The following is a 57,250-nucleotide window of genomic DNA, read 5'->3' on the forward strand; positions in this document are numbered from 1 at the left end:
TGACGGCACCAATTTTTCGACTTACGCCCCGTTTGACTTCCGCCTGGTCGATACGCTGATCAAGCACAACGTCAAATTTGCGGCCAAGCCGGAAGAAGAACCCGGGTTCTTCACCAATCTGTTTATCTCGTGGTTCCCGATGCTGCTGTTGATTGGCGTCTGGGTCTTCTTTATGCGACAGATGCAAGGCGGAGGCCGTGGCGGTGCGTTCAGCTTTGGTAAATCCCGAGCGCGCATGCTGGATGACTCCAACAACAGCATCACTTTTGCCGACGTCGCAGGTTGCGACGAAGCTAAAGAAGAGGTCTCCGAGATCGTCGATTACCTGCGTGATCCGTCCAAATATCAGAGTCTGGGTGGCCGTATGCCGCGCGGTATTTTGATGGTGGGGTCGCCCGGTACCGGTAAAACGCTGCTGGCGAAGGCGATCGCTGGCGAAGCCAAAGTGCCGTTCTTCTCGATTTCGGGTTCTGATTTCGTTGAAATGTTTGTCGGTGTCGGTGCAGCGCGCGTTCGCGACATGTTCGAAAACGCCAAGAAAAACGCACCTTGTATCATCTTTATCGATGAAATCGACGCGGTTGGGCGTCAGCGTGGCGCAGGCCTCGGCGGTGGTAATGACGAGCGCGAACAAACGCTGAACCAGATGCTGGTTGAGATGGATGGTTTTGAAGGCAACTCCGGCATTATCGTGATTGCCGCAACCAACCGTCCTGACGTGCTGGACCCCGCGCTGATGCGTCCGGGCCGTTTTGACCGCCAGGTTGTGGTCTCGCTGCCCGATATTCGCGGGCGCGAACAGATCCTGGGTGTGCACATGCGTAAGGTGCCGATTTCCAATGATGTGGATCCTTCGGTGCTGGCACGCGGTACGCCGGGGATGTCGGGTGCGGATCTGGCCAACCTGGTCAACGAAGCTGCACTGTTTGCCGCACGCCGCAACAAGCGTCTGGTGGACATGGACGATTTCGAATCGGCCAAGGACAAGATTTACATGGGTCCGGAACGTCGCACCATGGTGATGACCGAGGACGAACGCCGCGCCACCGCGTATCACGAATCCGGCCATGCCGTGATTGCTGAAACGCTGGAAGGCACCGATCCGGTCCACAAGGTAACGATCATGCCGCGTGGCCGTGCGCTGGGTCTGACCTGGCAGTTGCCGGAGCGTGACAAGTTCTCGCTGTACAAAGACCAGATGCTGAACGAAATCACCATCCTGTTTGGTGGTCGCGTAGCAGAAGACCTGTTTGTGCATCGTATTTCGACGGGCGCTTCGAACGACTTTGAACGCGCCACACGCATGGCCCGCGATATGGTCACGCGCTACGGGATGAGCGACAAGCTTGGCCCGATGGTGTACGGCGAAAACGAAGGCGAAGTGTTTCTGGGCCGCTCGGTGACCACACACAAAAACGTGTCGGAAACCACCATGCAGCAAGTGGACGCGGAAATCCGTCGCATCATCGACGAACAGTACGCACTGGCCGTCAAGTTGCTGGATGAAAACCGCGATAAGGTCGAGAAGATGACCGCCGCGCTGGTTGAATGGGAAACCATCGACCGCGAGCAAGTGCGTGACATCATGGAAGGTCGCGATCCGCGTCCGCCGAAGGCTCCGCCGCCGACGCGTCCGACCGCGCCGACTGGCGATCGCCCGAGCGGTGATGCGCCGACGGCCACCACGACGCCGGCCACGGAAGGTTAAGGCGACATAGTCAGAATCAGGCGGCCCGGATCGGGCCGCCTTTTTATTCGGCCATGCCAAAAGCGTGGCGCCGTTGGAGTAGTTATGCAGGACTTTCAGTGCGGTCGGTTCCGGATGAGTCTGGCCAGACCGCTGGTGATGGGCATACTCAATGTCACCCCCGATTCGTTTTCGGATGGTGGCAATTTCGATACCTGTTCCAAAGCCGTGGCGCATGCCGAGGCCTTGGTCAACGCGGGTGCCGACATTATCGACATCGGCGGCGAATCCACGCGCCCCGGCGCGACGCTGGTAAGTGTCGAAGATGAAATCGCGCGCGTGGTGCCGGTGATTTCGGCGCTTAAATCGCTGAATGTCCCGCTATCTATCGACACGCGCCGCCCCGGCGTGATGCATGCGGCGCTGGAAGCTGGCATTGATCTCATCAACGACATTGCTGCGCTGGAAGAGCAGGGCGCGCTCGAAGCCGCCGCCAGCGCGCAAGTGGCTGTCTGCTTGATGCACAAACGCGGCGAACCTCAGTCCATGCAGACCGCCCCGGAATACGACGATGTGGTGGGCGAAGTAACGCGTTATCTGGCCCACCGCCGCGATATCGCCGAAGCCGCAGGGATTAGCCGTGACCGCATTCTGCTCGATCCGGGCTTTGGCTTTGGCAAGAATCTGGACCACAACATTGCGCTGTTTAAAGCAATGCATCAGATGATTGTCGAACTCGACCGCCCGTTTCTGATTGGCGTGTCGCGCAAAAGCATGTTGGGCCAGATTACGGGCCGCCCCGTGGCCGAACGTGTCATCGCAAGCGCCGCCGCAGCTTTGCTGGCAGCACAGGCAGGCGCCAGCGTGGTGCGCGTGCACGACGTCAGGGAAACTGTGGATGCTTTAAAAATACTTGCCGCCTTACAATGATTGCCGGTTTTGTCAGTACCGCTAGCGCCGCAAGAGCGCACGCGGGCTACGCATAAAGGACAGTAATGGCGCGCAAATATTTTGGCACGGACGGCGTTCGTGGCTTGGTGGGGGAGTATCCGATTACCCCCGAGTTCGCAATGAAGTTGGGCTACGCCGCGGGCCGCGTGCTGGCCACGGCAGAGCGGCGCCAACGCGGGGACCATGCCGCAGTGTTGATTGGCAAAGACACGCGCGTATCGGGTTATATGCTTGAAGCTGCACTGCAGGCGGGCCTGAATGCCGCAGGTGTGGACGTCCACCTCACTGGCCCATTGCCGACACCGGGCGTGGCTTATCTGACTCGCGCACTGCGCTTGTCTGCCGGCGTGGTGATCTCCGCCTCGCATAATCCCTACTACGATAACGGCATCAAGTTCTTCGGCGCGGGTGGCAAAAAGCTGCCGGACGACGTAGAAATCGCAATCGAAGAAGCTATCGACGACGCACAGCCCTGCGTGGGCTCCAAGCAACTGGGTAAAGCGTGGCGCGTGGGCGATGCGGCGGGCCGCTATATCGAATTCTGCAAATCCACCTTTCCCAATGAACTGGACCTGCGTGGTCTGAAGCTGGTGGTGGATTGCGCTCACGGCGCGACCTATCAGGTGGCGCCGCATGTGTTTCACGAGCTGGGCGCCGAGGTTATCACCATCGGCGACAAGCCCAACGGCTTTAACATCAACGAGGAAGTCGGTGCCACCCACGTCGAAACCATGCGCCAGAAGGTGCTGGCCGTCGGCGCTGATTACGGCATTGCGCTGGATGGCGATGGCGACCGCCTGATTATGGTGGATAGCGATGGTTCGGTGATCGATGGCGATCTGCTGATCTACGTGCTGGCCCGGCATCGCGCGGAGCAAGGCACGTTGGGCGGCGGGGTAGTTGGCACGTTGATGACCAACCTCGGCGTCGAGAACGGCCTTAAAGCGCGTGGAATTGCTTTCGAGCGCGCCAAGGTAGGTGACCGTTACGTGCTGGAGCGTCTGGCCGAGCGGGGCTGGTTGTTGGGCGGAGAGGGCAGCGGCCACATTCTGAGCCTCGATCGCCACACCACCGGCGACGGCATCGTGTCGGCGTTGCAGGTGCTCGAAGCGCTGATCGAACAAGGCAAGACGCTGGCCGCCTACCGGGCCGAGCTGGCGCTATCGACGCAGGTGCTCAAAAACGTGCGCATCGCCAAAGGCTTTGACGTCAGCAGCTCCAGCGCGATTCAGCAGTCGGTCAAGCAAGCCGAACAAGCCATGGGCGAACAAGGTCGCGTGCTGCTGCGTCCCTCGGGTACCGAGCCATTGATTCGCGTGATGGTTGAGCACGTCGATGCCGGCGTTGCGGGCAAATTGGCGGGCGATATCGCCGCAGTGGTCACGCAGGAAGCGTCGGCTGACTAACCGCGGGGTCTCAGCCCCCACGATGCGCAAGTGCAATCAGCGCCCACAAAAAAACCGCCTTGATGGCGGTTTTTTTATTGACTTTGACCCCCACGGCTCACGCTGAGAGGGCAGGGTATCGACTTAACCAAACTTGCCAGTAATGTAGTCTTCGGTGGCCTTCTTCTTCGGCGCGGTGAAGATATTGTCGGTTTCGCCCACTTCCACCAACTCGCCCAGATACATGTAGGCGGTGTAGTCGGACACCCGTGCCGCCTGCTGCATGTTGTGGGTCACGATGGCGATCGTGTAGTCCTGCTTCAACTCGTGCACCAGTTCTTCGATGTGCGCGGTTGAGATTGGATCCAGCGCCGAGGTCGGTTCATCCAGCAGCAGCACTTCCGGCTTGACCGCGATAGCGCGGGCAATACACAGACGCTGTTGCTGGCCGCCCGACAGGCCCAGGCCCGACTGGCGCAGCTTGTCTTTGGCTTCGGTCCACAACGCGGCCTTGGACAATGCCCACTCCACGCGGTCATCCATTTCCGATTTGGACAGGCTTTCGTACAGCTTCACACCAAACGCAATGTTGTCGTAAATCGACATCGGGAAAGGCGTCGGCTTCTGGAATACCATGCCGACCTTGGCGCGCAGCATGTTCAGATCGACACCCTTTTCCAGGATGTTGTTGCCGTTCAGCAAGATCTCGCCTTCCGCGCGCAGCTTGGGGTACAGCTCATACATGCGGTTAAAGGTGCGCAGCAGCGTGGACTTGCCGCAGCCCGACGGGCCGATAAACGCGGTGACCTTGCCTTCGCCAACCTGAAGATTGATGTTCTTCAGCGCATGGTAATTGCCGTAATAAAAATTGAGGTTTTTGACGGCCAGCTTGGGTTTCAATGCTGCATTCATGGTGGAATCCTGGAGTCGCATATCTTTTTTCTTCCGGCGGCTTAGTGTTGTTGCTGCGGCTTGACCAGCGCGCGGGCAACGATGTTCATGCCCAGCACAAACAGGCCGATCAACAGGCTGCCGGCCCATGCCAGCGAGTGCCAGTCTTCATACGGGCTCATGGCAAACTGGAAAATCACCATCGGCAGGTTGGCCATGGGCTGGTTCAGATTGCTGTAGAACTGGTTGTTGAGCGCGGTAAACAGCAACGGTGCGGTTTCGCCCACAATGCGCGCCACGGCCAACAGAATGCCGGTGACCACGCCCGCCTTGGCGGCACGCAGCGTAACCAGCAGCGTCATCTTCCATTGCGGCGCACCTAATGCATACGCGGCTTCCCGCATGCTGCTCGGCACCAGACGCAGCATGTTTTCGGTCGTTCGCACCACCACCGGGATCACCAGAATGGCCAACGCAAATGCGCCTGCCCAGCCCGAAAAGTGACCGGTACGCACGACGTACACTTCATAGATAAACAAGCCGACCACAATCGACGGCGCCGACAACAGAATGTCGTTGATAAAACGCGTCAGCGGCGCCAGCCAGCCACGGTCGCCAAATTCGGCCAGATAGGTGCCGGCCAGAATGCCAATCGGCGTGCCAATAACCGTGCCGCCCACCGACATCAACAAACTGCCGATGATGGCATTGGACAAGCCGCCCTGGCTGCCCGGAGCGGGCGTGGTCTGGGTGAACAGCGTCACCGACAAACCGCCAAAGCCGTTCTTGAACAGCGTGTACAGAATCCAGGCCAGCCAGAACAGACCGAACAGCATGGCGAAGGTCGACAGGCTTAGCGAGATGATGTTGACCAGGCGGCGGCGGGTATACGTAGAGGACATGGCGCTCATGATTGTTTGCCTTCGGCGCGTTGCATGCGCAGCAGCAGCACTTTGGACATCATCAACACGATAAAGGTGATTACAAACAGCAGCAGGCCCAGATAGATCAGGCTGCTGGTGTGCAACACGGTGGTGGCTTCAGTGAACTCGTTGGCCAGCGTGGCCGAGATCGACGTCGACGGATCAAACAGGCTGCTGATCGGCTGCTGTGCGTTGCCGATCACAAACGTGATGGCCATGGTCTCGCCCAGCGCGCGGCCCAGACCCAGCATTACGCCGCCGATGACACCGTTACGCGTGTACGGCAGCACCACGTTCCACACGACTTCCCACGTTGTGCTGCCGAGGCCGTATGCCGATTCCTTGAGCATGGCCGGAACCACCTCAAACACATCGCGCATCACCGACGACACAAACGGGATGATCATCACCGACAGGATCAGCCCTGCGGTCAGCATGCCGATGCCCATGGGCGGGCCGGCAAACACCGTGCCCAGCACCGGGATATTGGCGGTGCTTTCGGTCAGCCACGGTTGCACGTTATCGGCAAACCACGGCGCAAACACAAACAGACCCCACATGCCATAAATGATGGAAGGCACGCCCGCCAGCAGTTCGATGGCGATACCCAGCGGGCGACGCAACCACACCGGCGACAGTTCGGTCAGGAAAACAGCAATGCCCAGACTGACCGGCACACCGATCAACAGGGCGATAAAGGAAGACAACAAGGTACCGCGGATCGAGTTCCAGCCGCCAAACTTGCCGGTCACCGGGTTCCATTCGGTATTCACAATAAAGCCGAGGCCAAATTCCTTGATGGCCGGCCATGCACCGACCAGCAAGGACAGGATGATGCCTGCCAGCAGGGCCAGTACAAAGAAAGCAAAAAAGCGGGTTACACCGCGGAAAATGCGGTCTTGCAGCACTTGCCGATGCAGGCGCTGATCCGTGGAATTCATTCGCGTCTCCGGGCTCGCCGGAACAACAACAGGAGCCAGGGTGGCTCCTGTTGTGTCAGGCTTGTACTCGGGCTGCATTTTAACGTTCATGCCAGTCCTGTGTACCTGAGTTTTACGGCAAAGGTGTGGAGATTACTTCCAGACCGGTGCGTTGTTGGTGTCAGTGATCTGTTTCCAGGAGGTACGGATCACGTCCTTCACGTCTTTCGGCATCGGCACATAGTCGAGGCTGGACGCGGTCTGGTCGCCATTGGTGTACGACCAGTCGAAGAACTTGAGCACTTCAGCGCCTTGGGTCGGCTTGTCTTGTTTCTTCTGCATCAGCGCGAAGGTGGCGCCGGTAATCGGCCATGCGGTCTTGGCAGCCTGGTCGGTCAGAATCACATAAAAGCCCGGTGCGCTCTTCCAGTCTGCGCCCGCAGCGGCAGCCTTGAACGACTCTTCGGTCGGCGACACGAACGAACCGGCCTTGTTCTGCAGGTTGATGTAATCCATCTTGTTTTGCTTGGCATAAGCGTATTCGACGTAGCCGATTGCGCCCTTGATGCGTTGCACGTATTGCGCCACGCCTTCGTTGCCCTTGCCACCCACACCGCTCGGCCATTGCACGGTGGCGTCTTCGCCCACCTTGCTCTTCCAGTCGCCGCTTACCTTGGACAGGTAGTTGGTGAAGATGAAGGTGGTGCCCGAACCGTCAGCGCGGTGAACCACGGTGATGGCGTTTTCCGGCAGCTTGACGCCGACGTTGAGCTTGGCGATTTCCGGGTCATTCCACTTCTTGATCTTGCCCAGGAAAATGTCAGCCAGCACCGCGCCGCTCAGTTTCAGATCGCCGCCCTTGATGCCTTCCAGATTGGTTACCGGAACCACGCCGCCCATCGCAACCGGAAATTGCACCAGGCCCGACTTGTCCAGTTCTGCCTGGGTCAGCGGCTTGTCGGAAGCGCCGAAGTCAACGGTCTTGGCCTGGATTTGCTTGATGCCGCCGCCGGAACCGATGGACTGATAGTTCAGGCCCGTGCCGGTCTTGGCTTTGTAGGTTTCGGCCCATTTGGCAGCCAGCGGATAAATAAAGGTAGAGCCCGCGCCCGTGATATCAGCAGCCATCGCCTGGGCAGTAAACAGGCCAGCGGTCAGGCCAATGGAAACGAGCAGTGTGCGCCCACATGTCATGATTTTTCTCCGGTTGAGCAACGACGGGTAGTTCCCGACTCGGCGTGCATCATGGCGCATCAATATTTCCAAAATATTACAAGTCGTGGATGAGCGTGGCCGCGGGCGGTGTGTCCGGTTTTTTATTAACGTTGCAGGCGGGGCAGGGCAGGCGGCGTTGCGTCGAGGCCACAAAAGAGCGGCCATGCAAGCGTTTGATTTCCATCGAAATTAAAACAGCCCGACGCGAACGCCGGGCCGGTAGTCGCGTGATGTCGCTATTAATAGATCAGGCTTTACCCGCTTTGCGCCGGCCCGCGATCAACCCGACCAGACCCAGACCCATCAACGCCCAGGTTTCGGGCTCAGGGACGGGGCTGATGTTGAGCGCGTCAATCGACCAGTAGCTGCCCTGTGACCAGACCAGACCATCGGGATAGATCGCCAGCGCATCGATTTGCTGGTTGGCAAAGCTGCCGCCAATGTCGTACCAGCGATAGCTACGGTCGGGCACGTCAGGCGCCAGGTAATGAATGATGGAGACCGTTTCGGCGGCCACCTGAACGCCATCGAGATAACCGACAAAGCGTACATCCGTGGCGCTTAAATCCCACCATTCGTTGAATGCGGCAGGCGAGATGTCCGCGCCGCTAAAAGTAAATGGCGCCAACGCATGCAACACCGGCGTGTACTGCGCGTCTCCACGGAGGGCCTTGGTGCCGTAGGGCAGCGGTGTCAGGCTGGTGCTGCCATCCACCACATCAATGCCAGGCGTGATATCGAAGCCGTGCCAGATTTGCGGCTGATTGGTTGGCGTCAGGTCACTAAACGTCAGGATTTCGGCGTGTGCCGCTGCGCCGAAAGTAACGCCGAGGGTCAATGCGGCCAGTTTATTCACGACGTTCATTGCGCGGTCTCCTTGCGGTTTGCGCGACGGCGGGCAGCGGTGCGAGCCGCCAGCGCGCCGACGGCAGTCATCATCAGCGCCCATTCTTCTGGCTCGGGTACTGGCGCGGCGAGCGGCATAGGGGCGTCGGACAGATAGGTCAAGCCGATGTTATCGATCAGCCAGCGCTTTCCTGGCCCGCTGGACTGGATTTCAAGCCGATCGATCGGCGTGGTGGCAAAGGAAGAGTCAAACCAACTGAAGTGGGTATCGCTTAGATTGACGGTAAACGTGCCCACCACGGCGTTGTTACGATAACCAACGAGGGTGAGCGTGCTGCTACTGAAACTGCCATTGCCCAGACTAGCGGTAAACGCCGCAGCCTCCACGCCACTGAATAGAAAAGGCGTGGCTTCATGCAGCTCAAAATCCGCCATATAAAAGTTATTGATGCTAAGGGCGCTGGCAAGATAGTACGTGTTCGTCAGCGCATATTGCGAAGAGGGAAAAACCAGAGAAGCACCATAAACGCTCTGATAACCCGCCGCAGTGACCAGGGCATAGTTGGTATCGCCGAACTCACTCAGGCCCAGCAGATTCCAGTAACGCGTGTTACCTGCGGCATCGGTGCCCTGAAACGTCGGTTTAACCGCATTCCAGCCTGATGGCGGTGTGGAGGTTACCACCGCGCCATCAAAGGTTATCGCGTGCGCGCCAGCCGCTAACAGCAGGCTGGATAAAGCAAGGCAAGTCTTGTGTTGCAGCTGCATTTTGCTCTCCGTTCATGGTTGAAAAACGCTCCGCTTTTGCAGCGGGCTACGTTCTTATTAGTGATAATTTCATTTGGAGAAAGCAAAATTGGCATTTTAAAACAACAAAAACGCTGGGCGGTTAATTTTGATGTAAGTGATGAGGTTGGCCTCACGGTTTTTGTGCGATAGCCGTGGTATTTCCGGGCACAGACGTTCGGCCTTAGGGGGCAGGCTGCGGCAAAGGCGGCAGTGCCTCCGCTGCGATGCGCCGGGCCTCGCACACACGTCCATCCGCGGTTTGACTCGGCTTGGCGCGACGGCCTACAATCCCCCTCTTTTTGCAATTTGTGTCTGGTGCTTTGAGTGGCTAAACAGCTGGTCGTGGGTAACTGGAAAATGCATGGCAGCGTCGGGCAGATCCGCTCGGTATTGCCAGAGCTGGTGCGGGCTGAGCTGGGTGCCAACGTGGCGGTCTGTGTTCCGTATCCGTATTTGTCACTGGCCAAGAGCCTGCTGGCTGATACGCCGATCCAGCTGGGTGCGCAGGATTTGTGCGAACACCATATCGGCGCATATACCGGTGAAGTCTCCGGTGCCATGCTTGCCGACGTGGGCTGTGAAATGGTCATCGTCGGGCATTCCGAACGACGCAACTATTTTGCCGAAACCAGCGAAACCGCCGCGCGCAAAGTTAAAGCCGCGCTCGATGCCGGTCTGTGGCCGGTGTATTGCGTGGGCGAAACCCAGCAGCAACGCGCCGATGGCGTGGCCAGAGACGTAATTGCAGACGAACTGAAGGTTCTGGCCGGCGTACCCACCAGCCTGTATGCGGTTGCATACGAGCCATCGTGGGCCGTGGGTACGGGTGTGGTGGCCACACCCGAGCAGATCGCCGAGATGCACGCCTTTATCAAGCAGACGTTATCACCACACACTTGTGTGTTGTACGGCGGCAGCGTCAAAGGCACCAACGCCGCCCAAACCATGGCGACGGATGGGGTAGACGGCGTTCTGGTAGGGGGTGCGGCGCTTTCGGCAACCGAGTTTTTACGGATTTGTCGCGCAGCACATTAAAGAAAATGAAACCTTGCGCTGCATCAAAACAAGCCGCGTAAGATTGCAAAAATACCGCGTCGGCGCTAGAATTCGCGCCGCATTGAAGAGAAAAGATGGAAATCCTTAAAACCCTCGTTTTGATTGTGAACGTTGCATCGGCCCTGTCGATGATCGTTCTGGTCCTGATGCAACACGGCAAAGGCGCTGACATGGGCGCTGCGTTCGGTAGTGGCTCTGCGGGCAGCCTGTTTGGCTCGTCCGGTTCCGCCAACTTCCTGAGCCGTACCACTGCCGTGCTGGCAACCGTCTTTTTTGCAAGCTGTCTGGGTCTGGTTGTACTGATGACACCGGGTAAGTCTTCGTCGCTGGGTGTGATGGGTGATGTCAAAGCCGCAGCGTCCGCGCCGGCTTCCGCTTCTGCCCCTGCTCAGAACAAGATTCCTGAATAAGCGTTTTTGACGCTCTATCGGGTTGTAAAGCAGTAACTGGTCTGGCCGACATGGTGGAATTGGTAGACACGCTATCTTGAGGGGGTAGTGGCTGCGGCCGTGAGAGTTCGAGTCTCTCTGTCGGCACCATTAGATACAAAGAAAACGCGCTGGGAACCTGCCCGGCGTTTTTTCAGGCTTTATAAAATAATTAAAAAATTGATCAATTCAATCGCAAGCGCATTTTCTAATTCAATCTGTTGAGATTCTGCCGGGGATCGACATGCTACAGAATTACTTCCCCATACTGCTTTTCATCATCATTGGCACCGTCGCAGGTGCGGGTCTGATGACGTTGGGCGGTGTGTTCAGCAAGTTGTTGGGTACTGACAAACCCGATCCAGAAAAACTCTCCCCGTACGAGTGTGGCTTCGAAGCCTTCGAAGACGCGCGCATCCAGTTCGATGTCCGCTACTACCTCGTCGCCATCCTGTTTATCCTGTTCGATCTTGAAGTGGCCTTTCTGGTGCCGTGGGCGCTCGTGCTCAAGGAGATCGGCTCTTTCGGTTTCTTTTCCATGTTGATCTTCCTGGCCATCCTGGTCGTGGGCTTTGCCTACGAGTGGATGAAGGGCGCGCTGGAGTGGGAGTAAAGCGATGACTGCAGCAACGCAAAGCCTTGAAAAGGGTTTTATCACGACATCCGTCGACACCGTTATCAACTGGGCGCGCACGGGCTCGCTTTGGCCGATGACGTTTGGTCTGGCCTGTTGTGCCGTAGAAATGATGCACGCTGGTGCGGCGCGTTATGACCTTGACCGCTTCGGTATCGTGTTTCGTCCGTCGCCGCGTCAGTCTGACTTGATGATCGTCGCCGGTACGCTGTGCAACAAGATGGCCCCCGCGCTGCGTAAGGTGTACGACCAGATGCCGGAACCGCGCTGGGTGCTGTCGATGGGCTCCTGTGCCAACGGTGGTGGTTATTACCACTACTCGTATTCGGTGGTGCGCGGCTGTGATCGCATCGTTCCGGTTGATATCTACGTACCGGGTTGCCCGCCGACGGCCGAAGCGCTGTTGTACGGTCTGATCCAGATGCAGAACAAGATCAAGCGCACCAACACCATCGCCCGGGCGCGTCAGCTCGAGCAGGCGCACGGCTGAGGTACATCGTGGCTAAAACCCTGAATCAACTGATTGAAGACATCCAGCGCGTGCTGGGCGCAGAGCGTATCAATTCGCTCAAGACGCGCCTGGATGAAGTAACGCTGGAAGTGCCGGCTGCCAAGTTTATCGAGGCTGCAACGCTGCTGCGTGATGACCCCGCGCTGCGTTTCGAAGCCTGTGTGGACTTGTGCGGCGTGGATTACAGCGCGTATCGCGATGGCTTGTGGGAAGGTCTGCGCTTTGCGTCCGTGGCCCATCTGTTGTCGTACACGCACAATATCCGCCTGCGTTTGCGCGTGTTTTGCACCGATGATGATTTTCCGGTATTGCCGTCGCTGATCGATATCTGGCCGGGCGTTAACTGGTTTGAGCGTGAATCGTTTGACCTGTACGGCATCATTTATCAAGGCCACCCTGATCTGCGTCGTTTGCTGACGGACTATGGCTTTGTCGGCCATCCGTTCCGCAAAGACTTCCCGGTCAGCGGTTACGTTGAAATGCGTTATGACCCGGAGCAAGCCCGGGTGATTTACCAGCCGGTCACCATCGACCCGCGCGAAAACACGCCGCGCATCATTCGCGAGGAGAACTACGGTGGCGTCTGAAATCCGTAATTACACGCTGAACTTTGGCCCGCAACACCCGGCCGCGCACGGTGTGTTGCGCCTGGTGCTGGAGCTGGATGGTGAAGTCGTAGAGCGCGCCGATCCGCACATCGGTCTGCTGCATCGCGCCACCGAAAAGCTGGCTGAAACCAAGACTTATATTCAATCGCTGCCGTATATGGACCGTCTCGACTATGTGTCGATGATGTCCAACGAGCACGCCTATTGCATGGCTATCGAGCGCCTGTTGGGCCTCGATGTGCCGCTGCGCGCGCAGTACATCCGTGTGATGTTCGACGAGATCACCCGTATCCTGAACCACTTGATGTGGATCGGCTCGCACGGTCTGGATTGCGGCGCGATGACCATCTTTCTGTACGCGTTCCGCGAACGTGAAGATCTGATGGATTGCTACGAGGCAGTGTCCGGCGCCCGGATGCATGCAGCGTACTACCGTCCGGGTGGCGTGTACCGCGATCTGCCGGAAGAGATGCCCAAGTATCAGGCTTCCAAAGTGCGCAACGCTGCCGCCATCAAGCGCCTGAACGAAAACCGCGAAGGTTCGCTGCTCGACTTTATCGACGACTTTACCAAGCGCTTCCCGGGCTACGTCGACGAATACGAAACCCTGCTGACTGACAACCGCATCTGGAAGCAACGTACCGTCGGTATCGGTGTGGTCACGCCAGAACGCGCCAAGGCGCTGGGCTTTACCGGCGCGATGCTGCGTGGTTCCGGTATCGAGTGGGACATCCGCAAAAAGCAACCGTACGAAGTCTACGACAAGCTTGATTTCGATATCCCGGTGGGCAAAAACGGCGATTGCTACGACCGCTATCTGGTGCGCGTCGAAGAAATGCGTCAGTCCAACCACATCATCAAGCAATGTGTGCAATGGCTGCGCGCCAACCCGGGTCCGGTGATTACCGAGAACCACAAGGTGGCTGCACCGTCGCGTGTTGGCATGAAAACCAACATGGAAGAACTGATCCACCACTTCAAGCTGTTCACCGAAGGCATGCACGTGCCCGAAGGCGAGGCTTATGCCGCGGTGGAGCATCCGAAGGGTGAGTTCGGCATCTACATGATCTCGGACGGGGCCAACAAGCCGTATCGTCTGAAGATTCGTGCGCCGGGCTATGTGCATCTGAGCGCGCTCGACGAAATGTCGCGCGGCCACATGCTGTCGGATGTCGTGGCCATTATCGGCACGCAAGATATCGTATTTGGTGAGGTGGATCGCTGATGTTGTCCAAAGAATCCCTCGCGAAGATCGACCGGGAACTGACCAAGTACCCGGCCGAGCAAAAGCGTTCGGCCCTGATGTCGGCGCTGCGCATCGCTCAACTCGAACACGGCTGGCTGAGCAACGACGTCGTCGAAGCCGTTGCCGATTACCTTGGCCTGCCCCCGATCGCCGCCATGGAAGTGGCCACGTTCTACGGCATGTTCAATCGCCAGCCAGTGGGCAAGTTCAAGCTCACGGTCTGTACCAATCTGCCCTGTGCACTGTCGGGCGGCGCGGACGCCGGCAAATATCTGCAGCAAAAACTCGGCATCGGCTACGGTGAAACCACCGCCGACGGCAAGTTTACGTTGCAGGAAGGGGAGTGTATGGGCGCTTGCGGCTATGCACCGGTGATGTTGTTCAACAATCACACCATGTGCAATCACATGACCCCGGAAGCCATCGACAAGAAACTGGCGGAGCTCGAATAAATGGCGACGTTTGCAAAAGGCGTGGTGTTTGAGGGCGTGGATTTTGACGACCCCAATAGCTGGCGTCTCGAAGAATATGTAAAGCGTGGCGGTTACGCCGGGCTGCGTCGCATCGCCGACGAAAAACTGACGCAAGACCAGATCATCGCCGAAATGAAACTGTCGGCGCTGCGTGGTCGCGGTGGCGCCGGTTTCCCTACCGGCCTGAAATGGTCGTTCATGCCGCGTAGCTTTCCGGGTCAGAAATACCTGGTCTGCAATACCGATGAAGGCGAGCCGGGTACCTTTAAAGATCTGGATATCATCTGGAACAACCCGCACGCGCTGATCGAAGGCATGATCATCGGCGGTTTCACCATGGGTGCGACCGTTGGTTACAACTATATCCACGGTGAAGTCTTCGAAGCCTACGAGCGCTTTGAAGAAGCCATCGAAGAAGCCCGCGCTGCCGGTTTCCTCGGTGCCAACATCCTCGGTTGCGGTTTCGACTTCCAGCTGCATGCGCACCATGGTTATGGCGCGTATATCTGCGGCGAAGAAACTGCACTGCTGGAGTCGCTGGAAGGCAAAAAAGGCCAGCCGCGCTTCAAGCCGCCTTTCCCCGCCAGCTTTGGTCTGTACGGCAAGCCCACCACGATCAACAACACCGAGACCTATGCGTCGGTGCCGTACATCGTGCGTAACGGCGGCCAGAAATTCCTTGAGCTGGGCAAGCCCAACAACGGCGGCACCAAGCTGTTCTCGATTTCCGGTCACGTCAATCGTCCGGGCAATTACGAAGTGCCGCTGGGCATGCCATTTGCCGAACTGCTTGAACTGGCCGGTGGCATGCGCAACGGCAAGAAGTTGAAAGCCGTCATCCCGGGTGGTTCGTCCGCCCCGGTGTTGCCTGCCGACATCATGATGAACTGCACCATGGACTTTGATTCGATCGCGAAAGCGGGTTCGATGCTGGGTTCGGGCGCGGTGATCGTGATGGACGAAGACACCTGTATGGTGCGCGCGCTGGAACGCCTGTCTTATTTCTACTTTGAAGAATCGTGCGGCCAATGTACGCCGTGCCGTGAAGGCACTGGCTGGCTGTATCGCGTGATTCACCGTATCGAACACGGCCATGGCCGTCCGGAAGACCTCGATTTGCTGCTGTCGGTTGGCGCCAATATCGCAGGCCGCACGATTTGTGCGCTGGGCGACGCCGCCGTGATGCCGGTCCAAGGCATGCTCAAACACTTCCGCAGCGAATTCGAATATCACATCGAAAACAAACGCTGCCTGGTGGACCACTGAGCAAGACCCGGCGCGCCGCACTCGATGCGCGCGCCGTGATGCCTTGTCGCTCAAGAATTTTTGAAGAATTAACTGGATCGATCGATCATGCTTGAAGTCGAAATCGACGGTAAGAAGCTGACAGTGCCCGGTGGCAGCACCGTGATGGACGCCGCCAACTCGGTTGGCGCGTACATCCCGCACTTTTGCTATCACAAAAAACTCTCCATCGCCGCTAACTGCCGGATGTGTCTGGTCCAGGTCGAGAAAGCGCCCAAGCCGTTGCCCGCCTGTGCCACGCCGGTGACGGACGGCATGAAGGTGTGGACTCACTCCGACTCCGCCGTCAAGGCGCAAGCGGGCGTGATGGAGTTTTTGCTGATCAACCACCCGCTGGATTGCCCGATTTGCGATCAGGGCGGTGAATGTCAGCTGCAGGATCTGGCCGTCGGTTATGGCAAGTCCGCTTCGCGCTACGAAGAAGAAAAGCGCTCGGTGGTCAACAAGAACCTGGGCCCGCTGATCTCCACCGACATGACGCGTTGCATTCATTGCACCCGTTGCGTGCGCTTTACCGAAGAAGTGGCAGGCTACCAGGAACTGGGTATGCCGGGCCGCGGTGAGCATTCCGAGATCATGTCGTTTATCGGCAAGACCGTTAATTCGGAAATCTCGGGCAACGTGATCGACTTGTGCCCGGTGGGCGCGCTGACGTCCAAGCCGTTCCGCTTCTCGGCGCGGACCTGGGAACTGTCGCGTCGCAAATCGGTAAGCCCGCATGATGGTCTGGGTTCCAACCTGACCGTGCAGGTGAAAGACCATCAAGTTAAACGCGTGCTGCCCTTGGATAACGAGTCGATTAACGAATGCTGGTTGTCCGACCGCGATCGTTTCTCGTACGAAGCGCTCAACAGCCCGGAACGCGTAACCAAGCCGATGATCAAGCAAGGCGGCGTATGGCAACAGGTGGAATGGACCGTGGCGCTGGAATACGTCGCCAACGGCCTCAAGTCCATCGTGGCTGACCATGGCGTCGACAGCATCGCCGCAGTGGCCACGCCGCAATCCACGCTGGAAGAACTGTTCCTGCTGAAGAAGCTGGCCAACGGTCTGGGCGTACAAAATACTGAATCGCGTCTGCGTCAGCACGATGCCAGCTTTGCCACCGCCGGCGTGCAGTGGTTGGGCCAGAGCATTGTGGAACTGGCAGAAAGCGATGCCGTGGTGGTAGTGGGTTCCACGCTGCGCAAAGAACACCCGCTGATCGCGCAACGTCTGCGCCAGGCCGTCAAGCACGGCATGAAGGTTGCTGCGGTTAACCCGCACGGCGACGACATGCTGCTGCGTCTGGCCGGTGAAGTGGTTACCCGTCCGGACCAACTGGTGGAAGGCCTGCTGGCCGTACTGAAAGCCACCGTCGAAATCAAGGGCGCAACCTGCCCGGCGCATATCGACACCAGCCACACCGAGATTACCGATGTCGCTCGCGGCGTGGCCAATATCCTGGCTGCGGGCGAACGTGCTTCGATCATCCTCGGCAACCTGGCCGTACAAGATGCGCGCGCCGCCGAAATCCACGCCGTTGCCGCCGCACTGGCTGCGCTGACTGGCGCCACCTTCGGCGTGCTGACCGCGGGCGCCAACACCGCGGGCGCTGAGTTGATCGGCTTTAACGCCGCAGGCGACGTATTTGCTACGCCGAAGAAAGCCTATGTATTGCTGGGCGCAGAGCCCGACTTCGATACCGCCAACCCGGTCAAGGCATTGGCTGCGGTTGAGCAAGCCGAAATGGTGGTGGTGCTGTCGAGCTTCCAGTCGTGCGCATACGACTATGCCGATGTAATCCTGCCGGTTTCGCCGTTCTCGGAAACCTCGGGCACTTACATCAATATGGAAGGCCGCCCGCAAAGCTTTAACGGCGTGGTGCGTCCGCTGGGCGATACCCGTCCGGCCTGGAAAGTGTTCCGCGTGCTGGGCAACTTGCTGGGTCTGCATGGCTTTGATTACGGCACTTCGGAAGAAGTCCGTGACGAAGCGCTGGCCGCTGGCGTCGAAGCCCGTCTCAACAACAACGCTGTAGCTCATGTGCACGTGAAAGCGCGAGCGGCCGGCAACGGTCTGGTGCGTCTGGCTGAAGTGCCGTTGTACCAGAGCGATGTGTTGTCACGTCGTGCGCCTAGCCTGCATGCCACCGTGGATGCGCAGGTTGCCGAAACGTTGCGCGCCAACGCGGCCACCCTGGCTGCACTGGGTGTAGCGGCCGGTGACAAAGTCAAAGTAGAGCAGGGCGGTACGGCTGAACTAGTAGTGGCGCTGGACGCCCGCTTGCTGGATCAGGTTGTGCGGATTTCTGCTGGCCACCCGCTGACCCGTGATCTTGACAGCGCCGCCGCGCTGCAAGTTGCGAAAGCATAAGGGCGACGAGAATGCTGGATCTATTCAAACAATTAATGGATTTCCTCCACTACAACATCCTCGGGATGGTGATTTACGCGATCATCAAGATTGTCGTGATCATGGTGCCGCTGATTCTGGGCGTGGCCTACATGACCTACGCCGAGCGTAAAGTCATCGGCTACATGCAGATCCGGATCGGCCCGAACCGGGTGGGCTTCTTTGGCTTGCTGCAACCGTTTGCGGACGTGTTGAAGCTGCTGCTGAAGGAAATCATTGCACCGTCCGCCGCCAGCAAAGCGCTGTTCTTTATTGCGCCGATCCTGGTGCTGATGCCGGCGCTGGCCGCCTGGGCCGTCATGCCGTTCTTCCCGGGCGTGGTGCTGGCCGACGTCAACGTGGGTTTGCTGTACGTGATGGCAATTACCTCGCTGGGCGTGTACGGCATCATCATCGCGGGCTGGGCGTCCAACTCCAAATACGCGTTTCTGGGTGCGATGCGCGCCGCCGCACAGGTGGTGTCGTACGAACTGGCGATGGGCTTTGCGCTGATCGGCGTGATGATGGTGTCCGGTAGCCTTAACATCAGCGAAATCGTAATGCAGCAAGGTCGCGGCATTGCCGGTGGTTCGGTGTTGTCGTGGAACTGGCTGCCGCTGCTGCCCTTGTTTGTCGTCTACTTTATCGCGGGTCTTGCGGAAACCAACCGCGCCCCGTTTGACGTGACGGAAGGCGAATCCGAAATTGTGGCGGGCCACATGATCGAGTATTCGGGCATGAGCTTCGCGCTGTTCTTCCTGGCCGAATACATGAACATGATCCTGATCAGCGCCATGTCGTCGGTCATGTTCCTGGGCGGCTGGTTGTCACCGTTCCCGGCCAGCATTCCGTTCCTGGGCGCCCCCAGCTTTATCTGGTGGTTCCTCAAGGTCGCGTTCATGTTGTTCTTCTTCTTGTGGGCCCGGGCTACTTTCCCGCGCTATCGCTATGACCAGTTGATGCGTCTGGGCTGGAAAGTGTTCATCCCCGTCACGTTGGTCTGGATCGTGCTGATTGGCGCCTGGATGCAGACTTCGTTCTCGCTCTGGAAGTAAGAAGTAGAGGATATAAAGACATGGATAGAATCAACCATTTTTTCAAAACGTTCCTGCTGGTCGAGCTCGTCAAGGGCTTGATGCTGACGGGTCGCTACTTCTTCCAGCGCAAGATTACCGTGCAGTTTCCGGAAGAAAAGACCCCGTACAGCCCGCGTTTTCGCGGTCTGCATGCGCAACGTCGCTACGCCAACGGCGAAGAGCGTTGCATTGCATGCAAATTGTGCGAGGCGGTTTGCCCGGCCATGGCCATCACGATCGAATCGGACGTACGTGACGACGGCACCCGCCGCACCACGCGTTATGACATCGATCTGACCAAGTGCATTTTCTGCGGTTTCTGCGAAGAAGCCTGTCCGGTCGATGCCATCGTCGAGACGCATATTCTCGAATATCACGGCGAGAAGCGTGGCGACCTGTACTACACCAAGCCGATGCTGCTGGCGGTGGGTGACAAGTACGAAAGCGAAATCGCCGAGCGTAAAGCCGCCGACGCCAAATACCGCTGATCGACAAGGGATCGTCATGACAACCGTAGTTCTCTTTTATCTGTTCGCGGTGGTGTTGCTGGGGGCCGGTCTGGCCACCATTACCGCCAAGAACCCTGTGCATGCCGCGCTGTTCTTGATGCTGGCATTCTTTTCGGGCGCCTGCCTGTGGATGCTGATGAAGGCCGAATTTTTGGCCGTGGCGCTGGTGCTGATCTATGTCGGCGCAGTAATGGTGCTGTTTTTGTTTGTAGTGATGATGTTGGACGTCAACTTTGAAGAGTTGCGTAAAGGCTTCTGGAAGCACGTGCCGCTGGCCGTGACCGTCGCCATCATCATGGCGGTTGAAATGGGCCTGATCCTGCATAGCCGCGCCGCCGAAGTGGTGGTGGGCGGTCTGCCGGAGCAAGCCGCGGGTTACAACAACGCCAAGGCGCTGGGCTATCTGATTTATACCCAGTACTTCCTGCCGTTCCAGTTGTCCGCCGCGCTGCTGCTGGTAGGGATGATCGCCGCGATCGCGCTCACCATCCGCAAACGCAAGAACACCAAATACATCAATCCGGCTGTTCAGATTGCCACCAAGCGCGAAGACCGCGTGCGGATCGTCAAGATGGCTGCCGAGGCCCGCCCCACTGTGGGCGAGGTCGTCGAAGAACAACCGAAAGCGTGATGGGGAGCGCACCGTGCTGACACTGACTCATTACCTTGTGCTCTCGGCGATCCTGTTTGCGATCTCCGTGTTCGGTATCTTTGTTAACCGCAAGAACCTGATCGTGTTGCTGATGGCCATCGAATTGATGCTGCTGGCGGTCAACATGAACTTCGTCGCTTTCTCGCAGTTTCTGGGGAACGCCTCCGGGCAGGTATTCGTCTTCTTCATCCTGACCGTGGCCGCTGCAGAATCGGCGATTGGTCTGGCAATTCTGGTCGTGCTGTTCCGTAACTTGCGCTCGATCAACGTCGAAGACCTGGGCAGCCTGAAGGGCTAACGAACAAGCAACGTCAGATATTCGGGTAACAATAATGGATATGAAAACAATCTACCTGCTGATTCCACTGGCGCCGTTGTTCGGTGCGCTGGTCGCAGGTCTGTTCGGTTGGGCCATCAGCCGTCGCGTGGCGCACACGGTCACCATCGCGGGTGTGGCGGTGGCGTGTGGGCTGTCGCTGTATACGCTCAACTACCTGCTGCATGGCGGCGCCAGCTACAACGAGCCGGTTTATAACTGGCTGACCATTAATGGCGTCGACTTCAATGTCGGCTTTCTGGTCGACAAGCTGACCGCAATGATGATGTGCGTGGTGACCTTTGTGTCGCTGATGGTGCACATCTACACCATCGGCTATATGGCCGAAGATCCGGGTTACAACCGCTTCTTCAGCTACATCTCGTTGTTTACCTTCTCCATGCTGATGCTGGTGATGAGCAACAACTTTGTGCAGCTGTTCTTCGGCTGGGAAGCCGTGGGTCTGGTGTCGTACCTGCTGATCGGTTTCTGGTTCAAGCGCCCGACCGCCACCTTCGCCAACCTGAAAGCGTTTCTGGTTAACCGCGTGGGCGACTTCGGCTTTCTGCTGGGTATCGGCCTGGTGCTGGGCCACTTTGGCTCGCTGGACTACGCCGCGGTGTTTGCCAAGGCGCCCGAACTGAAAGACGCCACCATCACGATCTTTGCCGGCCATCCGTGGTCGCTGCTGTCGCTCACTTGTATCCTGCTGTTTGTGGGCGCGATGGGTAAATCGGCACAGTTTCCGCTGCACGTGTGGCTGCCCGATTCGATGGAAGGTCCGACCCCGATTTCCGCACTGATCCACGCCGCAACCATGGTGACGGCCGGTATCTTTATGGTGACGCGCATGTCGCCGCTGTTCGAGCTGTCGGATACCGCGCTGAACTTCATCCTGGTGATCGGCTCGATTACCGCGCTGTTCATGGGTTTCCTCGGCATCATTCAGGACGACATCAAGCGTGTGGTTGCCTACTCCACGCTGTCGCAGCTCGGTTACATGACCGTGGCGCTCGGTGTATCGGCGTACTCGGTAGCCGTGTTCCATCTGATGACGCACGCCTTCTTTAAAGCGCTGCTGTTCCTTGGCGCGGGTTCGGTGATCATGGGCATGCACCATGATCAGAACATCCGCAACATGGGCGGCCTGCGTAAATACATGCCGATTACCTGGATTACTTCGTTGATCGGTTCACTGGCGCTGATCGGCACGCCGTTCTTCTCGGGCTTCTACTCCAAAGATTCGATTATTGACGCGGTGTCCACCTCGCATCTGCCGGGCGCGCACTTTGCCTACTTTGCTGTCGTGGCTGGCGTGTTCGTCACCGCGTTCTACTCGTTCCGCATGTACTTCCTGGTGTTCCATGGCCAGTCGCGCTGGATGGAAGCCAAGCCGCACCATGCTCATGCCGATGCGCATCACGCCCCGGCCGCGCACGGCGCGCATGCTGGTGACGACCATGCTGCGCACGGCGATGACCACGAAGAACATCACGGTCTGGGTCCGAACGACAAGCCGCACGAATCGCCGTGGGTGGTGACGCTGCCGCTGATTCTGCTGGCGATTCCGTCCGCGCTGATTGGTTTCTTCGCCATCCAGCCGATGCTGTTCGGCGACTTCTTCAAGGGCGTGATCTTCGTCAACAACGAAGCGCATCCGGCAATGGAAGAACTGGCGCACGAATTCGGCGGCGCGGCCGAAATGGGTCTGCACGCCTTCGCCGGTTTGCCGGTGTGGCTGGCTCTGGCCGGTGTGGTGCTGTCGTATGTGTTCTACATCCTCAAGCCGGAACTGCCGAAAGCCGTGGGCAAATTCTTCAGCTCGATTGGCGTGACCAAGCTGCTCGAAAACAAGTACTACATGGACTTTCTGTACATCAACGTGTTTGCCGCCGCTGGCCGCGCCTTGGGCACCGTGCTGTGGAAGGTGGGCGATGCGTTGCTGATCGACGGTCTGGTGGTGAATGGCGCTGCTCGCCTGGTTCAATTCTTCTCGTTCGTGGTACGCCGCGTCCAGACGGGTTACATCTATCACTATGCGTTTGCAATGATTCTGGGCGCGTTGGTGATGATTACCTTGTGGATCGGTATTCCGCTCTATGGCGCGATGCACTGATCCCACTGGATTCAGCGCTGTTTAAAGTAATTAAAAAACAAGCAGGTAGACTATGACGGGTAATCTTCTGAGCTTAGCGATCTGGGTACCGATCGCGGCTGGCCTGATCGTGCTGGCCACCGGGAGCGACAAGAACGCACCGATGGCTCGCGTGCTGGCTGTAATTGGCGCCTTGCTAGGCTTTGCGGTCACCATTCCGCTGTACACAGGCTTTGATCACTACAGCAGCGGCATGCAGTTTGTTGAGCTGAAGCCGTGGATCGAAACATTCAGCATCAACTACTCGCTGGGTGTGGATGGTCTGTCGGTGTGGTTTGTCATCCTGAACAGCTTTACCACGCTGATGGTGGTGATTGCGGGCTGGACCGTAATCCAGAAACGCGTTGCGCAATACATGGCGGCATTCCTCGTCATGTCGGGCCTGATCAATGGCGCGTTTGTGGCGCAGGATGCCATCCTGTTCTACGTGTTCTTTGAAGCCATGTTGATCCCGATGTACCTGATCATCGGTATCTGGGGCGGCCCGCGCCGCGTGTATGCATCGATCAAGTTCTTTCTGTACACGTTCCTGGGCTCGCTGCTGACGCTGGTCTCGTTTATCTACCTGTACTTTCAGGCCAACGGCTCGTTTGCCATTGCGGATTTTGCCCGTCTGCCGCTGGGCATGACTGCGCAAGGCCTGCTGCTGATTGCATTCTTCTTTGCGTTTGGTGTGAAAGTGCCGATGTGGCCGGTGCACACCTGGTTGCCCGATGCCCACGTTGAAGCGCCTACCGGCGGCTCGATGGTGCTGGCAGCCATTACGCTGAAGCTGGGTGCCTACGGTTTCCTGCGATTTGCGCTGCCGATCGTGCCGGATGCATGTCGTCAGTACGCCTGGGTGTTCATCCTGTTCTCGCTGATCGCCGTGGTGTACGTGGGTATGGTGGCGCTGGTGCAGACCGACATGAAAAAGCTGGTGGCTTATTCGTCGATCTCGCACATGGGTTTTGTCACGCTGGGCTTCTTCATGTTTACCGGCAACGGCAATCTGAACCAGTTTGCAGTCGAAGGCGCGTTGGTACAGATGATCTCGCACGGCTTTGTGTCGGCCGCGATGTTCTTCTGCATCGGCGTGATGTACGACCGCGTGCACAGCCGCAAGATTGCCGATTACGGTGGCGTGGTAAACAAGATGCCGATCTTCGCCAGCTTCATGATGCTGTTTGCGATGGCCAACTCGGGTCTGCCGGCCACGTCGGGCTTTGTGGGTGAGTTCTTTGTGGTGTTGGGCGCGGTGCAGGTTAATTTCTGGTACGCGTTCTTTGCTGGCACCACGCTGATCTTTGGCGCTGCCTATACCTTGTGGATGTACAAACGCGTGATCTTCGGCGAAGTCGCCAATCACCACGTGGAAGAACTGAAAGACGTGAACAAGCGGGAGTTGCTGGTGCTGGTGATTCTGGCCATCACCGTGCTGGGTATGGGTCTGTATCCGAAGCCCTTTACCGATCTGATGCACTTCTCTGTTAACGATCTGATCTGGCACGTGGCGCAGACCAAGCTGCCGCAGTAACCGAAGCAATCACAAGCAATGAATATAAAAGGGTTTAGAGCATGACCTGGACCAGTCTGAATGCAGGTGCGGCAACACCGGAGATTTTTCTCCTGATCGCGGTTTGCGCCGTCCTGCTGATCGATCTGTTTGTTAGCGACGCCAAGCGGCACGTCACTTATTTACTGACGTTGGGCGCACTGGCTGTCACGGCCTGTCTGCTGGTTAACGGCCTGGCGCAACCGCCGCAACTGGCTTTCAGCGGCATGTTTGTGCAAGACCCGCTGGCAGGCGTGGCCAAGCTGGCCATGGTGCTGGGCGCTGCGCTGGTGTTTATCTATGGCCGGGCCTATGCCGAGGCGCGCGGTTTGTTTCGGGGCGAGCTGTTTACGCTAAGCCTGTTCTCGCTGCTGGGCATGATGGTAATGGCATCCGCCATGAACTTCGTGACGCTGTACGTGGGCCTGGAACTGCAATCGCTGGCCATGTATGCCCTGATCGCGCTGAACCGCGACAACGTGCAATCGTCCGAAGCCTCGATGAAATACTTTGTGCTGGGCGCGCTGGCTTCTGGTCTGCTGCTGTACGGTATGTCGATGGTGTACGGCGCCAGCCAGAGCCTGGATGTACTGACCATTGCGCACAACATCACTGCTGGTGGCGCTAACCGTGTACTGAGCGTGTTCGGTCTGGTGTTCATTGTGGTGGGTATTGGCTTCAAGCTGGGCGCGGTGCCGTTCCATATGTGGATGCCCGATGTGTACCAGGGCGCGCCCACCCCTGTCGCGCAGCTGATTGGTACTTCGTCCAAGGTGGCTGCGTTTGTGTTTATCCTGCGCATCCTGGCCGAATCGCTGCAAGGCTTTGCGCCGGACTGGAGCCAGATGCTGATGTTGATGGCAGTGCTGTCACTGGCCTTGGGCAACATCACCGCCATTGCGCAATCGAACATCAAGCGCATGTTTGCATTCTCGGCCATCGCCCATATGGGCTTTGTGCTGCTGGGCATCATGGTCGGCAATCCGTACGGCTATGGCGCGGCATTCTTCTATTCGATTACCTATCTGCTGACCAGCGCGGCGGGCTTCGGTTTGATCATGTTGATGTCGCGCGCCGGCTTTGAAGCCGATCGCATTGATGACTTCAAGGGTCTGAATCAACGCAGCCCGTGGTTTGCTTTCATGATGCTGATCGTCATGTTCTCGATGGCGGGTGTGCCGGTGTTTGTGGGCTTCTTTGCCAAACTGGCTATCCTGAAAGCCGTTGTGAGCATGGGCCTGACCTGGCTGGCTGTATATGGCGTGCTGATGTCGCTGATTGGCGGGTTCTATTACTTGCGCGTGGTCAAGGTCATGTATTTCGATGAGGCGGAAGATACGCATCCTATTGTCGCAGGCATCGATGCCCGCGCCATCCTCAGCGTTAACTGCTTGTTGCTGCTGGTGTTGGGCCTGATGCCGGACCGCCTGATGTATCTGGTCACCGCGGCCATCACGCACTCCATCGTGCAGATGTAAGGACCGCATGCTCGAAGTCGTTTTGTTGTGTGTGTTGGGTGTGGTTGCCGCCAACCTGCCTTTCTTGTCGGACCGCGTGTTTCTGGTTGTGCCCAACACGCGTCTGCGCAAGCACTTCGGCTGGGAACTGCTGGAGGTGTTGGTGTTGTACGCTGTGGTATTAGGCATTGCGCGGGTACTTGAGGCGCGCGTCAGCACGGTGCAGCCGCAACACTGGTGGTTTTATGTCGCCACCCTGGCTTTATTTGTGGTGGTGGCGTGGCCAGGGTTTGTCTGGCGCCACTTCTGGCGCAAGCCTGGTATGTAACACACACCAGCTATCGCGAGGAAAACGCTACCTTTATGGTGGCGTTTTTTTTGGCTTGCGGCAGCGTGGATGTAGTCGCGGGGTAGCGTGGCGGCGCAAATAGTACGAAGAATCTACATTTTATGTAGGACAGGGCTTGCCAGGCACGGGCGAAGTCGCTAATATCGCCGTTCTTCGACAGGCACGTAGCTCAGCTGGTTAGAGCACCACCTTGACATGGTGGGGGTCGTTGGTTCGAGTCCAATCGTGCCTACCAACAGAATTTGATGAAAAGGAAGATCAAGCCATGTTCCGAACTACCACGACTACCGGTGTTAACTGAACGCGGTAGCCGTGCTTGGCTTGGTCTTGTATAAAAAAGTGCGGCTTCTGCCCGCACTTTTTTTTTGCCCCTGCGCCCTGAGCGTTGATCGCGAATGTGATTGCCGGGCCGGCAGAAAAATCTGATCGATAATATTGCGGCCCGCATGCCCCGAGTGGCGCGGCCCGACAAGAAGGCGAAAACCATGATTGCGATTACGCTTCCCGATGGCTCCAAACGTGAATTCGAATCCCCGATCAGCGTGCATGGCGTAGCGGCCAGCATTGGCGCGGGTCTGGCGCGTGCTGCGCTGGCGGGCAAGGTCGACGGCAAACTGGTCGACACCAGCTTTGTGATTAACCACGATGCCAGTCTGGCCATCGTGACGGACAAGGATGCGGATGGCCTCGACGTTATTCGCCACTCCACGGCCCACTTGCTGGCCTATGCCGTTAAATCGTTGTTTCCGGACGCCCAAGTCACCATCGGCCCGGTGATCGATGAAGGCTTCTATTACGATTTCAGTTATTCGCGCCCGTTTACGCCGGAAGATCTGGCAGCCATCGAGAAGAAAATGGCGGAGCTGGCCAAACAGGACATCCCGGTGGAGCGCTACGAACTGTCGCGTGACGAAGCCGTGGCGTATTTCAAAGGCATCGGTGAGAAGTACAAGGCTGAGATCATCGAGTCGATCCCGGCTGATCAAACGCTGAGCCTGTATCGCGAAGGCGATTTCACCGACTTGTGCCGCGGCCCACACGTGCCGTCGACGGGAAAGCTGAAAGTATTCAAGCTGATGAAGGTGGCTGGCGCGTACTGGCGCGGCGACAGCAAGAACGAAATGTTGACGCGCGTATACGGTACCGCGTGGGCGAAGAAAGAAGATCTGGATGCGTATCTGCATCGTCTGGAAGAAGCCGAAAAGCGCGATCACCGCAAGATCGGCAAGGCGCTGGACTTGTTCCATATGCAGGAAGAAGCGCCGGGCATGGTGTTCTGGCATCCCAAGGGGTGGCAGCTGTGGCAGTCCATCGAGCAATACATGCGCCGCCGTCTGGGCGTAGCGGGCTATCAAGAAGTGCGTACGCCGCAAATGATGGATCGCGTGCTGTGGGAGCGCTCGGGCCACTGGGAAAATTACCACGACAACATGTTCATCACCGAGTCGGAAAAACGCGTTTACGCGGTCAAGCCGATGAACTGCCCCGGCCATGTGCAGATTTTTAATAGCGATCTGCGCTCGTATCGCGATCTGCCGTTGCGCCTGGCCGAGTTCGGCGCTTGCCACCGCAATGAGCCGTCCGGTTCGTTGCATGGTTTGATGCGGGTACGCGGCTTTACGCAAGATGACGCGCATATTTTCTGTACGCCTGATCAGTTTATTTCGGAAGCGATTGCGTTCCATCAACTGGCCATGAGCGTGTACGACGACATGGGCTTTACGGATGTCTCAATCAAGCTGTCGCTGCGCCCGGACAAACGCGCCGGTAGCGACGAAGGCTGGGACAATGCCGAGAACGGCATGCGCGATGCCTTGCGTGCCTGCGGCGTGGAATGGGAAGAGCTGCCGGGTGAGGGCGCTTTCTACGGTCCGAAAGTGGAATACCACATCAAGGACGCGATTGGCCGTTCGTGGCAATGCGGTACGCTGCAGCTCGATTTTGTGCTGCCGGAGCGTCTGGGCCCTGAGTATGTGGCCGAAGACAACAGCCGCCAGCGCCCGATCATGCTGCATCGCGCGATCGTCGGTTCGATGGAGCGTTTCCTCGGTATCCTGATTGAAAACTTTGCCGGTTCCTTCCCGTTGTGGCTGGCGCCGACGCAGTTGGTGGTGATGAATATCTCGGAAGCGCAGGCTGATTACGTGGCTGAAGTAGCCCAAAAGCTGAAGGCCGCTGGCCTTCGGGTGCAATCAGACTTGAGAAACGAGAAAATAACCTATAAAATCCGCGAACATAGCTTGCAGCGCTTGCCGTACCAACTCATTGTGGGCGACAAAGAAAAAGCTGCAGGTCTGGTGGCCGTGCGTAGCCGCAGTGGTGAAGATCTGGGGCAGATGACGGTAGAGGCCTTGCTGGAACGGCTGAAACCCGAACTGCTGTAACGGATTACACCAAGCCGTTCGCACGGCTTTGCATTTGACTGACTGGAGAATCAAGATAGCTGCTCAAGACAAGGAGCCGCGGATCAACGGCGAGATTACCGCTCGCGAAGTCCGCTTGCAGGATGCCCAAGGCGAACAACTGGGCGTGGTGAGTCTGTACGACGCGTTGTCCAAGGCGGAAGAAGCCGAACTGGACCTGGTCGAGATTGCCCCCAATGCGACGCCGCCGGTGTGCCGCATCATGGATTACGGCAAGTACAAGTACGAAAAGTCCAAGAAAGATCACGCGGCCAAACTGAAGCAGAAGCAGATTCAGGTTAAGGAAGTCAAATTCCGGCCGGGCACGGACGAGAACGACTATCAGGTAAAGCTTAAGAACCTGATCCGTTTCTTGAACGATGGCGACAAGGCCAAGATTACCCTCCGGTTCCGCGGGCGCGAAATGGCCCACCAGGAAATCGGTATGGCCCAGCTCAAGCGGGTAGAAGCAGACCTTGGCGAAATCGCCATCGTCGAGCAGTACCCCAAGCTGGAAGGCCGCCAGATGATCATGATGCTGGCGCCGAAGAAAAAATAAGTAGCCGTGCGGCCTTCGGGCTGCGGGGTGTAGCAAACAACGGGGGCGCGGCTGCTCCCGTTTATGTTCTGTCGGGCCAGCAATGGCCGGGTGGAACAAGCAGCCGCAACAAAAGCGTGGTGGCGGGCCCAAAGTCCTTCGCAAGAAGGCGCCTGTTGCCGGATCTAAACATCATTGGAGTGCATATTCATGCCCAAGATGAAAACCAAGAGTGGCGCTAAAAAGCGCCTGAAAGTACTCGGCGGTGGTGGTGTCAAGCGCAGCAAAGCGTTCAAGCGCCACATCCTGACCAAGAAAACCACCAAGAACAAGCGCCAACTGCGCGGCACATGCATGGTCCACCCGACCAACATGGCCAGCGTTCGTGCAATGTTGCCCTACGGCTAACCAAGGAGATTATCTATGCCTCGCGTTAAACGTGGTGTAACTGCCCGCGCTCGTCACAAGAAAGTACTGGCCCTTGCCAAAGGCTATCGCGGCCGTCGCAAGAACGTATACCGCATTGCCAAGCAAGCGGTAATGAAGGCTGGTCAGTATGCATATCGTGACCGTCGTCAAAGGAAGCGTCAGTTCCGTCAGCTGTGGATTGCTCGTATCAACGCAGCTTCGCGTGAACTGGGTCTGGCCTACAGCAAGTTCATGAATGGTCTGAAGAAGGCCGGCATTGAGGTTGACCGCAAGGTTCTGGCCGATCTGGCCGTGTTTGACAAGCCGGCATTTGCCGCCTTCGTTGAACAAGCCAAGGCTAGCCTCGCTGCTTGAGCATGATCGTCCGCGCGGTCGTCAGACCGCGCGATGACGTGCCAATGAGCAATACAAGGGGGGCTTCCCGGCCCTCCTTTTTTATTGTCGCGCCCAACCGGGCCGACGGCAGAATTCCAGGCAGGAGCGCGCGATACGCGCGACATTTCAACATGGACGTACAAGCCCTCCTTGAGCAAGGTCTCGCTGAACTGAATGCAACCAGTGAAGCGCCCGCGCTGGAAAACGTAAAAGCTAAATATGTCGGTAAAGAGGGTGCTATCACCGCTTTGCTGAAGCAATTGGGCAGCCTGTCGCACGAAGAAAAGAAAACCTTCGGCGCCACGGTTAACCAGGCGCGCCAGGCATTTGAAGCCACGCTCAATGCCCGCCGCGAAGCCCTGGCCCAGGAAAAACTGGCGCGCCAACTGGCCGCTGAAGCGCTCGACATCACGCTGCCTGGCCGCAATCGCGGCACCGGCGGTCTGCATCCAGTCACCTTGGTGCAGCAACGCATCGAAGCGCTGTTCGCCTCGCTCGGTTTTACCGTGGCTGATGGCCCCGAAATCGAAAACGATTTCCACAATTTTGAAGCACTGAATATCCCCAAAGATCATCCTGCGCGCGCCATGCAGGACACGTTCTACGTGGATGGCGGCGCCAATGGCGAACCGCTGGTGCTGCGCACGCACACCTCGCCAATCCAGGTGCGTTACATGCTCGACCACAAGCCGCCGATCAAGATCGTCGCGCCGGGCCGCGTGTACCGTGTCGATTCGGATGCCACGCACTCGCCGATGTTCCATCAGATGGAAGGCCTGTGGGTGGAAGAGGGCGTGTCGTTTGCTGACCTCAAAGCCGTCATCACCGACTGGCTGCGTAACTTCTTTGAGCGCGACGATCTGCAAGTGCGCTTCCGTCCGTCCTTCTTCCCGTTTACCGAACCGTCGGCCGAAGTCGATGTGCTGGGCGAGCGTGGCTGGCTGGAGATCGGCGGTTGCGGCATGGTGCACCCCAATGTGCTGCGTAACGTCGGCATCGACCCTGAGGTCTACACCGGCTTTGCCTTTGGCTTTGGCCTGGATCGGTTTGCGATGCTGTATTACGGCGTCAACGATTTGCGCCTGTTCTTCGAGAACGATCTCGCGTTTCTGCAGCAATTCAAATAAGCCTGGGCTCCTGACATGAAATTCTCTGAACAATGGCTGCGCAGCTGGGCCAATCCTGCGCTGGCGTCAGAAGAACTGGCGCATTTGCTGACCATGGCGGGCCTGGAAGTCGAAGAATCCGACCCGGCTGCGCCTGCATTTACTGATGTCATCGTCGCCGAAGTGCTGACGGTAACCCGCCACGAAAACGCGGATCGCCTGAACGTCTGCTTGGTGAACGTGGGCGAGGCTGCGCCCGTACAAATCGTATGCGGCGCACCCAATGTACGCCCCGGCATTCGCGTGCCGTGCGCTCGCGTTGGCGCTGATCTGCCGGGCGATTTCAAGATCAAACTGGCGAAGGTCCGTGGCGTGGAATCGAGCGGCATGCTGTGCTCGGCCAAAGAACTGGGCATCGCCGAAGATGCTGATGGCCTGTTGATCCTGCCGGACGACGCGCCGGTTGGGCAGTCGATTCGCGACTATCTGAACCTCGACGACACGCTGCTGACGCTGAAACTGACCCCTAACCGTGCCGATTGTTTGTCGATCCGCGGTATTGCGCGTGAAGTCTCGGCGCTGACCGGCGTGGCGCAAGACGCCATCGTGCCGACGCCGGTGGTTGCAACCATCGCCGACGCATTGACGATCAAGCTGGAAGCGCCGGAAGCGTGCCCGTTGTACACCGGCCGCATCATCCGTGGCATCGACCGCACCGCGCCCACGCCGGAATGGATGAAGCAGCGCCTGGCGCGCTCGGGCATCCGCAGCATCAGCGCCGTGGTCGACATCACCAATTACGTGATGATCGAGCAAGGCCAACCGCTGCACGCTTTTGACGCCAACAAGCTGGGCGGCGATATCGTTGTGCGGCTGGCCCACGCGGGCGAAGCGCTGACCTTGCTGAACGGCAAAGAACTTGCGCTCGACGCCGATATGCTGGTCATCACCGACGGTGTTAAGCCTGTCGCGCTGGGCGGTATCATGGGCGGCGCCAATAGTGAGATCGACGACGAAAGCCGCGATATCTTCCTCGAATCCGCCTTCTTCAGCCCTGCCGCGGTTGCGGGCAAAGCGCGCCGCCTGGGCTTCTCGTCTGAAGCCAGCCATCGCTATGAGCGCGGCGTCGACTTTGGTCACACCCGCGCCAGCCTTGAACGCGCCACGCAATTGCTGCTGGAAATCTGTGGTGGCGAGGCAGGCCCGGTGGTCGAAACCGTCGTCGCGGACAAACTGCCAGTGCGCAACGCTGTCACGCTGCGCGTATCGCGCGTCAAACGCGTGCTGGGCCTGGATCTGACCGGCAACGAAGTGCTGTTGCTGCTGCAACGCCTGAGCCTGGATGCGCAACTGGATGGCGATGTCATCACCGTGCAACCGCCCAGCTTCCGCTTTGATATCCAGATTGAAGAAGATCTGATCGAAGAAGTGGCGCGCATGTTCGGCTACGACAACATCCCGTCGCGCCCGGCCGCCAGTCGCATCGCCATGCTGCCGCAGCCTGGCAATGCCCGGAACAAGTTTACGCTCAAGCAGATTCTGGTCGGCAGCGGCTACCAGGAAAGCATCAATTACGCGTTTGTGGAACAGAAGTGGGAAACCGAACTGGCCCACAACGCCGATCCAATCAAGCTGATCAATCCGATCGCCAGCCAGATGAGCGTCATGCGCTCGTCCTTGCTGGGCGGCCTGGTCAGCGCGCTCAAGTACAACCAGAATCGTAAAGCCGAACGCGTGCGTCTGTTTGAACTGGCGCGTGTGTTCCATGGCGTGACCGCCGAAGCGCAACCTGAGCGCATCGGTGGCCTGGCTTGGGGCAGCCGCGAGCCGGAACAATGGGGCCTTAGCGATGTGGCGGTTGATTTCTTTGACGTCAAAGCCGACGTTGAAGCGCTGATCGCACCGCGCGTGGCCACGTTCCGCCGCGCCAGCCATCCTGCACTGCACCCCGGCCGCAGCGCCGAAGTGTTGCTGGACGGCAAGGTAATCGGCTGGTTGGGTGAACTGCACCCGCAGTTTACGCAGAGCTATGAACTGGGCACGTCGCCCGTCGTGTTTGAGCTGGAAGTGGCGGCGTTGCTGTCTGTCCGGCCGGTCAAGGCGAGTGCCGTGTCAAAACAACAAGCGGTGCGTCGTGATCTGGCCTTGCTGGCCGAAGAATCACTGACGCTGGGTGAGTTGCAAGCTGCTTTTGCCGCGGCCAATCAGCCTTTGGTCACCGCCATCGAGCTGTTTGATATCTACCGTGGCAAAGGTGTGCCTGAAGGCAGAAAGAGCCTTGCTTTCAAGGTGTTGATGCAAGATACTCACAAAACTCTTACTGATGAGGAAGTCGACGCTACCGTGGCCGCGCTGATCGCAGCCGCTGCAGCGCATGGCGCCACACTACGAGCATGAGCTTACCCAGTAGCACCGACGCCAAGTCGTATCGTAATGAGATAACAACAATGACGCTTACCAAAGCAGACCTCGCCGATTTGCTGTTTGACAAGGTTGGCCTGAACAAGCGCGAAGCCAAGGATATGGTCGAAGCATTCTTCGAAGAAATCCGTGCCTCGCTTGAAGAAGGCGACACCGTCAAACTGTCAGGTTTTGGCAATTTCCAGTTGCGCGATAAACCGCAACGCCCGGGCCGCAATCCTAAAACCGGGGAAGAGATTCCGATCTCCGCTCGCCGTGTAGTCACCTTCCATGCCAGTCAGAAACTGAAAGGGCTAGTAGAACTGCACTATGCAAAACAGCAGCAACGTCATTTCAACCAGTGAACTGCCGCCAATTCCTGCCAAGCGCTACTTCACCATTGGTGAAGTGAGCGAACTGTGTGGCGTAAAGCCGCACGTTCTGCGCTACTGGGAACAGGAATTCACCCAGCTCAAACCCGTAAAACGCCGCGGTAACCGTCGCTACTACCAGCACCACGAAGTGCTGCTGGTGCGGCGGATTCGCTCGCTGTTATACGAACAAGGTTTTACCATCAGCGGCGCGCGCAACCAGCTGGCCCACGCCGGCGAAGAAGCCGCCAGCCCCGCCGCATCCATGCGCGAAGGGCTGCAAGCGCTGCTGGATTGGCTGGATGAATAAGCGCCCGGATGCGTAATGCGCTGAAGCAAATCAAAACGCCGGATCAGGTTTGATAGCCTGAGCCGGCGTTTTCATTGTTAGCCTGGCGCGGGCGGGGCAGGTTAGCGCCGGCATGCAGGTGTGGCGCTGTGGTTATGCCTACGCCGAGGCCAGCGCAGGCTTTGCCGGGATTGCTACTCAATTCAATTGCTTATCGACCGCGCAGTGAAAAAATGAGGGGTGATGCTAGGCAGGCCCGACAAAGCTGGTCTATAATCGCGTCTCTCTCGGAATGTAGCGCAGCCTGGTAGCGCACTTGCATGGGGTGCAAGGGGTCGCGAGTTCGAATCCCGCCATTCCGACCAAATCAAACAAGGGTTTGTAGACTTCGGTTTACAGGCCCTTGTTGCATTTCCAGCCTATACAGCCTATTCGGGTACACTTTCGAGTACTCCTTGGATACTGCTTGTTATTTCAAGGGGGTTTGAGTCTTGTTGTGTCAACCATTCACCCTCGATATTGAACTCTATTGAAATGCTGTTCCGGTGGACGGCCAATAGTTTGATGCAATTCAACCCAAGGTTGGTGGGCGCGTATAGCTTCTACAATCTGCGTAATGTGGGCTGGACTGGTGTTGTAGCCGAACGTAATGGATCTGAGGGCGCGTTCGTCAATCAGCAGTTTGTCGTCACGAAGTTCAGGGTCTCCCTGTAAGCGCGGCTGCTGAAGAACGTACCGATATTCTTGTTCCGGTGCCCATATCGTTGTTTTGGTCAATACACCCTTTTTGAGATCATCAAAGCTCATGCTGTCCGTGAGATCAATCGTGCGGATTTCATCGTGATAAATGACTTCTTGCGCTAACGCCAATTGATTCCGCAGGTCCAGTTCTATCGCGATGCCTTTGTGGTTACATGCGTACTCGTTCCACAGATGTTGGTTTTGGGCGGAGGTGCTGAGGCTCATGATCCGCATCTTGGCATCCAGCTCGCGGTGTATATCCGCATTTGCAGCGGGCAGCAGGGCGTCTAGTTTTTCTTGGGTTAACCCGTCTAACTCAACTTGCATTTCTTCTTCGCTAGGATGGGGTTCTCGACCAAGCATGCATCGTCTTGCCCAAGCGTGGACACGTGGTCGGTAGTCCGGATCCCCATAGTTTCCAAGAACATAGTTCGGTTTGCATTCTTCCGGATCATTGAGGATTGATGGCTTTGGAAAATAAAGAAGACGGTTCCGGATTAACTCCAGCACATGATGTATTCCGTTGCCGTCCAGGCTCTTGTATTTGAAGAGTGGTCCGTTCCAGAAATTCAAGGAAACTACACCGTAGTCGGTTTCAATTTCGATTTTTCTGACACTCATGTTGTGCCCTTAGTGAGTCTGGCCGTTGATGGTGAGCCTGGTCTTCGCGCTGTTCGATTCAGTTGAGTTAATTGCCGCTCTTGCTTTGTTGTGGGCTCAGTATGCTTTTTATTTCTGCGCGATCAACTCAAGAGCCGACGGTGGCTACGTAGGGTTTGAGGCCTACACTGCCCGTATTCGTTCGAATGGTAGTGTTTCTGATCTCCGAACAGCGGAGATGACGTTGCATAGCTTGGGTTGGAATTATGGCCAGCTTGTAGCGCTAAACAACCAAATGCAGGCAGACTGTCAGGGTGTCGTGGTTAACGGGGCTCCCCCGCTGATTCCTCAAGCTAGCTGACAATCACGCTCACCGGTGAATCGTAATCAACGGGTGCGGCAACGGGCTTTCATTGCTCCATACGCAGTGACCTATCCGGGATTACCGGTAAACTTGTCTAATCCGACTCTACAGAATGGCAAGATATGAAGATTGATCTTGTGTTGATCTCATCTCGGCTGGCGGAAGCGCGCCGACTTCAATCGGTTGAGCTGGTTGAGGCCGCTGCACAAACCGGAATCGCAACCGAACGGCTCGCAAGCATAGAAGCGGGAGCGCAGGTTCCCTCTGGTGATGAACTTCTGATTCTTGCCAACTACTACGCGAGAGACTTTCGGGATTTTGTTGATCCCAATCGCCCGGAGCCATTCAAGCAAACCGATATTCTATATCGTAGATTCGGGCCAGCATTTACCGGCAGTGATCGGCGATCAATTCAGGAATTTTTGTTTCTCTGCGAGATAGAAGCCAGTCTTGAAAAAGAGCTGGGGCGCACGCCAATTCCATTTAGCTTCACGCCGACCGGCACTTTCTTTAAACAGCAAGGGGAACAGGCTGCGCACGCTCTGCGGCAACGGTTGGGGTATACCTCGAAAAAGATTCAACTGGATATTTACTCGGATTTTCGAAGTATCGGATTGCACGTTTTTCGGCGTCGATTGGCCAACTCCGAAATTTCCGGTCTTTACATCGAGCATCCCATCGCTGGTCATTGCATCTTGGTCAATTATGAAGAGGACATCTACCGCCAACGGTTTTCGGTGAGCCATGAAGCTGCACACGCTATATTTGATTCCGCCGAGGCTGCCAGTGTCAGTTACCAGAGTAGTAGCTCCAACTACGATAGGAAGGACCGCAAAGAGATACGAGCGAATCGATTTGCATCGTGTTATCTGATGCCACCTGAGCTGTTACCCAGCATTAAGATCTGGGATACGGGACTGGCCCAGCATTGGGCAAAAAACTTCAAGGTCAGTACGGAAGCCTTGTCGTATGCACTCCTGGAGGCTCGGCTTGTTGATCAGGATGCCGCAAAATTAATCCGTTCTGTACGAGTGCCGATGGCTGAAAAGATTGACCCCGAAGCTCCTGACTACCTAAATGCCACTCAAATGCGCCGACGCCAGCAGCTTTTGGAGCGTGGCTTGTCTGATTACTATGTGGGGCTTTGTTTCGAGGCTCACAATCGAGGATTGATTTCGGCGGGCCGTTTAGGCGAGGCCCTGCTTTCGGATCACAAGGAAACTAGAGAGATCTCTGTTCTTTACGGTCGGAGCATCGTTCATGAGCTTTGATCCGGCAAAATTTGCGACTGTCTCGGTGGTAGATACTTGTGCGGTCTGGAATATGTTGTCTTCGTTGCGTCTGAATGAAGCCGCTGCTCAAGCAAAACTGCATTTCTGTATTACGCCGGTTGTTTTGTATGAGTGTCTGCAGCGGCCTCGTCCAAACGTTACACCTGAACAGAAAGTACTAATGGATCGTCTGATCTCCAATCGGGAGAGGGGAAGATTTCCGATTCAGGAATGCAGTTTGGATGATTTGCTCGCAATCTCTGAAAAAGCGCCTGGCAAACTTGGTTCGGGCGAGCTGTCATGCATTGCCACTGCTTATGGTATCCGTAGTATTGCGGTAATGACAGACGAGAAGCTCGCCAGAACATATGCTCAGAACGTGTTGGGTTTGCCAATTGAGACTACCCCTCGGCTTTACGGTTACCTGCACTTTCATATGCGTTTGGGACACGCGGACCATGCTGAAGTTATCAAGGAGCATGAGCGATTCGAGTCGCGACCTTTGACAGCCTTCTTTAATCAAACATTCGATGAGGCAATGCGCTGTCGACTAATGTTGGCAACGAAAGCTTCTCCGAAATAACCGAGCGAGATCAACGACGGTATTCGTCGCGCTTGCGCCTCAATGGCTGCACTGTTATATGGGCTCGGAGCATCCGATTGGTGTTTTCTAGGATTATTTGAAAAGGCCCTTGAGCATCTTTGCGATTTCATTGTTTGCATACTCGACTGCTAATGCTTTTCCTTCCTCGAGCCCAACCTCCATCAAAGAGTCGTAGTCATTAAACTCGCCACACTCTTGGCACTTGAGCATGTCTCCAGATTGATGCGTTTTTTCTGTATCGCCCTTTAGATCGCAACCGCAAAATAGACATTTCAGTGTGATTTTAAATTGCTTGTCTTCCATTACTTTGTTCCCAAGAATTTAGAAGCGAATGTGGCCACAGCGATGAGAAAACCAAAAAATATAAATAAGCCCTTGTGATCTTCGATGTAATCAGAGCATTTTTTGAGGCAACTACGCGATGCTTTGATTTCTTCAGCTCGTGCTTTCGAGCGTGCGGCACCTACACCTTTAAGCGTGATGCCAAGATGTCTTAATCTTTTGCCCAATGAGCGATGTTCTATCCACTCATTTGCTATGCACTTATCTGCCGCCTTCTCTAGGTCGGTAATGGAATAGGCAGTCCCATATTTCGAATTGATCTCATCAGCCAACGCTTGGTCAACATCGAAGGTAACTAGCTTTGCGGTAACGCCATTGGTTTCCATGTAGTCAATGATGTTGGTGAGGATCTTGAATTCGGGCACAGAGGCTCCTTGGACCTAATGTTTGAACTAACGGTAGTGCTGAGCGGTATCCGACCTTGCGAGACGTTGGATGCCTTTATTTTGGACTCACACGGAAGATACTGCGCTAAGAGCAACGATTAAAGTGGTGGTCGTTTCGTGGGTGAAAAATGACGCTCACACTTCGGTCCTTTCAGGCGTTCCGTGGGAGTTCTGCTTGCTGTAAGGTACAGCGGCTTCTTGAGAAGTAGGTGATCGCTAGTTTGCGGCCCAGGGCAGATCATCCTGAGTGTGCTCAGGAAGCTGGCCTTGGTAGCTGATTCGGCGTTTTGCATTTTCAGCCAACCATTTTTCTCGCGTCGGCAGACCAGGCGCATCCGGGCGAGGACGAAACGCACCATGTCGCCTCGCTCCGAAACGATCCACAACTTCCAATCGCCGCTCGCCGCGTTATCACGAAGCGCGATGACCCATCAGTGAGTGATGGGTGCGAGAAGTCGATGTGGCGCGTCTCTTCCACCAAACTTGCTTTAATTGCCTCCAAGCCTCCGACCCGGCCGCTAAGATCATGCATGTCGCAGGTTGCGTCGCCCGCGAAGACGCTGCCGAACCCCTCCGGGGCGCCAGCCCCGGTCGATGCAGGCGACATAACGGGCTGCCAACTGCCGGACATGTTCGATGTCCAGCAGCGCCGAAATGTCGGGCAATTACGTGGCGAAGAGACGACCCCTATATCAAGCCCTTGCCGCGATGAGCTGATCGATCGCGTCTTGCGCGACGGCGTCCGGCTGCGCGTCTGAGCGCCAGGCGATCACCCCATCCGGGCGGACCAGCGTGGCGCCAGCGTCCTTGATGTCGAATACAGCTGCGAAGGGCTGCTCGTCCGGAAAGACGAAGTCTTGTCCGACCAGGACGGAGACCACCTGCAGACGCTGCGCCAGCTCGATCCATGCGCGATTGGCGGACAACAGCACGTAGGCCTTGCCGAACAGGTCAAGCGTCGAGCGTGTCCCGCTCGCTCCCTGCTCCCACACGTGCGGAGCCCGCGTGCCGGGTTGGCCGGCCCATTCCTTGGGCGTTGCCGCCGCCGGCAGTTCCGGACCCGCGCCGACGACGGCCATCGACCGATTTAGCTGGCCGAACTCCATCGCATCGTTAGCAAGCAACGGCTCAGGCTTGAATGTCGCGGGGGCCCACTTCGCATAGTCGGGGCGCGAGAAGGTTTGCTGATGCCGCAGCCACCCGATCGCATGACGTTCGGCGTGGTAAGTGTCGAGGAGCCGGTCGGCGGCCATTCCCTGCAGAACTGCAGCCAATTTCCACGAGAGATTCCAGACATCGTCGATGCCGGTATTCGCGCCGAAGCCGCCTCGGGTCGGTGGCAGTTGGTGTGCGGCGTCGCCTGCCAGGAACACGCGTCCCTCGCGGTAGCGATCGGCGATACGACCGGCGAGTTCCCAGCGACCCGTCGTGATGATCTCGAACGGCAGTTCACGGCCAAGCGCTCTGAGCACCGCTTCTTTGAGCTCGTCCGTGTCACGCTCTTGATCGTCGTCGAACATCAGCACCCAGCGACCGTCCCCGTAGGTGGTGAGAAACGCATTGAATCCTGCCTGCTTGATCTCGAACTGCTGTGCGCCACGATCCAGCACGGCGTCAGCATCCGGGCAGTGAAACAACACGCTGCGCAATGTTCGCAGATGACCGACGCCACTCCGTGAGATGCCGAGACCGTCGCGGATCGTGCTATTGGCGCCGTCGCAGGCGATCACCCAATCTGCAGTGATTATCTCTTCAGCGCCGTCATTGCGGTTGCGCACCGTCGCCGTCGCACGCGCGTCGTCCTGAATCAAGGAGATCAGTTCGACACCGAGGTTCATCTCTGCGCCAGCCTCGAGCGCCGCTGCGCGCAGGATGGGCTCTAACTTGTCTTGTGCGATCGCCGCACCCGTGCAGGGCGACAGAGCTGCGCTGCGCTGGGCTGGTTCGCCGGGCGTCCACTCAGTTTCCGCAATCCAGTCGCCGAACAGCGTCGCGACAGTCACGCGGCGGAGGCGGGCGCCAGGATCGGCCTGCGGGATGCGATCAGCGATGCCGCAGGCGCGGTAGTGTTCCAACGTAGTTTCGGTGAAGCCCATGGCACGCGGATGAGAGGCGCTGCCGCGATGCTTGTCGATCAGAAGATGGGGGACGCCGTGATGGCGCAGAAACAGGGAAGCGGATAAGCCGACGAGGCTTCCGCCGACGATAAGAACAGGTACATGGCGCATGGTGAGCGTCCTTTGGTCAAAATGCCGAGGCAACGGCGCAAGGACGATTGTCGAACCAGCCCGTAAGGACGAGGCGGTAGCCACGATGGCTGCGTAACCTGATCTACGGGAGGAAGGCAAGCGTCCACCCGTCGTGGTCCGCGGCCCAACAGGGGCTGGAATTGAGCCTGGCGCTGAAGGCCAAGCCGACCGGGGCTCACCACGCCGGTCCACCTTTTTCGACGGCGCAAGCTTAAAAGATTATTCACCACTCTTCAAGGTAGGGCTGCGGCCCCCCAAGGGTCGTTAGGCGCCGACAGGCGAGCGCCCCAGCCGTAGTGATCAGGCGCATGACAAGCGCCACTGGCACAAATCATCTGGAACTTCGTCGGGAGTCGAAACCCAACGCCTGATGATGTATTCAAGCCAGGAATTTTTTGTTTTTGCGTAATATCAGGCGGCCAATTTTATTGGCGGGCAAATCGTGTTCCATGGCACGCGTCGAAATCCAGACCATGCGACTGATAACGGGCCTTATTGCCGAACCGCTACGGGCTTTGTTTATTCCGAGCGTGCCAAATCTGGTACCAAAAGCACTGCAGTGGGACCGCTTGAATGGAGATGTCAGTTCACGATGGACAAATTTCGAGTTGACTTTAATGAGATGGTTGAGCCGGATCTGGTGCTTTTTTCCGTGACGGATACCAAAATAAATGACCACGGAATGCCCGTCACGGTAGGGGCAGGAATGGAAGTGTATTTATTCATGCCGGATTCGAATGATTTGGGGGAGCCTGAAGACCTCGTTGCCACCGGGCGAATTGAAATCAATTCGATCCCAGGCTGGGGAAGCGATGTCAAATGGTGTTGCCGTATTGATTCGAAAGGCATAAGTCATCTGTCGGATGGGGACCAGATCGAGTAGTTATGTGTTCGGCGCAAAGCTTCGATCTGGGCGATGCGTAATGCAGTTTGTATTGCGCTGAAGCTCCACGTCCGCGTCGAACGCGTTCAACGTATTGCCTCACGCCCCTGCCCGGTCACGCGGCGGCTGGGTGCTCCGCTTCCCATAGAGCGTGCACATGGACAGCTTCCATGGGTGACATAAACGCAAAGGCGGTTAATGCGGGCGGCCGCCGCTGCGTATACAGCAAGTCGCTTCTGAAAGTCGGTGAGCAAGCCAGGTTCACACATTGCCTAAGCCATCTGGCCGAGTCAGACAGTCTTTTGACAGAATAATAATAATTTCATGAAAGCGTAAGTAACCCGCTCGAACAGGCCGGTTACTCGGCGTCTACTTGACAGAGTGTGAGGTGAGAAATGCGTAAAACGATTCTTTCGGCCGCTTTTGTCGGCGGTCTTTTGCTGTCTGGGTTCGCGAATGCTACGGTGTCTGGAGAAATTGATGGCGCAGAATGGGGTGCGTGGGAAACCCTTTACAATTATGAGGATGGCGATTACGGCTCCTATCAAGGTTACGACTATGCGCTTAATCTTTCGGATGCAGCGCCCGGTTATAACGTCACGATTAACTACCAAAGCCAGCCTTTGGGTTATCCCGATAATCAGGTCATTGATGGATTCGAGATTGAACAGTTAATTACGGTTTATCCCCCCGGCTATCCGGACGGAGTCCAGGTGATAGGTGGGTTTTACCAGATCTATGACGCAAGCGGATTTTCTGGTTCATTTACACAGTTTCTGAATCCTGGCACTTATCTGGTCCTTGTTGATACCCATAAGCCTACCTTTGGCAAGCTGATGTTGAACAATTCGATTGCCGCTGTGCCAGAACCAGAGACATGGGCGCTTTGGGGAATCGGTGCAATTGCGCTCATCGCACGCAATACGTCACGCAAAAAGCTTCGTTAACAGCGTAGAAAAAGGCCAAACATCGAACCGATGCTTGGCCTTTTTCATGGCTTGACGGTGATTTAGCAGGGCGGGCCTATAAGGACCCGTGCAATTCATTCAAGAACAAATCACTGGCTTTGTAGGAAAGGCGAGAAGGCTTATAGTAGGGATCTGCTAACCCATATATGTTTCGCAGGTTTTTGATATCTTTCGTACCCTTCATCCTGTAGACCCGTTGTAACCATGGAGACTAAGCGCTTGACTCGAGGCATGTTCAACTTCATACAAGGTGAACCTGTTTACAGAGAGTCGCCCAAAGACTGGCATGTAGAATTAACCCATTCCACATGTGTGTGGTATGACCTTCTGCTTAATCCGCATGAGAACTTCGATACGAGGCAACAAATAACGGATTACTTAAAAGGTCTGCAATCAATTGTTGAGAGCCAACTCGACAAACGCTTCATATACTTCCTCGCCGCAAGAACGAAGCTACGATTTTGTACGTCAAAAAATCCAAGATACTCCTTTCTTGGTAACGCCCTTGTTTTCTATATTGAAGTGGGACGAGAGAGGATACGGAGGAAGCTCGTCACAAAATTGTTCGACGCGCAAACTCTAAAGCCGATCAGGCCGCCAGTTGAAATCTCTGATCGCTTTATTACGTTTCATTACACACCAACCCGTAAGGTGTCTATGTCGATTCACGACTTTCTGCAAAGCAGCGCAATTGAATTAGGCATAAACACAGAAATTCATTACATAGGCTACACCAAGAATCCATCGGAGCGTCCAATCAATGGGGCGCATCGCGGTCTGTCTGACATGCTGTACCGGGTTTCTACCGAAGAGTACGACTTTTTTATTTTCTATAATTTATTCAAAGTGTTGTCCATTGGAATGAGTCCATCCACTGCGTTCAATTTCTGCTTCGCAAATTCAATGCTCGATGAAATAAACGTAGATGAGGAGGGGCGTATCATCGAGAAAGCACTGATCAAATATTTCAGCACTGAGACTCAAGAGCTAAATAAGAAGAACGAAGAATCTGAACTAGAAAATAGTCTGGAGCGACTGGGGATGAAAAACAATATCGGCTCTGTTTGCGTCCATATTGAGATGGAAGAACCACACGAGCTATACAGATTCTTCTCTCGTTCAGTAAAACCATCCGATAGGCATATTTTTACTTGCCGAATTGCAGGTAGTGGTGCCGAGATTATCGAGGGCTCAAAATTCTCGGCGCCTGCTACAAGTGGGGGAAATGCATGAAATCCGGCATGATTGGTGGCCTACGTGCATCCCGCTTACTCTCGGACAAGGAACGGCTATATGGATTTTGCTATGGACAAAGTTCTTTTCGAAATACAGGCGGAGGTGTGCGCACGGTATGGTTCGCCGTTCGTGCCGGCGCCTTCGAAATTAAAAGTCGGCATTTCAAAAAACGTTAGAGACGGTGTCCGGCCTCTGAATGGGATGAGGATTAACCCCGAGGACGGTACATCAGGTTGGTTTATCTGGGCCGGCGAAGAGCGGTCAGACGCTGCTGATTTTTTTATTCCTTTGCATATTGAACACTTGATCGAATGGGCTCCTCTCGTCATTCCATATCTTGCGTTATCGCCGGGGTGGAGGTTTTTGGTAACGGAAGCAGTTGAGGATGTGTGGCGCGATCCGCTGTTGCGTTTGTGAGTGTTTATGCAGCATTCAAGTAGGGTCGGCTAGCAATAGGGTGTTCTTTGAGGTCCGTAATCAGCTTAACCGTGGTGTCAATATAGAAGTCGACTGTTCCTGTTTTCTGGCCAATCTGGATGGCACGGCGCTTGCGCTCGCATGGCGGTTCTTGTTCCCGGCCACGGAGGATATAAGCTGGCGTTCTGCGTTTTAATTGTTTCGCTCGGGTTAACGAAAAAACTGCGACGAATCGTTCATCACTGGAATGTAGGGAGAATTTATGGATGATTGGGACGTTTTGACCGAAGCCACCATTGACGCTATTCGGATTGAGTCGACGAAGCAGGAAATCCGGATTGATGTGACATGTAGGTGGGAGGGCGAGAAGCGCAGGCAAATTGTTGCCCAAGGGGTTGATGATTTCGTGGTCGACGATATGCGGCTGTTAAACATTATTGACCGCGCTGCGAGACTCGATGCGAGCGGTGGTCAGGAGACAGAAACTGCAAGGCGCTTATTCTTTATGATGCGGGGGCGGGAGCCCGATACCAGCGATCTGCAATGGCCCGTGCTCCAGGAGAAACTGGACCGTATCCGGACGGGGGCTCTGTTTTTTATGGAACTTGAGCCTGTCTACGGCGCCACCGTGTTGGTGCTGGCAGAGCGCGTTCAATTGCTGGCAATTGAGGGCTAAATGCCTTGCTTGCGTCTGGACAAATCGCCGCGCCAGAAAATGATATCAAGATCAACCCGCCACACGCCTTCGCTCTTCGCCAACTTGTCTGCATAGTTCTGAAATTGTTTGCTCTGTGGCGCGTCAAGGCGACTTACTCCTCGCCAGCGCGGAAGTTTGCCTCGACCGGCCTTTTGCTTTAGTTCACGGGCCACATGGCTATCAAGCGGCACTTCAAAAAATTGACCGATCTCAGATAATTGAAAGTCTTCGCAAACCCATCGATTGTAGAGACAATCCCGCAAAAAAATATTAAGAAACTTACGTGCGGTGCCCCAATGCAGCTTGACCTCGTTGCGATACTGCTCTGTGATCCCATCCAGCAATTTTGCAAACTCCTCTGCATCGCAATTGATAAATTTGCTGAGGTCGATCTGCGCAAGAAAGAGGCGAGCAGGCGCAATGGTTCCTTTTTTAGCCATGCCGCGTATGGTGGAAGGTCCGATCGCTGAGTTCGCAATTCGGCAACGAAGTTTGTTTCGATACTCGTCTTTCAAGACGTACTTTTCTGTCAACGCATACTCCTCGAGTCAATGCCCACCAAGACATGATGCCTATCGTCGTCCGATGGGCAATTCCGGGACGATGCCACGCTTCAGGACTGGTATCAGTTTTGCCATCCGCCCATGCCAGACGACGATCTACACCTGAAACCGGGGTAACGGTGACGGTTAATAAAACTCGCAATGACCTCACCGTGTCATCACCGTTTCAATACTTTGCTCCTTGCGTGCATCCAACGGAAAATAGCTGATTTCACGCTTGTTGAAGTCAGTTTTCTTCAGATCAATCATTCTTAAAGACCGATTGAACATGGTGTGATAGTAATAGCGCAATGAAGCTGTATCCATTGCACTGCTCCATTGCGTGGAGCCTATCGTTTCATCTTTGGGCAGATTTGCTTTGGCATCCGTGGCGCCTAGTGGGATATCGAAGTTATCCAGAATCCGGAATGCTTCATTGACCGCTTTATATCCAGTATCCGGTTGGCGCACGGTATTGCGTAGCGCGGCGGCCCGGACAAAGCGCGAGGGCGGGGTGTAGTCGCCGGGCAGCCCGACCATGCCGTTGCCCGCGCCAAAAGGCGCCAATTCCAGATCACCCACTTTAATGGTCTGATTGGACTGCGGATGCAAACCGACGTAATTGCGCAGATTGGTCAGATGCCATGGAAACTCTGGCGAATTCGTCAATACCCCGACCGGATCGTCATAGATGTTGAGCGAGCCGTGGGTGTATTCCAGCACGATGGTTTTGCCGCTGCGGTCGGTGATCATAAAATGCACCGGCGGCGCGATACCATGAAACGCCTGCAGGACGACGTCGGTCACGATGACGTCAGGCATATTTTTTCGCACCTCTTCGGTGGTGGCGAAGTTACTCAATAGCCAGGTCGGGACATCGGTCATTGCAAGCGTCTGATCTGCCTTCGCGGGATCATATTTCTGGCCCTCTTCGTAGCCGGGCAAGTACAGCGAAGACACGGTCAAACCTTTCTCATTCATGCCATCAGTAATGACCGGTGTCTGTACCAGGTTCAAGCCGACGATGCCGTATTTGCCCGTCCAGGCCAGCCCGGCCTTGCCATCCGGGGTAGCTGCTTTAAAGACATGCTGGCGTGGCACCACCATGATCTCGGAATCAAGGAAAAACGTACCCCATTCCATGGTTCGTGCCTGGATCGCAGAACCATCTTTAGCGACTAGCGTAATGCCGGTGCATGCGGCGGCGATGTTCGGGAGGCCGATCGTTAGATTTGCAGCGAGGCACAGCCACGCGGCGACAGGACGGATTGTACGTTTCATGTTACAAGCGCTCCGGAACAAGGGCTGCCAAGGTTGGCGCCACCAGCTGCTCTGAAGTTGAGTTCACTACCTTGGCAATAGCAAGAATCCGAATTACCTGTTCGAGCATTATTTGATGCATATCAAATTTTCGCCAGGTCTCGACATCTTGCGGACAGCAATATCGGTTTCGCGGAAAGGTTCATGGGGTGGGCATGGAGGGGGCGCAGGCGGTAAGGCATGCTGGCGTGGCGGCTATCCGGCAACCGCAGCGACACTGGAGGCGGTAACGGCGTGCTTGACTGGCCGCAGCCCAGGAATTTCGGCCCATGTTGAGGAATTCCTACCCCAAGTTGTGAATAATTTGAGATAGATCAAATTTACTTGATATTTTCAAGTAAACCCGGCTGGTTTTGGCGCAGGCTGAATACATCCCCCGCGCTGCCGGTCATCGAGTACAGACCCCGAAATTTGAGCGACGGCGCCCCCGCCTGGCTTGTGAAGCCCGGCAAGCTCGCATCGGAGGTGTGTCATGAACTACACCGCAATCACCGTTTTGCTTGGAACGGCACCGTCCCACCATCGGCTGCTGGAAGTTGTCTCGCAACTGGCCACGACATTTTCCGCCAGCGTCACTGGCGTGATCGCCAATCAACTTGAGCCACCCTATGGCGACGGGTTGGGCGTCATTGATCCATTTGCCTGTCGGCGCGAGACGCGACATCGCGAAGCGGTCGAAGCCGAGGCCGAATTTCATCATGTGCTTGAAGAGCAGATTCCGCGTCGCCGCTGCTGTATCGAGCTGGATGTGCCCTCGGTGGCAGAGGCGTTGGTGCGCCATGCCACGGGTGCTGATTTGCTTGTGGTGCAAGCGGGCGATTTTGCCGGGTTCGGTACGGCGGGCCTCGTCCTCAGTGAGCTGGTGATGCTGGCAGGACGGCCGGTCCTGGTATTGCCGGCCGAATTGCCGCCGGTTTCACTGGAGCGCGTGTTGGTGGGCTGGAAAGACACTCGCGAGACGCGACGGGCGATTGCCGATGCATTGCCGCTGTTGCGCCAGGCCGGCCATGTCACTCTGGCTGAAGTGGTCAGCGATCAAGGTGTGCCGGCAGCGCGCAGCCGCTTGATTGACGTCGCTGCGTGGCTAAGGCCACATGGCGTCCACGCGCATTACCGCATCGTTTCGGCCAACGAACATCCATTACTGGCTTTCAAGGATTTGATCAAAGAGATTGACGCGACGCTAATCGTCGGCGGTGCGTACGGTCATCACCGAGTGCGGGAATGGGTATTAGGCGGGTTTACCCGCGACCTGCTGCTAAGTGGTGAACATTGCACACTGGTTTCGCATTAAGCCCGGGAGCCCATCATGACTTATACGTCGATCATGGTTCATCTGGCCGCAGGCCAGGACAATGCAGCGCTTTTGCAAGCCGCCGCTTCACTGGCCCGGCATTTTCCAGCCCGGTTGATCGGGCTGGTAACCGGCGTCAACCCGGTGGCTGTCATGGGCGGCCAAACAGTGGATGTACAGCCGTCTGCTCAAAAGAAAGCGTGGCTGGAGCAGCAGTTCGCCGCCTTGCAGGCGCAAATGGCCGCCCACACCGGGCTAGCCGCAGACCAGATGGAGCTGCGCTGCAATCACGAAGCGGTGCCGGCGCTGGAGTGGATTTGTCGCGAGTCCCGTGCAGCGGATTTGCTGATCTGTGCAGCGCCCAATCCCCGTAGCGTAGCCGCATTGGACCTGCCGCCGGGCGAACTGGCGATGCACGCCGGTCGGCCGGTTCTGATGGTCCCGCCCACGGTCTGCGAAATTGCGGTCAACCGGATCATGATTTGCTGGCAAGACAAACCCGAGGCGCGGCGGATTATTGCCAATGCCCTGCCGATTTTGTTGCTGGCCAATACCGTTACCGTCGTCGAAGTCGCCACCGAAGCCGAGGAGAAAGACGCAAGAGACCGCCTGCGCACCGTGACCCATTGGCTCAGAACGCATGACGTACGGGCCGAATACAAGTTGGATCATAGCGGCGCGCCGCACGCACCCACCCTGCGCAAGCTGGCACTGGATGTGGGCGCCGACCTGGTGGTGGCGGGGCTATATGGGCACAGCCGCGCCCAGGAGTGGGCAGCCGGCGGAGTAAGTCGCGACTTTCTTTTGCGTTGTGAGCAGTGTGTGTTATTGGCGCATTGAGTGGCACACACGGGCGCACAGGGCAGACTTGACCAGTTCAGGGATCAAACCATGAATCGTTTTTCGCGCTACATGCTTTTTGCCGCCGCGCTGTGCCTCGCAGGCCCCGATGCGCGGGCGGCATTGATCTCATTGGACAAATTCGCCCACGTTCCGCAGCAGCCGTGGACCGGCGAGCCCTATATCTACAAAGGACTGGCGTTCAGTTTTAGTGCGATGGGTTATGGCCAGGCGGGCGTTGACGGCTATTTTGGATACACGATTGTCGTGGACGTGCTGGCAGGACCAGTGGTTTTTGGTGGTGTCAGTCTGAACACCCAGCCGCTTGATGAGTATCAGACGCCAACCGATGCGGTTAGCGTCACCGGGTATCGCGACGGTGTTGCAGTTGGCAACGCTCGATTTGCGTTGCCGCCTGATCGCACTTTCCGTTTTTACACTTCGCCCTTTCGTGCAGCCATCGACCGGCTGGAGTTTGTGGGCGGCGACCGATTTGGCACCCGTTATTCGTATTGGGCCATGAATGCGCTGGATATCAGCCCGGTGCCAGAGCCGCCGACCTATGCGATCGCCTTGGCGGGCCTGGCCATGCTGGCAATCAGCCGGCGCGCCCGCTCCCGTCCCAGGCATTTCAACGGCCAGCACGCAGCGCCACCGCTGGAATAGCAGGTCGCCGATATCTGGCCAAGTGGAGCGTTGGCCGCTTTGCCTGCCGCATCCGGCATTTGCATGGCGAATCGTGGCAGGAATGCTATTAAGTATTAGCAACTTCTGATTAATTTCTTTTCGCGCACTGTTGCAGCGAAAAACAAGGGCATCCTATGCACCGTTCCACCCGCGTCTGGTTTGCCCTGTTGCTGCTCTTTATCTTCCGTTCAAGTGCTGCGCAGTGCATCGGGGTGGTCACCGCTGGCGGCGGAAACCAGTTTTGGCAAGAAGTAGGGCGTGGCGCGAAATCTGCCGGCGCGCATCTGGGCGTCGACATTTATTTCCGCGGGCCGTTGGACGAAATGCACCCGGAAGCGCAGCACAAAATCATTGAAGCGGTCAGAAAACAGAATTGCCGCGCCATCGTCATCGCGCCAAGCAGCAGCGCCGTCAACGCACAAGTCGAGCAGTTCAGACAGCAGGGCATCCCTGCGGTATATATCGACCGCGATCCCGGTGGCGCCGCAATTCAGGCCTTTGTCGGTACTGATAACTTTAAAGCTGGCACTCGGGCGGGTTTGATCATGGCGGACAAACTGCACGGTCGCGGCACGGTCCTGCTGTTTCGTATGCAAGACGAGGTTGCGTCCACCCGTGACCGTGAACGCGGATTTCTTGAAGCTGCACGCGCGAGCGGGCTTCGCGTCATCGTGGGGCCCTACATAGGTTCAGATATCGGGGCGGCCAGGGTGAGGGCGGCCAATCTGCTTTCGTCGCTGGCCGAGCCGGTCAATGGTGTGTTCACCCCGAATGAGTCCGTCACCTTGGCGGTGCTCTCCGCCCTGCGCGGCGAGGCTGGATTGCTGGCACGCCACGAGTTGGTCTTTATCGGCTTCGATATCAACGATGAACTGACACGAGCCGTTATCCGTGGTCAGATTTCCGCGTTATTTGTTCAGCATCCGTGGCTTATCGGTTATCAGGGGGTCATCGCCGCTTACCATGCGGCCGCAAACGATCCAGCGTCGCCGATGGTCCGTGTCGATACCGGCGTGAACGTCATTTATCGGTCAGACCTCATCCCGCACTGACCCCATGACGGGCAGCGATGTCGTGGGCGATTGTTTGAAGCGAGAGCCCGCCCGCCGGGTGATTGGATTCTCGGAATGATCAACTCGGTTCTGCACCCAGCGTGATTCCATCTGTATGAGATATTTCGCAAAGGTGCTATCAGTTTGCTGCGCGTCAATTCAGGCGTAACGCCTGGCGCAGATATTCAAGTCCCTTCACGAGCAAGAAGCGGGCTTCAAACATGGCACCCTCCAGAAGACAGTTTCTAACGGCAGCCGGCGCCACCAAGGTGGTGAGGGCGTTTGGTCGCACAGGTCGCGGCGATTATAGTTGGGTCAATTCCGCTACCACTGGCCGTCCAGGCATTGGATTGAGTCAGGCCGCTGTAGCAGATACCTGTCTGGCATCGTTGCGTATATGCGAGAACGCCGACGGTCCACCTCAGGCGTTCGAGCCACGGAAAATTACCCGCAAAGCCGTCAAATTCGACGCCAGATTCTACGGCCTTGATCGGTCATGGGCGCTGCGGCAAATAGAGACAGCCAATTTGGAAAATGCCAGGCATTAACACGAACAACAATTTTTCAGATGTTTTTTTATTTGAGGATATACATCATGTTCAAAAACGCATTTACATTGGTTTCGGCAGCGTCGTTGTTTTTGACGAGCTACAGTTTCGCCGCCACGCCGGCGGAAATCGCCAAGGCGAATAACTGCCTTGCCTGTCACAGTGTCGATCAAAAAATTGTCGGCCCGTCGTACAAGGAAGTGGCCGCCAAATACAAAGGCAATAAAAAAGCCGAAGCTTTATTGATCGCCAAAGTTAAAAATGGTGGCTCGGGCAGCTTTGGCCCCATGCCGATGCCACCAAATCCGCAGGTCTCGGATGCTGATCTGAAAACGCTGGTGAAGTGGATTCTGGCGCAGAAATAAATTGGCAAAAGCCAGCCCGGCGCTGCGTATTTAATACGGCAGGCCGGGCTTTTGATTTGACCGGATATTCTGATATTAACGCCGTTGCGGAAACAGCGTACGCAATAGAGAAAATTCGCAAAGCGCTAGCCAACTTGCGCCACATCAATGGATTTGTGAGGTCGTGCACGGATATTCAGGTCCTTCTTCACGTAGAGGGCGCACAGCATGACGATCTCCAGAAGGCATTTTCTAACTGCAGCAGGGGCGACCGGGGCGGCGGGTTTGTTCAGCCTGGGGCCGGTCTCAAGTGCATTGGCCAAAGCCATGGGGGGCCAGCTTCAGAACAGCATGGCTCACTTCACGGGCAAGGTGATGCACGCTTCACATTACGGCCCGTTTGTGGCAACGGTCAAAAACGGCAGAATCGAAAAGATAGATCCCACGCGCTTTGATGCGCGCCCCACCGAAATGCTCACCATGGGCATTCTGGCCCGCACCTATGACAAAACCCGCATCGCGGGGCCCATGGTGCGCAAGTCTTATCTGGAAGGCATTAGCGGCGACCGCAAAACTGAGCTGCGTGGCCGCGAAGAATTTGTGCAGGTTTCCTGGGAAGTGGCTTTGGGCCTGACCGCCAAAGCGATCCTCGATACGATTGAAAAACATGGCAATGAGGCCGTCTTTAGCAGTTCTTATGATGGTTGGTCACACGGCGGTATTTTCCGCGCCAATGTATTGCAGGGCCGGTTCTTTAATCTGTTAGGCGGGTGTTCCATTACCACCGGCGACTATTCAGGCGGCGCCGCACAAATTGCCATGCCGTATGTAATTGGCGATATGGAAATCTATTCCGCGCAAACGGCCTGGCAACAAGTGCGTGATAATACCGAAGTATTTGTTTTTGTTGGCTGTGACCCCAACAAGAATAACCGCATTGAATACACCACTGCGGATCATGAAATGTTTGACCACTGGGATGAAATCAAAAAAGCCGGTGTTAAATTTATTTCGATCAATCCGCAATTCACCACCACTGACGACAAGATGGGTTCGGAGTGGGTCCGCATTATTCCAAATACCGATACCGCCTTGTTTCTGGCGATGAGCTACGAGCTGTATATCACCGGTAAATACAATAAAGCGTTTATCGAAAAATACACTGTCGGTTTTGATCGCTTCCTTGCCTATCTGGTGGGTAAAGACGCTGACGGCACGCCCGCCAAGACCGCGGAATGGGCCGCGAAAATCACCGGGATTCCCGCCGAAAAAATCCGTGAAATGGCGCATCTGTTTGCATCAAAACGCACTCAGTTTGCAGGCTCCTGGTCTATTCAACGCGCCCATCATGGCGAGATGCCGTATTGGGCCATTATCAATTTCGCGTGCATGTTGGGCAGCATCGGCTTGCCGGGCCAAGGCGTTGGCTTTAGCTGGCATTACGGCGGCGGCGGTACCGCGCAATCGGGTGCAACGGGTCCGCTGGGGATATCGCAAGGGCGTAATGCGGTGAAGAAGATTTGTCCGGCATCGCGCATTACCGAGATGATCAATAACCCGGGCAAGGCATTTACCTATAACGGCAGCCATTACACCTATCCGCTGACCAAAATGATCTTTAATGCCGGCAACAACTTTATGTCGCATCAGCAGAACCTGCACGAGCTGATCAAGGCATTGCCCAAGGTCGATACCATCGTGGTGCAGGATTGCTGGTGGTGCGCGTCCGCGCGTTGGGCCGATATTGTGCTGCCGTCTACCACGCCGCTGGAGCGTAATGATATTTCCTCGGGTGGCACCTATAGCATCGACAAGATTTTTGCGATGAAGCAGGTGATCGCGCCCGTGGGCGATACGCTGGATGACTTCGAAATCTTTCGGCGCCTGGCCGTCCTGTGCGGCGTGGAGATGGGCTTTACCGAAGGCAAAACCCAGATGGATTACGTCAAGCTGGCCTATGCCGGGAGCTCGGCCGCAGCCACCACGCCGTTCGAAAAATTCTGGGCCGATGGCGTGGCGCTGATGAAGGTGCCGCCGGAAGCGCAACGTTGGGTTAGACACGGCGATTTTCGTACCGACCCGGTCAAACACCCGCTGCATACGGCGTCCGGTAAGGTCGAAATGTATTGCGCCGCCATCGACAAAATGGGCCTCGCAGATTGCCCGCCGATGCCCAAATTTCTGGAACCGGAAGAATATCTCGGCAATGCCAAACCCGGCCAATTGCATGTGGTTAGCCCGCATCCGTTTTATCGCGTGCATTCGCAAATGGATAACGCCGAGCCACTGCGCAAGCTTTACACCGTGCAAGGCCGCGAGCCCTTGGTGATCAACCGGCAAGATGCGCAGGCGCGCGGCATTGAGGATGGCGATATTGTTGAACTGTATAACGAGCGCGGCACGATCGTGGTGGGCGCGCGGCTTTCCGACAAGATCATGCCTGGCGTGGTCAGCATTCAGGAAGGCGCATGGCCACAACTCGATCGCAAAGGGCGCTGCAATAACGGCTTGATCAACTTTATTACCAACAGCCGCCCAGCCAGTGGATTAAGCCAGGCCACCGTAGCCGACACCTGCCTGGCGTCGCTGCGCAAATGTCTGGATCCCGAAGGCCCCACCCAAGCCTTTGAGCCGCCCGCCATCATTCGCAGAAAGGTCAAGTTCGACCCCAAATTTTATGGGTTGGAACGCTCGTGGGCCTTGCGGCAAAAAGCCACTGCCGATATGTCGCCCGGCGAAAAGATCTTTTACCAACGCTGCACCGTGTGTCACGGTCCGCGCGATCCGGCTCAGTTTAACCAGAAGCAATGGCTCGGCATCACGCAAAGCATGTTTCCGCGCGCGGGGCTAAACAAGGACGAGCAAAAGCTGGTGCTCGACTTCCTGTACGAAAACGCCAAGCAATAAGCGCTGGCTGCAACCCGGGCAAGCGCGGCCTTTGCCGCCGCGCTTGCCCGTTTTTATGGTTGCCGCCTTGCCGCTCCGGGCTTAAGCAGCACGTGAACGACCTCAATCCGTCTGGCGGCAACCCAGTCTGACCAGATACGCCACAAACATATCCGCCATCGCATCCGCATACGCCACAATCTCCGCCTGCGTGCGTGGGCTGCTGGAAAACGCCTTGCCGACCGCGCTCAAGGTCGTATTCAGCAAATCTCCCGCCAACGCCCGAGTGCTGTCCGAGCCATCCGGCAACGCCTCGCGCATAAACGTCAGCACAATATCTTCGCCGCTGGCCCGCACCGCTTGGGTCTCGGGCGCGTCGCGGTAGAGCGGGGCGCTATCGCTCAGCGCCACACGCATTTCCGCTTCATCACATTCTGATTTGATAAACGCATGCACCAGCGTGCGCACACGCTGCAACGGCGCTTGGGCCGGATTTTGCAATATTGAGCGCAGCATTTCGGTGGTCTGTTGCCACTCATCGCTCTGCAGCCGGAACAGGATCGCCGCCTTGTTCGGAAAGTATTGATAGACCGATCCGACACTGACACCTGCCTTCTCCGCGACGCGCGCAGTGGTAAAACGCGCCGCGCCTTCTCGCGCCAGAACCTGAATAGCGGCGGTGAGAATCGCGTCGACCAGTTCGGTGGAACGTGCCTGTTTTGGCTGTTTTCTTGAGTTGAGCGGGGTGGTTTTGCGGTCGGTCATGGGCTTGGGGAATGCGAATAGTAAAACGCGAATAATTCGTCGTATTCTAACTCCACCGTAACACGCCACTCAATCCCTGACTGGAGCACTCCATGAACACCTTGCTTAGCGCGCCCGTCGCGCCACTGCTTAAAAAGCTGTATGACCAGGCGGATGCCAGCGGCATGGCCATGAACTTTGCCATCGCGGAACTCAGCGACGAATTGCTGACCCGACTGATGCGCAGCAAAACCGAGTACACCGATTTTTATACGCGGCTCAAGGAAGTGCCGCTGGCCGTGTCGCGCGAAACCGGCCAGTTGCTGTACATGTTGGCGCGGCATAGCCGGGCGCAAACCATCGTCGAGTTTGGCACGTCATTTGGTATTTCCACGCTGCACCTGGCTGCGGCATTACGCGACAACGGCGGCGGCAAGCTGATCACCACCGAATTCGAGCCGAGCAAAGTGGCGCAGGCGCAAGCCAATATCAATGCTGCGAGCCTGGCCGATCTGGTGGAAATCCGCGCGGGTGATGCGCTGCAAACGCTGGCCGTCAACCTGCCCGACCGCATTGATGTGCTATTGCTGGATGGCGCGAAAGCGCTCTACCCCGAGGTACTGGCTTTGCTGGAACAGCGTCTGCGCCCCGGCGCGTTGGTGATTGCCGATGACGCCGATTACAGCCCCGACTATCTGGCGCACGTGCGCAATCGTGCGGCTGGCTATTTGTCGATGCTGCTGGGCGACGACGTTGAGCTCTCCATCCGCCTGGCCTGAACGCGTCTTCTGATCGTTCATCGCTTCCTGAAAACACCAAATAACATCCCCTCACACGGAGCAACACCATGCATGTATTCGTAACGGGCGCGACCGGCTGGGTCGGCCACACCGTCGTAGAAGATTTGCTGCAAGCGGGCCACGCAGTGACTGGCCTGGTGCGCAGCGCCGACAAGGCTGCCGCGCTCTCCGCCAAAGGCGCGCACGTGCTGCAAGGCACGCTGGATGATCTGGATATCTTGCGCCAGGGCGCCAGCGCCGCCGACGCGGTGGTGCATACCGCGTTTAACCACGATTTCTCGAAATTCTTGCAAAACGTCGAGCAAGACCGTATCGCCATCGAGGCCCTCGGCAGCGCGCTGCTGGGGACTCAAAAACCGTTGCTGGTCACGTCGGGCCTGGCGCGATTGGCGCCGGGCCGGTTGGCACTCGAAACCGATGTGCCCGACGCCAATTTCGCGCGCAAATCCGAAGCCGCCGCGCGCGCTCTGGCGGCCAGTGGAGTCCGCGCCGCCACAGTGCGGCTGGCCCCCAGTGTGCACGGTCTGGGCGACCACGGTTTTGTGCCGATCCTGATCAAGCTGGCGCGAGAAAAAGGCGTTTCGGCTTATATCGGCGACGGGCAGAATCGCTGGGCTGGCGTGCATCGCACCGACGCCGCCCAGGTTTACCGCCTGGCGCTGGAAAGCGGCGTGACCGAGGCGGCCTACCACGCGGTGGCCGACGAGTCGGTACCGTTCAAGGCTATCGCCGAAGTGATTGGTCGCCAGTTGGGCCTGCCGGTCGAATCGCGCGAACGTGAGCACTTTGGTTGGTTCGCCGACTTCGCCGGCATGGACATGGCGGCCAGCGCTGCGCACACGCGTCAGGTGCTGGGCTGGAGTCCCACCGGGCCGGCTCTGCTCAGCGATCTGGACCAGCCGGGCTATTACGCCGGCTAATTTAATAGCAACATGGCGGGCCCTTTCTTGAAGCCAGGACAGGGCCCGCACGCGTTTCCCGGCCTGTGTTTATCAATCGTGCTTCTATCCAGCGGCCCCGCGAGGTAGCGCGTCGCAGGTCTGTGGCACGCCTCACCCGATACAGATTCCTGCCGGTGCAGTGCAGCAAGCCGCCGCCGCATGTGCTAATTCCTATACAGACGCCCGCACAAAAAACCTATCCGTCAGCCGCAGGTGCGCTTCCGTTTTTTCTGGTTATTTCCGCTCATTACCAAGGACAGCCTCCATGCTAAAAACCGCCCGCTACGGTTGGATT

The 57,250-nt window shown here is 56.8% G+C and carries 57 protein-coding genes, 3 tRNA genes and 1 pseudogene (2 of these 61 only partly in view); 48 read left to right on the forward strand and 13 right to left on the reverse strand.

Annotated features, from left to right (window positions below; genetic code table 11):
- The 3 genes from ftsH to glmM form a co-directional block, all read left to right on the forward strand.
- Positions 1–1,708, forward strand: the 3' portion of a protein-coding gene (ftsH, locus tag WG78_RS03095) for an ATP-dependent zinc metalloprotease FtsH (protein WP_053936323.1). 206 nt of this gene lie to the left of the window's left edge; only the last 1,708 of its 1,914 coding nucleotides appear in the window; its start codon lies beyond the left edge, outside the window; the stop codon is at positions 1,706–1,708.
- Between the two features lie 114 nt (positions 1,709–1,822).
- Positions 1,823–2,617, forward strand: coding sequence for a dihydropteroate synthase (gene folP, locus WG78_RS03100; RefSeq protein ID WP_236691968.1), 795 nt, complete (start codon positions 1,823–1,825; stop codon positions 2,615–2,617).
- A 65-nt stretch (positions 2,618–2,682) separates the two neighbouring features.
- Positions 2,683–4,044 carry a phosphoglucosamine mutase gene (gene glmM, locus WG78_RS03105; protein ID WP_053936325.1) on the forward strand — a complete coding sequence of 454 codons (1,362 nt, stop codon included), beginning with the start codon at positions 2,683–2,685 and terminating at the stop codon, positions 4,042–4,044.
- A gap of 123 nt (positions 4,045–4,167) precedes the next feature.
- On the opposite strand, the gene pstB is transcribed toward glmM, so the two are convergent.
- From pstB to WG78_RS03135, 6 genes are all read right to left on the reverse strand, one after another.
- Positions 4,168–4,935: a phosphate ABC transporter ATP-binding protein PstB gene (gene pstB, locus WG78_RS03110; protein WP_053936326.1), complete on the reverse strand. Its 768-nt coding sequence runs from the start codon at positions 4,933–4,935 to the stop codon at positions 4,168–4,170.
- Positions 4,936–4,976: 41 nt separating this feature from the next.
- Complete coding sequence (gene pstA / locus WG78_RS03115; RefSeq protein ID WP_083458772.1) at positions 4,977–5,816, reverse strand: phosphate ABC transporter permease PstA; 840 nt, start codon at positions 5,814–5,816, stop codon at positions 4,977–4,979.
- Positions 5,817–5,821: 5 nt separating this feature from the next.
- Positions 5,822–6,778 carry a phosphate ABC transporter permease subunit PstC gene (gene pstC / locus WG78_RS03120; RefSeq protein ID WP_053936328.1) on the reverse strand — a complete coding sequence of 319 codons (957 nt, stop codon included), beginning with the start codon at positions 6,776–6,778 and terminating at the stop codon, positions 5,822–5,824.
- Positions 6,779–6,910: 132 nt separating this feature from the next.
- The gene (gene pstS, locus WG78_RS03125; RefSeq protein WP_053936329.1) at positions 6,911–7,951 is read right to left on the reverse strand and encodes a phosphate ABC transporter substrate-binding protein PstS; all 1,041 of its coding nucleotides are present in this window, start codon (positions 7,949–7,951) and stop codon (positions 6,911–6,913) included.
- 268 nt (positions 7,952–8,219) lie between these two features.
- Positions 8,220–8,837 (reverse strand): PEP-CTERM sorting domain-containing protein, encoded by a 618-nt coding sequence (locus WG78_RS03130; RefSeq protein ID WP_053936330.1) that lies wholly within the window; start codon positions 8,835–8,837, stop codon positions 8,220–8,222.
- Positions 8,834–9,586: a hypothetical protein gene (locus WG78_RS03135; protein ID WP_053936331.1), complete on the reverse strand. Its 753-nt coding sequence runs from the start codon at positions 9,584–9,586 to the stop codon at positions 8,834–8,836. Before WG78_RS03135 ends, WG78_RS03130 begins: the two co-directional genes overlap by 4 nt.
- Positions 9,587–9,931: 345 nt before the next feature.
- On the opposite strand from WG78_RS03135, the gene tpiA reads away from it, so the two are divergent.
- From tpiA to WG78_RS03275, 28 genes are all read left to right on the forward strand, one after another.
- On the forward strand, positions 9,932–10,642 hold the full coding sequence (gene tpiA / locus WG78_RS03140) for a triose-phosphate isomerase (protein WP_083458744.1): 711 nt from the start codon (positions 9,932–9,934) through the stop codon (positions 10,640–10,642).
- Between the two features lie 95 nt (positions 10,643–10,737).
- Positions 10,738–11,073, forward strand: coding sequence for a preprotein translocase subunit SecG (gene secG, locus WG78_RS03145; protein ID WP_053936332.1), 336 nt, complete (start codon positions 10,738–10,740; stop codon positions 11,071–11,073).
- A gap of 44 nt (positions 11,074–11,117) precedes the next feature.
- Positions 11,118–11,202, forward strand: a tRNA-Leu gene (locus tag WG78_RS03150).
- A 133-nt stretch (positions 11,203–11,335) separates the two neighbouring features.
- Positions 11,336–11,704 (forward strand): NADH-quinone oxidoreductase subunit A, encoded by a 369-nt coding sequence (locus tag WG78_RS03155; RefSeq protein ID WP_053936333.1) that lies wholly within the window; start codon positions 11,336–11,338, stop codon positions 11,702–11,704.
- 4 nt (positions 11,705–11,708) lie between these two features.
- Positions 11,709–12,215 carry a NuoB/complex I 20 kDa subunit family protein gene (locus WG78_RS03160; RefSeq protein ID WP_053936334.1) on the forward strand — a complete coding sequence of 169 codons (507 nt, stop codon included), beginning with the start codon at positions 11,709–11,711 and terminating at the stop codon, positions 12,213–12,215.
- 8 nt (positions 12,216–12,223) lie between these two features.
- A complete protein-coding gene (locus WG78_RS03165) occupies positions 12,224–12,823 on the forward strand; it encodes an NADH-quinone oxidoreductase subunit C (RefSeq protein ID WP_053936335.1) in 600 nt (199 codons plus the stop codon).
- Positions 12,813–14,069, forward strand: coding sequence for an NADH-quinone oxidoreductase subunit D (locus WG78_RS03170; protein ID WP_053936336.1), 1,257 nt, complete (start codon positions 12,813–12,815; stop codon positions 14,067–14,069). Before WG78_RS03165 ends, WG78_RS03170 begins: the two co-directional genes overlap by 11 nt.
- Positions 14,069–14,542, forward strand: a complete 474-nt coding sequence (gene nuoE, locus WG78_RS03175; RefSeq protein WP_053936337.1) for an NADH-quinone oxidoreductase subunit NuoE — start codon at positions 14,069–14,071, stop codon at positions 14,540–14,542. The genes WG78_RS03170 and nuoE overlap by 1 nt, the downstream gene beginning before the upstream one ends.
- On the forward strand, positions 14,543–15,829 hold the full coding sequence (gene nuoF, locus WG78_RS03180; RefSeq protein WP_053936338.1) for an NADH-quinone oxidoreductase subunit NuoF: 1,287 nt from the start codon (positions 14,543–14,545) through the stop codon (positions 15,827–15,829).
- 87 nt (positions 15,830–15,916) lie between these two features.
- On the forward strand, positions 15,917–18,223 hold the full coding sequence (gene nuoG / locus WG78_RS03185) for an NADH-quinone oxidoreductase subunit NuoG (protein WP_053936339.1): 2,307 nt from the start codon (positions 15,917–15,919) through the stop codon (positions 18,221–18,223).
- An 11-nt stretch (positions 18,224–18,234) separates the two neighbouring features.
- Positions 18,235–19,296: an NADH-quinone oxidoreductase subunit NuoH gene (nuoH, locus tag WG78_RS03190; RefSeq protein WP_201782351.1), complete on the forward strand. Its 1,062-nt coding sequence runs from the start codon at positions 18,235–18,237 to the stop codon at positions 19,294–19,296.
- A gap of 20 nt (positions 19,297–19,316) precedes the next feature.
- Positions 19,317–19,805, forward strand: coding sequence for an NADH-quinone oxidoreductase subunit NuoI (gene nuoI, locus WG78_RS03195; protein WP_053936340.1), 489 nt, complete (start codon positions 19,317–19,319; stop codon positions 19,803–19,805).
- A gap of 16 nt (positions 19,806–19,821) precedes the next feature.
- On the forward strand, positions 19,822–20,457 hold the full coding sequence (locus WG78_RS03200) for an NADH-quinone oxidoreductase subunit J (RefSeq protein ID WP_053936341.1): 636 nt from the start codon (positions 19,822–19,824) through the stop codon (positions 20,455–20,457).
- Positions 20,458–20,470: 13 nt separating this feature from the next.
- Positions 20,471–20,776, forward strand: coding sequence for an NADH-quinone oxidoreductase subunit NuoK (nuoK, locus tag WG78_RS03205; RefSeq protein WP_053936342.1), 306 nt, complete (start codon positions 20,471–20,473; stop codon positions 20,774–20,776).
- A gap of 34 nt (positions 20,777–20,810) precedes the next feature.
- Entirely contained in the window at positions 20,811–22,910 is a 2,100-nt protein-coding gene (gene nuoL / locus WG78_RS03210; RefSeq protein WP_053936343.1) for an NADH-quinone oxidoreductase subunit L, read from the forward strand.
- 52 nt (positions 22,911–22,962) lie between these two features.
- Positions 22,963–24,465: an NADH-quinone oxidoreductase subunit M gene (locus WG78_RS03215; protein ID WP_053936344.1), complete on the forward strand. Its 1,503-nt coding sequence runs from the start codon at positions 22,963–22,965 to the stop codon at positions 24,463–24,465.
- A 41-nt stretch (positions 24,466–24,506) separates the two neighbouring features.
- Positions 24,507–25,961 (forward strand): NADH-quinone oxidoreductase subunit NuoN, encoded by a 1,455-nt coding sequence (gene nuoN / locus WG78_RS03220; RefSeq protein ID WP_053936345.1) that lies wholly within the window; start codon positions 24,507–24,509, stop codon positions 25,959–25,961.
- Positions 25,962–25,968: 7 nt separating this feature from the next.
- On the forward strand, positions 25,969–26,268 hold the full coding sequence (locus WG78_RS03225; protein WP_053936346.1) for a DUF2818 family protein: 300 nt from the start codon (positions 25,969–25,971) through the stop codon (positions 26,266–26,268).
- A 179-nt stretch (positions 26,269–26,447) separates the two neighbouring features.
- A tRNA-Val gene (locus WG78_RS03230) sits at positions 26,448–26,524 on the forward strand.
- A gap of 250 nt (positions 26,525–26,774) precedes the next feature.
- The gene (gene thrS / locus WG78_RS03235; protein WP_053936646.1) at positions 26,775–28,673 is read left to right on the forward strand and encodes a threonine--tRNA ligase; all 1,899 of its coding nucleotides are present in this window, start codon (positions 26,775–26,777) and stop codon (positions 28,671–28,673) included.
- Between the two features lie 34 nt (positions 28,674–28,707).
- Entirely contained in the window at positions 28,708–29,250 is a 543-nt protein-coding gene (gene infC / locus WG78_RS03240) for a translation initiation factor IF-3 (RefSeq protein ID WP_444541697.1), read from the forward strand.
- A gap of 189 nt (positions 29,251–29,439) precedes the next feature.
- The gene (rpmI, locus tag WG78_RS03245; protein ID WP_053936347.1) at positions 29,440–29,637 is read left to right on the forward strand and encodes a 50S ribosomal protein L35; all 198 of its coding nucleotides are present in this window, start codon (positions 29,440–29,442) and stop codon (positions 29,635–29,637) included.
- Positions 29,638–29,652: 15 nt separating this feature from the next.
- Positions 29,653–30,012, forward strand: coding sequence for a 50S ribosomal protein L20 (gene rplT / locus WG78_RS03250; protein ID WP_053936348.1), 360 nt, complete (start codon positions 29,653–29,655; stop codon positions 30,010–30,012).
- Between the two features lie 152 nt (positions 30,013–30,164).
- Entirely contained in the window at positions 30,165–31,160 is a 996-nt protein-coding gene (gene pheS / locus WG78_RS03255; protein ID WP_053936349.1) for a phenylalanine--tRNA ligase subunit alpha, read from the forward strand.
- A 15-nt stretch (positions 31,161–31,175) separates the two neighbouring features.
- Positions 31,176–33,536, forward strand: coding sequence for a phenylalanine--tRNA ligase subunit beta (gene pheT, locus WG78_RS03260; protein WP_053936350.1), 2,361 nt, complete (start codon positions 31,176–31,178; stop codon positions 33,534–33,536).
- 50 nt (positions 33,537–33,586) lie between these two features.
- Positions 33,587–33,904, forward strand: a complete 318-nt coding sequence (locus tag WG78_RS03265) for an integration host factor subunit alpha (RefSeq protein ID WP_053936351.1) — start codon at positions 33,587–33,589, stop codon at positions 33,902–33,904.
- Complete coding sequence (locus WG78_RS03270; RefSeq protein ID WP_053936352.1) at positions 33,870–34,220, forward strand: MerR family transcriptional regulator; 351 nt, start codon at positions 33,870–33,872, stop codon at positions 34,218–34,220. Before WG78_RS03265 ends, WG78_RS03270 begins: the two co-directional genes overlap by 35 nt.
- Before the next feature lie 267 nt (positions 34,221–34,487).
- A tRNA-Pro gene (locus WG78_RS03275) sits at positions 34,488–34,564 on the forward strand.
- A 142-nt stretch (positions 34,565–34,706) separates the two neighbouring features.
- On the opposite strand, the gene WG78_RS03280 is transcribed toward WG78_RS03275, so the two are convergent.
- On the reverse strand, positions 34,707–35,561 hold the full coding sequence (locus tag WG78_RS03280) for a DUF2971 domain-containing protein (protein ID WP_152969041.1): 855 nt from the start codon (positions 35,559–35,561) through the stop codon (positions 34,707–34,709).
- Between the two features lie 465 nt (positions 35,562–36,026).
- Between WG78_RS03280 and WG78_RS03290 the strand changes: the two genes are divergently transcribed.
- Both WG78_RS03290 and WG78_RS22300 read left to right on the forward strand, forming a co-directional pair.
- Complete coding sequence (locus WG78_RS03290) at positions 36,027–37,175, forward strand: helix-turn-helix domain-containing protein (protein ID WP_083458745.1); 1,149 nt, start codon at positions 36,027–36,029, stop codon at positions 37,173–37,175.
- Positions 37,165–37,758 (forward strand): hypothetical protein, encoded by a 594-nt coding sequence (locus WG78_RS22300; RefSeq protein ID WP_152969042.1) that lies wholly within the window; start codon positions 37,165–37,167, stop codon positions 37,756–37,758. Before WG78_RS03290 ends, WG78_RS22300 begins: the two co-directional genes overlap by 11 nt.
- 93 nt (positions 37,759–37,851) lie before the next feature.
- On the opposite strand, the gene WG78_RS03300 is transcribed toward WG78_RS22300, so the two are convergent.
- The 3 genes from WG78_RS03300 to WG78_RS03310 all read right to left on the reverse strand — a co-directional run bounded on the left by WG78_RS03300 (position 37,852) and on the right by WG78_RS03310 (position 40,735).
- The gene (locus tag WG78_RS03300) at positions 37,852–38,082 is read right to left on the reverse strand and encodes a hypothetical protein (RefSeq protein ID WP_053936356.1); all 231 of its coding nucleotides are present in this window, start codon (positions 38,080–38,082) and stop codon (positions 37,852–37,854) included.
- Entirely contained in the window at positions 38,082–38,486 is a 405-nt protein-coding gene (locus WG78_RS03305; RefSeq protein WP_053936357.1) for a hypothetical protein, read from the reverse strand. The genes WG78_RS03300 and WG78_RS03305 overlap by 1 nt, the downstream gene beginning before the upstream one ends.
- A 713-nt stretch (positions 38,487–39,199) precedes the next feature.
- The gene (locus WG78_RS03310; RefSeq protein ID WP_053936358.1) at positions 39,200–40,735 is read right to left on the reverse strand and encodes an FAD-dependent monooxygenase; all 1,536 of its coding nucleotides are present in this window, start codon (positions 40,733–40,735) and stop codon (positions 39,200–39,202) included.
- Between the two features lie 613 nt (positions 40,736–41,348).
- Between WG78_RS03310 and WG78_RS03315 the strand changes: the two genes are divergently transcribed.
- The 5 genes from WG78_RS03315 (at position 41,349) to WG78_RS03335 (ending at position 44,936) form a co-directional block, all read left to right on the forward strand.
- Positions 41,349–41,639 carry a hypothetical protein gene (locus tag WG78_RS03315; RefSeq protein ID WP_053936359.1) on the forward strand — a complete coding sequence of 97 codons (291 nt, stop codon included), beginning with the start codon at positions 41,349–41,351 and terminating at the stop codon, positions 41,637–41,639.
- Positions 41,640–42,034: 395 nt separating this feature from the next.
- Positions 42,035–42,586 (forward strand): hypothetical protein, encoded by a 552-nt coding sequence (locus tag WG78_RS03320; RefSeq protein WP_053936360.1) that lies wholly within the window; start codon positions 42,035–42,037, stop codon positions 42,584–42,586.
- Positions 42,587–42,838: 252 nt separating this feature from the next.
- On the forward strand, positions 42,839–43,840 hold the full coding sequence (locus WG78_RS03325; RefSeq protein ID WP_152969043.1) for a hypothetical protein: 1,002 nt from the start codon (positions 42,839–42,841) through the stop codon (positions 43,838–43,840).
- A gap of 60 nt (positions 43,841–43,900) precedes the next feature.
- On the forward strand, positions 43,901–44,260 hold the full coding sequence (locus WG78_RS23445; RefSeq protein ID WP_236691969.1) for an immunity protein Imm33 domain-containing protein: 360 nt from the start codon (positions 43,901–43,903) through the stop codon (positions 44,258–44,260).
- Positions 44,261–44,522: 262 nt separating this feature from the next.
- Positions 44,523–44,936, forward strand: a complete 414-nt coding sequence (locus WG78_RS03335) for a hypothetical protein (protein WP_053936363.1) — start codon at positions 44,523–44,525, stop codon at positions 44,934–44,936.
- Here the strand turns inward: WG78_RS03335 and WG78_RS03340 are convergent.
- On the reverse strand, positions 44,933–45,472 hold the full coding sequence (locus tag WG78_RS03340) for a hypothetical protein (protein WP_152969045.1): 540 nt from the start codon (positions 45,470–45,472) through the stop codon (positions 44,933–44,935). The genes WG78_RS03335 and WG78_RS03340 overlap by 4 nt on opposite strands.
- 195 nt (positions 45,473–45,667) lie before the next feature.
- Positions 45,668–46,780: a linear amide C-N hydrolase gene (locus WG78_RS03345; RefSeq protein WP_053936365.1), complete on the reverse strand. Its 1,113-nt coding sequence runs from the start codon at positions 46,778–46,780 to the stop codon at positions 45,668–45,670.
- 511 nt (positions 46,781–47,291) lie between these two features.
- On the opposite strand from WG78_RS03345, the gene WG78_RS03350 reads away from it, so the two are divergent.
- The 7 genes and pseudogenes from WG78_RS03350 (at position 47,292) to WG78_RS03375 (ending at position 54,491) form a co-directional block, all read left to right on the forward strand.
- Positions 47,292–48,113, forward strand: coding sequence for a universal stress protein (locus WG78_RS03350; protein ID WP_053936366.1), 822 nt, complete (start codon positions 47,292–47,294; stop codon positions 48,111–48,113).
- Between the two features lie 15 nt (positions 48,114–48,128).
- Positions 48,129–48,953, forward strand: coding sequence for a universal stress protein (locus tag WG78_RS03355; protein WP_053936367.1), 825 nt, complete (start codon positions 48,129–48,131; stop codon positions 48,951–48,953).
- Positions 48,954–49,004: 51 nt separating this feature from the next.
- Positions 49,005–49,619 carry a PEP-CTERM sorting domain-containing protein gene (locus WG78_RS03360; RefSeq protein ID WP_053936368.1) on the forward strand — a complete coding sequence of 205 codons (615 nt, stop codon included), beginning with the start codon at positions 49,005–49,007 and terminating at the stop codon, positions 49,617–49,619.
- A gap of 155 nt (positions 49,620–49,774) precedes the next feature.
- Complete coding sequence (locus WG78_RS03365) at positions 49,775–50,692, forward strand: ABC transporter substrate-binding protein (protein ID WP_053936369.1); 918 nt, start codon at positions 49,775–49,777, stop codon at positions 50,690–50,692.
- Between the two features lie 595 nt (positions 50,693–51,287).
- A complete protein-coding gene (locus tag WG78_RS03370) occupies positions 51,288–51,605 on the forward strand; it encodes a c-type cytochrome (protein ID WP_053936370.1) in 318 nt (105 codons plus the stop codon).
- 207 nt (positions 51,606–51,812) lie between these two features.
- Positions 51,813–51,863, forward strand: a pseudogene (locus tag WG78_RS23350) (twin-arginine translocation signal domain-containing protein); the annotation flags it as partial.
- Positions 51,864–51,935: 72 nt separating this feature from the next.
- Positions 51,936–54,491: a molybdopterin-dependent oxidoreductase gene (locus tag WG78_RS03375; protein ID WP_236691971.1), complete on the forward strand. Its 2,556-nt coding sequence runs from the start codon at positions 51,936–51,938 to the stop codon at positions 54,489–54,491.
- 102 nt (positions 54,492–54,593) lie between these two features.
- Here WG78_RS03375 and WG78_RS03380 read toward each other — a convergent pair whose 3' ends face one another.
- Positions 54,594–55,235, reverse strand: coding sequence for a TetR/AcrR family transcriptional regulator (locus WG78_RS03380; RefSeq protein ID WP_053936372.1), 642 nt, complete (start codon positions 55,233–55,235; stop codon positions 54,594–54,596).
- 92 nt (positions 55,236–55,327) lie between these two features.
- Between WG78_RS03380 and WG78_RS03385 the strand changes: the two genes are divergently transcribed.
- From WG78_RS03385 to WG78_RS03395, 3 genes are all read left to right on the forward strand, one after another.
- Positions 55,328–55,993, forward strand: a complete 666-nt coding sequence (locus WG78_RS03385) for an O-methyltransferase (RefSeq protein ID WP_053936373.1) — start codon at positions 55,328–55,330, stop codon at positions 55,991–55,993.
- A 68-nt stretch (positions 55,994–56,061) separates the two neighbouring features.
- Positions 56,062–56,934, forward strand: coding sequence for an SDR family oxidoreductase (locus WG78_RS03390; protein WP_053936374.1), 873 nt, complete (start codon positions 56,062–56,064; stop codon positions 56,932–56,934).
- A 286-nt stretch (positions 56,935–57,220) separates the two neighbouring features.
- On the forward strand, positions 57,221–57,250 hold the 5' end (the start) of the coding sequence (locus tag WG78_RS03395) for a C1 family peptidase (protein ID WP_053936375.1). It continues 735 nt past the right edge of the window; 30 of the gene's 765 nt are visible here — the first part of the coding sequence; the start codon lies at positions 57,221–57,223; its stop codon lies beyond the right edge, outside the window.

The sequence above is a fragment of the Amantichitinum ursilacus genome (genome assembly GCF_001294205.1).
Lineage (GTDB): Bacteria > Pseudomonadota > Gammaproteobacteria > Burkholderiales > Chitinibacteraceae > Amantichitinum > Amantichitinum ursilacus.

Coding starts and splice junctions, on each gene's coding strand:
- folP (WP_236691968.1), top strand. CDS start 1,823: ATGAGTCTGGCCAGACCGCTGGTGATGGGCATACTCAATGTCACCCCC.
- glmM (WP_053936325.1), top strand. CDS start 2,683: ATGGCGCGCAAATATTTTGGCACGGACGGCGTTCGTGGCTTGGTGGGG.
- pstB (WP_053936326.1), bottom strand. CDS start 4,935: ATGAATGCAGCATTGAAACCCAAGCTGGCCGTCAAAAACCTCAATTTT.
- pstA (WP_083458772.1), bottom strand. CDS start 5,816: ATGTCCTCTACGTATACCCGCCGCCGCCTGGTCAACATCATCTCGCTA.
- pstC (WP_053936328.1), bottom strand. CDS start 6,778: ATGAATTCCACGGATCAGCGCCTGCATCGGCAAGTGCTGCAAGACCGC.
- pstS (WP_053936329.1), bottom strand. CDS start 7,951: ATGACATGTGGGCGCACACTGCTCGTTTCCATTGGCCTGACCGCTGGC.
- WG78_RS03130 (WP_053936330.1), bottom strand. CDS start 8,837: ATGAACGTCGTGAATAAACTGGCCGCATTGACCCTCGGCGTTACTTTC.
- WG78_RS03135 (WP_053936331.1), bottom strand. CDS start 9,586: ATGCAGCTGCAACACAAGACTTGCCTTGCTTTATCCAGCCTGCTGTTA.
- secG (WP_053936332.1), top strand. CDS start 10,738: ATGGAAATCCTTAAAACCCTCGTTTTGATTGTGAACGTTGCATCGGCC.
- WG78_RS03155 (WP_053936333.1), top strand. CDS start 11,336: ATGCTACAGAATTACTTCCCCATACTGCTTTTCATCATCATTGGCACC.
- WG78_RS03160 (WP_053936334.1), top strand. CDS start 11,709: ATGACTGCAGCAACGCAAAGCCTTGAAAAGGGTTTTATCACGACATCC.
- nuoE (WP_053936337.1), top strand. CDS start 14,069: ATGTTGTCCAAAGAATCCCTCGCGAAGATCGACCGGGAACTGACCAAG.
- nuoF (WP_053936338.1), top strand. CDS start 14,543: ATGGCGACGTTTGCAAAAGGCGTGGTGTTTGAGGGCGTGGATTTTGAC.
- nuoG (WP_053936339.1), top strand. CDS start 15,917: ATGCTTGAAGTCGAAATCGACGGTAAGAAGCTGACAGTGCCCGGTGGC.
- nuoH (WP_201782351.1), top strand. CDS start 18,235: ATGCTGGATCTATTCAAACAATTAATGGATTTCCTCCACTACAACATC.
- nuoI (WP_053936340.1), top strand. CDS start 19,317: ATGGATAGAATCAACCATTTTTTCAAAACGTTCCTGCTGGTCGAGCTC.
- WG78_RS03200 (WP_053936341.1), top strand. CDS start 19,822: ATGACAACCGTAGTTCTCTTTTATCTGTTCGCGGTGGTGTTGCTGGGG.
- nuoL (WP_053936343.1), top strand. CDS start 20,811: ATGGATATGAAAACAATCTACCTGCTGATTCCACTGGCGCCGTTGTTC.
- WG78_RS03215 (WP_053936344.1), top strand. CDS start 22,963: ATGACGGGTAATCTTCTGAGCTTAGCGATCTGGGTACCGATCGCGGCT.
- nuoN (WP_053936345.1), top strand. CDS start 24,507: ATGACCTGGACCAGTCTGAATGCAGGTGCGGCAACACCGGAGATTTTT.
- WG78_RS03225 (WP_053936346.1), top strand. CDS start 25,969: ATGCTCGAAGTCGTTTTGTTGTGTGTGTTGGGTGTGGTTGCCGCCAAC.
- thrS (WP_053936646.1), top strand. CDS start 26,775: ATGATTGCGATTACGCTTCCCGATGGCTCCAAACGTGAATTCGAATCC.
- rpmI (WP_053936347.1), top strand. CDS start 29,440: ATGCCCAAGATGAAAACCAAGAGTGGCGCTAAAAAGCGCCTGAAAGTA.
- rplT (WP_053936348.1), top strand. CDS start 29,653: ATGCCTCGCGTTAAACGTGGTGTAACTGCCCGCGCTCGTCACAAGAAA.
- pheS (WP_053936349.1), top strand. CDS start 30,165: ATGGACGTACAAGCCCTCCTTGAGCAAGGTCTCGCTGAACTGAATGCA.
- pheT (WP_053936350.1), top strand. CDS start 31,176: ATGAAATTCTCTGAACAATGGCTGCGCAGCTGGGCCAATCCTGCGCTG.
- WG78_RS03265 (WP_053936351.1), top strand. CDS start 33,587: ATGACGCTTACCAAAGCAGACCTCGCCGATTTGCTGTTTGACAAGGTT.
- WG78_RS03270 (WP_053936352.1), top strand. CDS start 33,870: ATGCAAAACAGCAGCAACGTCATTTCAACCAGTGAACTGCCGCCAATT.
- WG78_RS03280 (WP_152969041.1), bottom strand. CDS start 35,561: ATGAGTGTCAGAAAAATCGAAATTGAAACCGACTACGGTGTAGTTTCC.
- WG78_RS03290 (WP_083458745.1), top strand. CDS start 36,027: ATGAAGATTGATCTTGTGTTGATCTCATCTCGGCTGGCGGAAGCGCGC.
- WG78_RS22300 (WP_152969042.1), top strand. CDS start 37,165: ATGAGCTTTGATCCGGCAAAATTTGCGACTGTCTCGGTGGTAGATACT.
- WG78_RS03300 (WP_053936356.1), bottom strand. CDS start 38,082: ATGGAAGACAAGCAATTTAAAATCACACTGAAATGTCTATTTTGCGGT.
- WG78_RS03310 (WP_053936358.1), bottom strand. CDS start 40,735: ATGCGCCATGTACCTGTTCTTATCGTCGGCGGAAGCCTCGTCGGCTTA.
- WG78_RS03315 (WP_053936359.1), top strand. CDS start 41,349: ATGGACAAATTTCGAGTTGACTTTAATGAGATGGTTGAGCCGGATCTG.
- WG78_RS03320 (WP_053936360.1), top strand. CDS start 42,035: ATGCGTAAAACGATTCTTTCGGCCGCTTTTGTCGGCGGTCTTTTGCTG.
- WG78_RS03325 (WP_152969043.1), top strand. CDS start 42,839: ATGTTCAACTTCATACAAGGTGAACCTGTTTACAGAGAGTCGCCCAAA.
- WG78_RS23445 (WP_236691969.1), top strand. CDS start 43,901: ATGGATTTTGCTATGGACAAAGTTCTTTTCGAAATACAGGCGGAGGTG.
- WG78_RS03335 (WP_053936363.1), top strand. CDS start 44,523: ATGGATGATTGGGACGTTTTGACCGAAGCCACCATTGACGCTATTCGG.
- WG78_RS03345 (WP_053936365.1), bottom strand. CDS start 46,780: ATGAAACGTACAATCCGTCCTGTCGCCGCGTGGCTGTGCCTCGCTGCA.
- WG78_RS03350 (WP_053936366.1), top strand. CDS start 47,292: ATGAACTACACCGCAATCACCGTTTTGCTTGGAACGGCACCGTCCCAC.
- WG78_RS03355 (WP_053936367.1), top strand. CDS start 48,129: ATGACTTATACGTCGATCATGGTTCATCTGGCCGCAGGCCAGGACAAT.
- WG78_RS03360 (WP_053936368.1), top strand. CDS start 49,005: ATGAATCGTTTTTCGCGCTACATGCTTTTTGCCGCCGCGCTGTGCCTC.
- WG78_RS03365 (WP_053936369.1), top strand. CDS start 49,775: ATGCACCGTTCCACCCGCGTCTGGTTTGCCCTGTTGCTGCTCTTTATC.
- WG78_RS03370 (WP_053936370.1), top strand. CDS start 51,288: ATGTTCAAAAACGCATTTACATTGGTTTCGGCAGCGTCGTTGTTTTTG.
- WG78_RS03375 (WP_236691971.1), top strand. CDS start 51,936: ATGGCTCACTTCACGGGCAAGGTGATGCACGCTTCACATTACGGCCCG.
- WG78_RS03380 (WP_053936372.1), bottom strand. CDS start 55,235: ATGACCGACCGCAAAACCACCCCGCTCAACTCAAGAAAACAGCCAAAA.
- WG78_RS03385 (WP_053936373.1), top strand. CDS start 55,328: ATGAACACCTTGCTTAGCGCGCCCGTCGCGCCACTGCTTAAAAAGCTG.
- WG78_RS03390 (WP_053936374.1), top strand. CDS start 56,062: ATGCATGTATTCGTAACGGGCGCGACCGGCTGGGTCGGCCACACCGTC.